Annotated in this window: 50 protein-coding genes and 2 pseudogenes (2 of these 52 cut by a window edge); 43 read left to right on the top strand and 9 right to left on the bottom strand. The window is 45.7% G+C overall.

Going from position 1 to position 57671, the window contains the following annotated elements; genetic code table 11:
- Positions 1 to 1090: the 3' portion of a hypothetical protein gene (locus tag MKY66_RS17280; RefSeq protein ID WP_076217082.1), read on the top strand. Its footprint begins 119 nt before the window's first position; 1090 of the gene's 1209 nt are visible here — the last part of the coding sequence; its start codon lies off the left edge, out of view; the stop codon is at positions 1088 to 1090.
- Between the two features lie 180 nt (positions 1091 to 1270).
- Here the strand turns inward: MKY66_RS17280 and MKY66_RS17275 are convergent, their stop codons facing one another.
- Positions 1271 to 2200 (bottom strand): L-lactate dehydrogenase, encoded by a 930-nt coding sequence (locus MKY66_RS17275; protein ID WP_076217081.1) that lies wholly within the window; start codon positions 2198 to 2200, stop codon positions 1271 to 1273.
- A 336-nt stretch (positions 2201 to 2536) separates the two neighbouring features.
- Here MKY66_RS17275 and MKY66_RS17270 point away from each other — a divergent pair, with 336 nt between their 5' ends.
- From MKY66_RS17270 to MKY66_RS17180, 19 genes are all read left to right on the top strand, one after another.
- Positions 2537 to 3817 carry a YCF48-related protein gene (locus MKY66_RS17270; protein ID WP_179088600.1) on the top strand — a complete coding sequence of 427 codons (1281 nt, stop codon included), beginning with the start codon at positions 2537 to 2539 and terminating at the stop codon, positions 3815 to 3817.
- A gap of 147 nt (positions 3818 to 3964) precedes the next feature.
- A complete protein-coding gene (locus tag MKY66_RS17265; RefSeq protein ID WP_076217080.1) occupies positions 3965 to 4174 on the top strand; it encodes a hypothetical protein in 210 nt (69 codons plus the stop codon).
- Positions 4175 to 4385: 211 nt separating this feature from the next.
- The gene (locus tag MKY66_RS17260; protein WP_076217079.1) at positions 4386 to 5165 is read left to right on the top strand and encodes a phosphotransferase; all 780 of its coding nucleotides are present in this window, start codon (positions 4386 to 4388) and stop codon (positions 5163 to 5165) included.
- Between the two features lie 208 nt (positions 5166 to 5373).
- Positions 5374 to 6009: an SMI1/KNR4 family protein gene (locus MKY66_RS17255; RefSeq protein WP_076217078.1), complete on the top strand. Its 636-nt coding sequence runs from the start codon at positions 5374 to 5376 to the stop codon at positions 6007 to 6009.
- A gap of 63 nt (positions 6010 to 6072) precedes the next feature.
- The gene (locus MKY66_RS17250; RefSeq protein WP_076217077.1) at positions 6073 to 6498 is read left to right on the top strand and encodes an NUDIX domain-containing protein; all 426 of its coding nucleotides are present in this window, start codon (positions 6073 to 6075) and stop codon (positions 6496 to 6498) included.
- A 108-nt stretch (positions 6499 to 6606) separates the two neighbouring features.
- Positions 6607 to 7353, top strand: coding sequence for a class I SAM-dependent methyltransferase (locus MKY66_RS17245; RefSeq protein WP_143760411.1), 747 nt, complete (start codon positions 6607 to 6609; stop codon positions 7351 to 7353).
- A gap of 143 nt (positions 7354 to 7496) precedes the next feature.
- The gene (locus MKY66_RS17240; RefSeq protein ID WP_076217075.1) at positions 7497 to 7991 is read left to right on the top strand and encodes an AAA family ATPase; all 495 of its coding nucleotides are present in this window, start codon (positions 7497 to 7499) and stop codon (positions 7989 to 7991) included.
- A 41-nt stretch (positions 7992 to 8032) separates the two neighbouring features.
- Positions 8033 to 8626: a C39 family peptidase gene (locus MKY66_RS17235; protein WP_076217074.1), complete on the top strand. Its 594-nt coding sequence runs from the start codon at positions 8033 to 8035 to the stop codon at positions 8624 to 8626.
- A 315-nt stretch (positions 8627 to 8941) separates the two neighbouring features.
- Positions 8942 to 10090, top strand: coding sequence for a collagen-like protein (locus MKY66_RS17230; protein ID WP_076217073.1), 1149 nt, complete (start codon positions 8942 to 8944; stop codon positions 10088 to 10090).
- A 251-nt stretch (positions 10091 to 10341) separates the two neighbouring features.
- Complete coding sequence (locus MKY66_RS17225; RefSeq protein ID WP_076217072.1) at positions 10342 to 10911, top strand: hypothetical protein; 570 nt, start codon at positions 10342 to 10344, stop codon at positions 10909 to 10911.
- A 209-nt stretch (positions 10912 to 11120) separates the two neighbouring features.
- Entirely contained in the window at positions 11121 to 11513 is a 393-nt protein-coding gene (locus MKY66_RS17220; RefSeq protein ID WP_017688132.1) for a DUF2500 domain-containing protein, read from the top strand.
- A gap of 147 nt (positions 11514 to 11660) precedes the next feature.
- Positions 11661 to 12410, top strand: coding sequence for a glucose 1-dehydrogenase (locus MKY66_RS17215; protein ID WP_076217071.1), 750 nt, complete (start codon positions 11661 to 11663; stop codon positions 12408 to 12410).
- Positions 12411 to 12614: 204 nt separating this feature from the next.
- Positions 12615 to 14300, top strand: coding sequence for a hypothetical protein (locus MKY66_RS17210; RefSeq protein WP_143760410.1), 1686 nt, complete (start codon positions 12615 to 12617; stop codon positions 14298 to 14300).
- Positions 14301 to 14460: 160 nt separating this feature from the next.
- Positions 14461 to 14883 carry a cell wall hydrolase gene (locus MKY66_RS17205; RefSeq protein ID WP_076217086.1) on the top strand — a complete coding sequence of 141 codons (423 nt, stop codon included), beginning with the start codon at positions 14461 to 14463 and terminating at the stop codon, positions 14881 to 14883.
- 135 nt (positions 14884 to 15018) lie between these two features.
- Positions 15019 to 15417, top strand: coding sequence for a spore coat protein GerQ (gerQ, locus tag MKY66_RS17200; RefSeq protein ID WP_237175743.1), 399 nt, complete (start codon positions 15019 to 15021; stop codon positions 15415 to 15417).
- Between the two features lie 226 nt (positions 15418 to 15643).
- Positions 15644 to 17227: a sigma-70 family RNA polymerase sigma factor gene (locus MKY66_RS17195; RefSeq protein WP_083657426.1), complete on the top strand. Its 1584-nt coding sequence runs from the start codon at positions 15644 to 15646 to the stop codon at positions 17225 to 17227.
- 229 nt (positions 17228 to 17456) lie between these two features.
- Positions 17457 to 17870 (top strand): MerR family transcriptional regulator, encoded by a 414-nt coding sequence (locus MKY66_RS17190; protein ID WP_076217069.1) that lies wholly within the window; start codon positions 17457 to 17459, stop codon positions 17868 to 17870.
- Complete coding sequence (locus tag MKY66_RS17185) at positions 17870 to 18394, top strand: hypothetical protein (protein ID WP_076217068.1); 525 nt, start codon at positions 17870 to 17872, stop codon at positions 18392 to 18394. Before MKY66_RS17190 ends, MKY66_RS17185 begins: the two co-directional genes overlap by 1 nt.
- 628 nt (positions 18395 to 19022) lie before the next feature.
- Positions 19023 to 20339, top strand: coding sequence for a hemolysin family protein (locus tag MKY66_RS17180; protein WP_076217067.1), 1317 nt, complete (start codon positions 19023 to 19025; stop codon positions 20337 to 20339).
- 69 nt (positions 20340 to 20408) lie between these two features.
- On the opposite strand, the gene MKY66_RS17175 is transcribed toward MKY66_RS17180, so the two are convergent.
- Entirely contained in the window at positions 20409 to 21059 is a 651-nt protein-coding gene (locus MKY66_RS17175; protein ID WP_076217066.1) for a hypothetical protein, read from the bottom strand.
- 231 nt (positions 21060 to 21290) lie between these two features.
- On the opposite strand from MKY66_RS17175, the gene MKY66_RS17170 reads away from it, so the two are divergent.
- A complete protein-coding gene (locus MKY66_RS17170) occupies positions 21291 to 21803 on the top strand; it encodes a hypothetical protein (protein WP_076217065.1) in 513 nt (170 codons plus the stop codon).
- A 2-nt stretch (positions 21804 to 21805) separates the two neighbouring features.
- Here MKY66_RS17170 and MKY66_RS17165 read toward each other — a convergent pair whose 3' ends face one another.
- The 4 genes from MKY66_RS17165 to MKY66_RS17150 form a co-directional block, all read right to left on the bottom strand.
- Positions 21806 to 22759, bottom strand: a complete 954-nt coding sequence (locus MKY66_RS17165; RefSeq protein WP_076217064.1) for a hypothetical protein — start codon at positions 22757 to 22759, stop codon at positions 21806 to 21808.
- On the bottom strand, positions 22737 to 23327 hold the full coding sequence (locus tag MKY66_RS17160) for a sigma-70 family RNA polymerase sigma factor (RefSeq protein ID WP_076217063.1): 591 nt from the start codon (positions 23325 to 23327) through the stop codon (positions 22737 to 22739). The genes MKY66_RS17165 and MKY66_RS17160 overlap by 23 nt, the downstream gene beginning before the upstream one ends.
- 246 nt (positions 23328 to 23573) lie before the next feature.
- Positions 23574 to 24806, bottom strand: coding sequence for an aminopeptidase (locus MKY66_RS17155; RefSeq protein WP_076217062.1), 1233 nt, complete (start codon positions 24804 to 24806; stop codon positions 23574 to 23576).
- Positions 24807 to 24896: 90 nt separating this feature from the next.
- Positions 24897 to 26129 (bottom strand): aminopeptidase, encoded by a 1233-nt coding sequence (locus MKY66_RS17150; RefSeq protein WP_076217061.1) that lies wholly within the window; start codon positions 26127 to 26129, stop codon positions 24897 to 24899.
- A gap of 216 nt (positions 26130 to 26345) precedes the next feature.
- Between MKY66_RS17150 and MKY66_RS17145 the strand changes: the two genes are divergently transcribed.
- From MKY66_RS17145 to MKY66_RS17075, 15 genes are all read left to right on the top strand, one after another.
- On the top strand, positions 26346 to 26612 hold the full coding sequence (locus MKY66_RS17145; protein WP_074095413.1) for a hypothetical protein: 267 nt from the start codon (positions 26346 to 26348) through the stop codon (positions 26610 to 26612).
- Between the two features lie 180 nt (positions 26613 to 26792).
- The gene (locus tag MKY66_RS17140; protein ID WP_076217060.1) at positions 26793 to 27602 is read left to right on the top strand and encodes an MBL fold metallo-hydrolase; all 810 of its coding nucleotides are present in this window, start codon (positions 26793 to 26795) and stop codon (positions 27600 to 27602) included.
- 179 nt (positions 27603 to 27781) lie between these two features.
- On the top strand, positions 27782 to 28792 hold the full coding sequence (locus tag MKY66_RS17135; RefSeq protein ID WP_076217059.1) for an aldose 1-epimerase: 1011 nt from the start codon (positions 27782 to 27784) through the stop codon (positions 28790 to 28792).
- A gap of 132 nt (positions 28793 to 28924) precedes the next feature.
- Positions 28925 to 30313, top strand: coding sequence for a class II fumarate hydratase (fumC, locus tag MKY66_RS17130; protein WP_017688147.1), 1389 nt, complete (start codon positions 28925 to 28927; stop codon positions 30311 to 30313).
- Between the two features lie 176 nt (positions 30314 to 30489).
- On the top strand, positions 30490 to 33234 hold the full coding sequence (locus tag MKY66_RS17125) for a CHASE3 domain-containing protein (protein WP_076217058.1): 2745 nt from the start codon (positions 30490 to 30492) through the stop codon (positions 33232 to 33234).
- A gap of 426 nt (positions 33235 to 33660) precedes the next feature.
- Complete coding sequence (locus tag MKY66_RS17120; RefSeq protein WP_076217057.1) at positions 33661 to 35283, top strand: PucR family transcriptional regulator; 1623 nt, start codon at positions 33661 to 33663, stop codon at positions 35281 to 35283.
- A 239-nt stretch (positions 35284 to 35522) separates the two neighbouring features.
- Complete coding sequence (pucL, locus tag MKY66_RS17115; protein ID WP_076217056.1) at positions 35523 to 37028, top strand: factor-independent urate hydroxylase; 1506 nt, start codon at positions 35523 to 35525, stop codon at positions 37026 to 37028.
- Positions 37028 to 37405, top strand: a complete 378-nt coding sequence (uraH, locus tag MKY66_RS17110; RefSeq protein ID WP_076217055.1) for a hydroxyisourate hydrolase — start codon at positions 37028 to 37030, stop codon at positions 37403 to 37405. Before pucL ends, uraH begins: the two co-directional genes overlap by 1 nt.
- A gap of 43 nt (positions 37406 to 37448) precedes the next feature.
- Positions 37449 to 38852, top strand: a complete 1404-nt coding sequence (gene allB / locus MKY66_RS17105; RefSeq protein ID WP_076217054.1) for an allantoinase AllB — start codon at positions 37449 to 37451, stop codon at positions 38850 to 38852.
- Entirely contained in the window at positions 38849 to 40156 is a 1308-nt protein-coding gene (locus MKY66_RS17100; protein WP_076217053.1) for a M20 family metallo-hydrolase, read from the top strand. The genes allB and MKY66_RS17100 overlap by 4 nt, the downstream gene beginning before the upstream one ends.
- A 6-nt stretch (positions 40157 to 40162) precedes the next feature.
- Entirely contained in the window at positions 40163 to 41404 is a 1242-nt protein-coding gene (locus MKY66_RS17095) for an alanine--glyoxylate aminotransferase family protein (RefSeq protein WP_076217052.1), read from the top strand.
- Positions 41398 to 42993 (top strand): gamma-glutamyltransferase, encoded by a 1596-nt coding sequence (ggt, locus tag MKY66_RS17090; RefSeq protein ID WP_076217051.1) that lies wholly within the window; start codon positions 41398 to 41400, stop codon positions 42991 to 42993. Before MKY66_RS17095 ends, ggt begins: the two co-directional genes overlap by 7 nt.
- 139 nt (positions 42994 to 43132) lie before the next feature.
- The gene (locus MKY66_RS17085; protein WP_076217050.1) at positions 43133 to 44455 is read left to right on the top strand and encodes a 5'-deoxyadenosine deaminase; all 1323 of its coding nucleotides are present in this window, start codon (positions 43133 to 43135) and stop codon (positions 44453 to 44455) included.
- Between the two features lie 30 nt (positions 44456 to 44485).
- Positions 44486 to 45775, top strand: a complete 1290-nt coding sequence (locus MKY66_RS17080) for an XdhC/CoxI family protein (RefSeq protein WP_083657424.1) — start codon at positions 44486 to 44488, stop codon at positions 45773 to 45775.
- Complete coding sequence (locus MKY66_RS17075) at positions 45741 to 46388, top strand: nucleotidyltransferase family protein (RefSeq protein ID WP_076217048.1); 648 nt, start codon at positions 45741 to 45743, stop codon at positions 46386 to 46388. Before MKY66_RS17080 ends, MKY66_RS17075 begins: the two co-directional genes overlap by 35 nt.
- A gap of 154 nt (positions 46389 to 46542) precedes the next feature.
- Here the strand turns inward: MKY66_RS17075 and MKY66_RS17070 are convergent.
- Together MKY66_RS17070 and MKY66_RS17065 are read right to left on the bottom strand one after the other, a co-directional pair.
- Positions 46543 to 47403: pseudogene (locus MKY66_RS17070) on the bottom strand (IS3 family transposase); the annotation flags it as partial.
- 14 nt (positions 47404 to 47417) lie between these two features.
- Positions 47418 to 48107, bottom strand: a complete 690-nt coding sequence (locus MKY66_RS17065; RefSeq protein WP_076209648.1) for a helix-turn-helix domain-containing protein — start codon at positions 48105 to 48107, stop codon at positions 47418 to 47420.
- Positions 48108 to 48249: 142 nt separating this feature from the next.
- On the opposite strand from MKY66_RS17065, the gene MKY66_RS17060 reads away from it, so the two are divergent.
- From MKY66_RS17060 to MKY66_RS17040, 5 genes are all read left to right on the top strand, one after another.
- Positions 48250 to 48417 carry a hypothetical protein gene (locus MKY66_RS17060; protein WP_339805394.1) on the top strand — a complete coding sequence of 56 codons (168 nt, stop codon included), beginning with the start codon at positions 48250 to 48252 and terminating at the stop codon, positions 48415 to 48417.
- Positions 48411 to 49325 carry an FAD binding domain-containing protein gene (locus MKY66_RS17055; RefSeq protein WP_076217234.1) on the top strand — a complete coding sequence of 305 codons (915 nt, stop codon included), beginning with the start codon at positions 48411 to 48413 and terminating at the stop codon, positions 49323 to 49325. The genes MKY66_RS17060 and MKY66_RS17055 overlap by 7 nt, the downstream gene beginning before the upstream one ends.
- Before the next feature lie 33 nt (positions 49326 to 49358).
- Positions 49359 to 51791, top strand: coding sequence for a molybdopterin cofactor-binding domain-containing protein (locus MKY66_RS17050; protein ID WP_076217233.1), 2433 nt, complete (start codon positions 49359 to 49361; stop codon positions 51789 to 51791).
- Positions 51788 to 52306, top strand: a complete 519-nt coding sequence (locus MKY66_RS17045; RefSeq protein WP_076217232.1) for a (2Fe-2S)-binding protein — start codon at positions 51788 to 51790, stop codon at positions 52304 to 52306. The genes MKY66_RS17050 and MKY66_RS17045 overlap by 4 nt, the downstream gene beginning before the upstream one ends.
- A 362-nt stretch (positions 52307 to 52668) precedes the next feature.
- Positions 52669 to 55248, top strand: a complete 2580-nt coding sequence (locus MKY66_RS17040; protein ID WP_076217231.1) for a glycosyl hydrolase — start codon at positions 52669 to 52671, stop codon at positions 55246 to 55248.
- A gap of 82 nt (positions 55249 to 55330) precedes the next feature.
- Here the strand turns inward: MKY66_RS17040 and MKY66_RS17035 are convergent.
- Positions 55331 to 55974, bottom strand: a pseudogene (locus MKY66_RS17035) (YitT family protein).
- A 122-nt stretch (positions 55975 to 56096) separates the two neighbouring features.
- Here MKY66_RS17035 and MKY66_RS17030 point away from each other — a divergent pair.
- Positions 56097 to 56615 (top strand): GNAT family N-acetyltransferase, encoded by a 519-nt coding sequence (locus tag MKY66_RS17030; RefSeq protein WP_076217230.1) that lies wholly within the window; start codon positions 56097 to 56099, stop codon positions 56613 to 56615.
- Positions 56616 to 57305: 690 nt separating this feature from the next.
- Positions 57306 to 57671, top strand: partial view of a class II fructose-bisphosphatase gene (gene glpX, locus MKY66_RS17025; protein WP_076217229.1) — the beginning only. 717 nt of this gene lie beyond the right edge of the window; 366 of the gene's 1083 nt are visible here — the first part of the coding sequence; it begins with the start codon at positions 57306 to 57308; its stop codon lies off the right edge, out of view.

Here is a 57671-nt window from a genome sequence, read left to right as displayed (position 1 = left end):
AAGAGATGTAGTTATGACTACTGGGGCTGGCACGGTTACCAATGATGCGACTGAGTATAATGTGAGCAACACTGCCAGTGGGGTGGACTCGGCCGTTTTAGAAAGTGTATTGCGAGGACGATATGAACCGGGTTATGCAGGAGAGGCGGGGATAGGGGTTCGAATTCCTTCTCTGCCAATAGGTAACCAAGTGGCGCAATGGGGATTATATGATACTCAAAACGGAGCCTTTTTTGGAGTGAACAGTACTACGGTGTTTGTAACCGTACGTAGAGCAGGAGTTGATACGACAGTTCCACAAAGCTTATGGAATGTAGATCCATTAAACGGGACAGGGCCGAGTGGAGCTACATTAAACTTGTCCAAAGGGAACATATACCAAATTTTGTTTACATGGTATGGTTACGGAGTGATCGAATTTAGAGTGGTTATCCCTGACCCCGTAACGTTAGCCCAAGAGGTAGTTACCGTTCATCGATTCTCCCCAACAGGGCAAACAAGCTTTGTTGATCCAAATCTTCCGTTAAGAGCACAAGTCGCTAATAATGGAACTGGTGCTGCTTATAATATATTTGTGGGTGGAAGACAATATAGTATTATCGGAAAATATGAACCAACCTATAGAGTCACTTCCGAAAGAAGAAGAATAACAAATGTTACATCAACATTAACACCCGTCATTTCATTTACAAGAAAAGCTGTGTTTCCAGCGGGTTCGGCTAGAACGAATTCGGTACAGGTGAATTTGGAAGAAATTAATGTTATTTCATCCGTAGATCTAAGTTACCAAGTGCTTGTGGGAGGGACGTTAAATGGAACTTTTGTTAATTATCCTACAGCTACAACGATTATTCCTGATAGCGAGACCGCATTGCTAGTCAACAATACCTCTACAACAATTACAGGTGGAGAAGTGGTGTTTCAAGGCATTACAGGAGGGGGAGCAGGGAATACCAAAATACTGGCCATTTCAGAACTTTTGGATTTCACTCTTCCGGAAAATCAGGTTGTAACTTTAGCCGTATTGAATATTGGTGGTCCAGGCTCGAACACAGTTGATGTGGTATTTAGAGTAACGGAGAGTTGGTAATTAGTAATACACTGTAACAATTGACATCGAATGATTCAAAATCCAGAAATCAAAAAAATGTTCAAAGATAAAAGAAATAACGGAATAAATTTTATGTAAACCAAATGAAATTTGGATAGCTAATAACCACCTTAATACTCCTTATTACAGGAATACAGGTGGTTATTTTTTATACGTGGATTATTCCAATCCAGCGATCTGTTCTTTTAATTTGTTAGCAGAAGCCTGGAAAGCCACTTTCTCGGATTCATTCAGCGGAAGAGGCAGAATTTCGCGCACACCGTTGCGATCGACAACACATGGAACTCCGAGATAAACATCCGATACACCATTGTAGTCTTCAAGGTAAGTGGATACGTTCAGAACGGAGCCTTCGTTGCCGAGAATTGCAGCTACAATGCGGTCCAGAGCAAGGGCGATTGCATAGGAAGTCGCTCCTTTGGCATTAATAATCTCATACGCTGCATTTTTGGTACGGTCGAAGATATCCTGTTGTGTTTCTTCATCCAATTCCAGATCTGTTCCTGCAACGTTAGCCAGGCTCCATACCGGTACTTCGGAATCTCCATGCTCACCAATAATGTGTGCGTGAATACTACGCGGGTCGATCCCTTTATTCTTACCAATCAGGTAACGGAAACGTGCGCTATCGAGCAATGTACCTGAACCGATGACACGGGAAGCAGGCCATCCGCTTTGTTTCCATGAAGTATAGGACAAAATATCTACAGGATTGGTTGCAATCAGCAAAATACCATGAGAATTCACTTCAGTAATGCGCTCAATAATATCTTTGAAAATGCTTGCATTTTTCTTCAGCAGATCAATCCGGGTCTCGCCCGGCTTCTGGGAAGCACCGGCTGTAATAATAATGATATCTGCATCTTTGCAGTCGGAATAATCGCCAGCCCATACTTTCACGCCTCCCGTAAATGGAAGACCGTGGTTCATATCCAGCATTTCGCCGGTTGCCTTATCATGATTCACATCCACAAATACCAACTCGGACGAACGCTGTCTCAACATTAGCGTGTATCCCGTTGTTGTTCCCACCGCACCCATGCCTACAATCACGACACGACTTGGTTTCAGAGCTGCGCTATTTGTCATGTTCATATCATCTCCTTTTTGGGTTATACTCCCATCCATATTAAGGGATTAGAGAATATAAAGCGAGTGTTGTCTATAAAATAGTTCACATTTCATGTCTTTTTACCAATTATTCCGTCGAAAAACAGTTTAGGATGAAATTAATGGGAATAATTGTGCGACCTATAGCCCAGAGTATGAGCTGGAAAAAGGGAGTGGGCCAACCATGAGTGGGCAATGAGCCTTTTACATAAGGTTTGTGGTAGAATAGGAGCAGTGGATTCTGATGAATCGTAAATAAAACGCCATAGGACAGGCATGCGCGCCTGTATATTGGATGAGAGAGGTGGAACCCACTTGCGTTTGCAATGGATTAAAATCGCGCAGACAGCATTGCTGTCTATAGGTATAGCAGCTGTATTGGCTGCATGCACCGACTCAGATCAACCTCCGGAAGTAGAACCTCCGCAACAGCAGCAGGAGGACGCCGGGAATACAGGGCAGACATTAACTGTCGTTCCCCCTGTGAACAGTACAGAATCTGCAGATATGGCCAAGTACCAAATACAGACCCGTTTGACCGATTTTCAGTTGCTCAATGACAACGGAGGATTGGCGTGGGGTGTGACGCGGAATGCGCTGCGCCTGTACTACACGCAGGATCAGGGAAAGACCTGGACCAATATTTCACCTTCGGAAAATGTACAGTTTCCGGCTAACCCTAAATATGGACAAAGCATTTATTTTGTAGATCGTGCACATGGTTGGATTGTTCGTGAAGGCATGGGTGGAACAGATACCATGGTGCTTCGCACCAACAATGGGGGCGTAACTTGGAGCCTGTCTTCTCTGTCCAAGACGGATAAAGTGACTGCGATCTCATTTGTATCTCCTGAAAAAGGCTGGATTCTCACCACGGTCGATACCGCTATTGGTAAACAGGACAAGAAACTTTACTTTACCGAGGACGGTGGAATTACCTGGAATCGGATGTCTTCCAGTGATGAAGATGGCAAACAGGAAGCAGAAGAGATTTCCAAACGTGGATACACCACGGGGATGACTTTCTCGGATCCAAAACATGGTTTCTTAACAGCGCTGGAGTTCGGCACACCGAAGTTATATGTAACATCAGACGGCGGAGAAAACTGGAATACTGGACCATCCTTCTTTGATCGAAACAAATTCAACGGGTGTGGTAATTTCAGTGTTAGTTCACCACAATTTTTTGGACGTGAAGCGCAATCAGCCTGGATATCAATGTCCTGTTCTCAAGGGGAGAGCACGACATTTAATGGATTCTTTACCACCGATGGCGGTAAGAGCTGGAAGCTGTCCAATTTCACTTTAAACAAACAAACGGGTCCGAATCGTAACCTTTCACCGGTATTTCTGAACGCATCGGAAGGTTGGGCGATGCAAAAGGGCATAACCTACCACACCAAGGATGCGGGCAAAACGTGGAGTGCTCTTCCTGCAAGCAGTGTACTGGAGAAAATTCTCGAAGACTATCCGGAAATTGTGAAGATTCAGATGGTTAACCCCAAGCTTGGCTGGATATTGGTTGAAAATACAGATGCCAAAAGATCGTTGTTATTGCAAACGGTAGATGGTAGTGTACATTGGAAAGTACTATAAACATAGAGTGTTATCGATGTGAATAGATAGGAGAAAAGAGAGGAGCCTAAAGGTTCCTTTTCTTTTTTACTTAGTTTGTGAAATAAATCACAAATAAATCCATTAGAAGGTGATATATTTAACTCAACAAGAGAAGGAGTGATGAAGATGAGAACCAACGGTCAAACTCAATTCACGCAGGCGGATGAATTAACCAGATATATGCTTCAATTATGCTACACATGTGACGATGCGAATCGTTGCACAACAGAGGAAGCAGTGAAGGCTTGCATGGCAGAACACGCACAGGCAGACCAGCCCGAACCAGCCGAAGGCGGAGAAGTAACTCGCGGGTATATGGATATGATGTACGCTTAGGCTAATGATACACGGATCAATCAAAAAGAACGCTCCTGCGGGAGGGTTCTTTTTGATTTGGAGAGAAATGTATACGCTTTAAATTCGCTTCGCAAATATTGCAGCATGGGTTATTATAGAAATAATTAAGGTAAATTACTCAAAATGTGGAATTGTTTCATTGACTTTATCTGAAAGAGAAAGGGCATGAAATTGTAGAAAGGATATAACTATGAAAATTCAAGATCTCCCAATTGAAATAAAAGAACATATAGGGGAAGTCCAGAAAATCACTTTTCCTAAGCAAGGTCATACTTCTACTGTGGCTATACTGGATACGTTTGATCAAAAGTACATCATCAAGAAGACAGAAAACGATCTTTATAATGAATGGTTATCCGATGAATATAAGGTGCTTCAATACCTTTACCATACCGGACTCCCTGTTCCAAAGGTATATTCATTTCATACCGAGGACACATCGAGATGGCTTCTGATGGATTACATTGAAGGAATAAGTTTAAGAGAATTTCTCTCTAAGATGCCTGACCTCCAAAGTAAAGAAAAAGCGATTTTTAACTTTGGGCTTTGTTTAAAGAAAATACATGAATGCTCTTGTCCTGTTGAATTATTGAACAATAACACTCCTTGGTTAGATACCATGCTTAATAAAGCAGAATATAATCTAACTCACTTTGCTGTAGACGGCTCAGCAGAACTACTTCAACAGTTGAAAGAAGGAAGACCAAAACCAGTAGAGAACACTTTCATTCATGGAGATTTTACTATAGATAATGTGCTAGTTAATGATTGCAAGATTGTTGGAGTTATTGACTGGGCAGGAGCAGCTTATGGCGATCCAAGATATGATGTAGCATTAGCCATTAGACCGAAACATAATGCGTTTGATAATGAAAGAGATAGAGAAATATTTTATAACGGGTATGGAAAGTTAAGAATAACGGATGAAGAATATAATTATTTTGAAGATGGGATATATAACTTCTTTTAGTCTGGCTAAAAATCATGTTCTTTCAGATTTAAAAATGTTCCGTTTTAGTCATTTGACTCTTGATCTGTTGAATGCATTAGAGAAGTAAGTTCACACGAACACAACCGAACGGACTATCCGCATCGCAACTAGCGATTGGGCTTAATTCGGAGGAAGTCGTGAACTCAAGACCGGCATACGATAACTTTAAGCAAAGGGATGAAATCTTATGGAATCTTCGGAAATCTTCAATATAGTTGAGTTAACTCTAGAGGGTTTGAAGAAAAGATTAGATAGTAATAATACATTATTAATACAAGGTTCAACTGGTTATAGTGAGCCTGCAAGCTTTACGTTTTATCCGGGTTCATCAAATCAGGAGATCGATTCTTTATTTGAAGAGTTAAATTTAGTTATACCTTGGGACTATAAAGCTTTTTTACTAAATCATAATGGAGCAGATCTATTCGTGCATCCCTTTTATGGAGGGGGGATCCAATTGTATAGCTTAAACATGATTCGACAGGTGTACATTGATTATGATTATGTTAGCATGATACCGCAGGGTTGGATTCCAATAGGTTCGGATAATGGAGATATGCTTTTTATAAATACGAATGAATGCATTGACAGATTTTCTAGCTATTTGTATTGGACTGAAATGTTGTTCGTTGATAGCGCAATTAAGGTAAATATGAATTTTGAGAGATGGTTTGAAAGACTGATTATATGTAATGGCGCGCATTTCTGGAATTGGAATAGTGAAAATTCTGAACGTTATTATAGGCATTTACAAGGACACATTGAAAATGTGAATAACTATGATGGCAAGAACTATACGCTCGTTTTGTCAAAGAAGGATTAATGACTCCGTATTAGAATAAAGAACTTCAATTCATATCCAATCTCTCTAGAAGGAGTCGAATAAATGAGCCCTCCAAAACATATTTTATCTGCCGCTGCTATCGTGATAAACGACAAAAATGAATTATTACTTATTAGAGGACCACGAAGAGGATGGGAAATGCCAGGTGGTCAAGTAGAAGAAGGAGAATCCCTAAGTCAAGCTGCGGTCAGAGAAACGAAAGAGGAGTCCGGAATCCACATTGAAATCATCAAATTCTGTGGAATATTTCAAAATATCGAAAATTCAATATGTAACACATTATTTCTAGCCAAACCAATAGGAGGAGAATTAACGACATCATCGGAGAGTTTAGAGTCTGGTTTTTTTCCAATCGAAGAAGCCATTTTAAAAGTCGAATGGAAAAACTTCAGAGAAAGAATAGAGTATTGTTTAAAACCTGAGATGCAACCTTTTTGCATAGAGTTCAGCGATAAGAATAATATTTAAAAGTTTCAGGAAAGGAAGTTCAATCATGAAACGAGTCGATGTAGATTACATATTTCAACGAAGGTAACAAGTAATGTTCTGGATGTAGTGTATAAAGGAGGCTATCAGATGAACAAGTACAGTGTTTATGAAACAAACAGTTTTTATTGGGATACAAAAGGGAATGACTTTTTGAGAGCAATCGTGCTTCCGCATTATGGAGCATTTATCTCAGAAGAAAAACACCAACTTTTTGGGGATGTCTCAGGATTAAAGATGTTAGAGGTGGGCTGTGGAAATGGTCAATCCTTGCAGTATCATGGGGATCGCAAAGCAGGTGAACTGTGGGGTATGGATATATCCCAGAAACAGATAGAAAAGACACAACAACACTTGAGGACATACGGAATTCCTGCAACATTGATATGTTCACCCATGGAAGAGGAATGTGGTATTCCTACTAATTATTTTGACGCTGTGTATTCGATTTATGCCATAGGTTGGACAACCGATCTTCAAGGTACTTTCAACCGAATCGCTTCTTATTTAAAGAAAAATGGTATTTTTATTTTCAGTTGGTCTCATCCAATTCATAGATGTGTCGTTGAAGAAAATGATAGATTTGTCCTCAATAAGCCATATTCTGATGAATCGTGGTATGCGATATCTCCTGATTTTTGTCAGGGTGAATTAACCTTGGCTGATCGTCAACTATCAACCTATGTCAATGCGTTAGCGAAAGCGGGATTTGTCATTGAACAAATGATAGAAGAATCCGATGAGGATATCATGCAATTACATAATAATAGCGATAGTCTCCTTAAAAGAGCAAAGATGTTACCTGTATCCTTTGTCATTAAAGCAAGAAAACGGTGATTAAATGAAATGAATCGGAGAGAGGTCTATGTTTAAATATCAAATGGATACTGCTACCTATATATCGCTATTATTCATGGGTTGAAAGCAGATCAATGGAGAACGTAATAAATCGAATTTTATTTTAACTAAAGGAGCTAGTTATGAGAAGATTACCGCTGTTTGTAGTGACAGGCGCAAGTGGAACAGGAAAAACAACGATTTCTTCGCTTGTTCGCAAGCAACTTCCCGAATTTGACGTATTTGATATGGATATCATCGATAACGTGGATTGGCAGATAGCCAAAGAGAATTGGTTAAGGATTGCGTATAACATATCGCTAAGTGGACGAGGGACCGTTTTGTGCGGAACGATGGTGCCGGAAAACATTGCATCGTCCGATTACATAGATCGATTTGATCGAATTATATATATGAATTTGCATTGTGACGATGTTACTCGTGAGACGCGTTTAAGAGCCCGTGGGTGGGACGAGAACCTGGTTGAAGATCACAAAAACTTTGCCAACTGGTTACTCCAGAATTCGGAAACTGCGTTTGACCCGCCAATGCAAACAATTGATACAACAGAGCTTACAGCAGTGGGAGTATCTGAACAAATTAAAGAATGGGTTTTAAAGAACTGGTGCGAGGAATGAACATCTAAAAGACATCTTGATGAGACGAAGGAGGCCACGAATTGTTTCTCAATGTATTACTTTGGTTGATTATTCTCTGGGTGATCTCCCTTTATTTCAGTTTTCCTAAGAAAGATCGCATGTACATAGTCAATGTGCCAAGCACATATTACATTCAATCTTCAAATCGGTTGGATATTCAGAAAAACTACGAATGCGCTGCATTTTCCAGTGCGTTTGTCTTGAGACATTTCGGTTTGGAGTCCAACGGAACAAAGCTATATGAAACCTATCCTCGCAAATTACTGGATGGGACGGTATATCCCAAAGCGGTTGTTGTTTTTTTCAGGAAGCTAGGATTTCAGGCAATGTACTTACGAGGAAATGTGAATACGTTGAAGAAACAGATCAGCCAGGGTGTGCCTGTTATTTTATTTATTAGAGTACATCCCAAACAACGTTATTTGCATTTTGTTCCCGTCGTTGGCTATGATGAAACACATTTTTACTTGGCAGAATCGTTAGACCACAAGATTAATTGTGATGAAAAATATTACAATCGAAAAATCAGTATAAGTGAACTCAATATGTTATGGAGGTCCTGGTTACCTTTTTCTCAAAACTCCTATATCGTCGTACACCCAATGCAGATTTAAGACGGCTCTCTTTCAAAGGGCATGATATATTAGCTTTAAACGAACTAATCTGCTTTATTCGGAACGTCTGCGTGGTTAAACCAAGCAACTCATGCCCAAATGACATGAGTTTTTTTGAACAAATGTCCTTACGTAAACCAGCTTGACTCAATTAATGGTTATGAACAATTTAGATCAATCGTATGGGCGGTGTGATATTAATTTTATTTTTTTTCTGGAAATTAGCTGAGTTTTTTACTAAAATGGTTGATCGTCCACGCACCTTTTCATCTACATACGTACGTTAAACTATGTCTGTAGGGAGGTGTCCACACGGTGAGTTATTCAGAAGTGAAGAAACGTATGAAGAGAAAAAAGGCAACATTCCATCCGTGTAAAGTTAAAAGGAAAGAACGCCGATTGAAAGTGGTCAAAAAGTTCGTTCGAGTAAAATGCCCGCCTCCAGAAGTGAATATATCTACCCCTACTGTTGTTGGCCCAACAGGACCACAAGGTATTCAAGGCGTACAGGGCATCCAAGGTAGACAAGGGGTTGAAGGGCCACCTGGAGCTCAAGGACCAGCAGGGGGGCCACCTGGACCACAAGGGCCTCAGGGACAGCCTGGTCCTGCTGGAGCGGTAGGCTCTCAAGGTCCGGTTGGGCCCGCTGGACCCATGGGAGCTCAGGGGATTCCAGGAGAAGCAGGTGCCGTAGGGCCACAGGGTCCGCAAGGTAATCCAGGTCCTGCAGGTGCCATCGGACCTCAAGGTTTTCCTGGCCCCGCTGGAGCAGTAGGCCCAACAGGTGCAACAGGAGCAATAGGCCCTGCTGGAGCAGTAGGCCCGGCCGGCCCAACAGGTGCAACAGGAGCAATAGGCCCTGCTGGAGCAGTAGGCCCGGCCGGACCAGTCGGTGCAACGGGAGCGGTAGGTCCCGCTGGAGCAGTAGGCTCGGCCGGACCAGTCGGCGCAACAGGAGCGGTAGGTCCTGCTGGAGCAGTGGGCCCGACAGGTGCGACTGGAGTAGCTGGTCCCGCTGGAGCCACAGGAGCAGCCGGAAGCGTACTTGGATTCGCGGATTTTTTCGCGTTGATGCCACCCGATAATGCTGCAACAGTTGCTCCCGGTACGGATGTAAGCTTTCCTCAAGATGGGCCGACAAGTGGAACGACTATCGCACGTACGGGGCCGAGTTCATTCAATCTGGCAGCTATTGGTACGTATCAGATTTTGTTCCATGTGAGCATCGATGAAGCCGGTCAATTAATCTTAACCCTCAATGGGGCAGATTTGGCTCCTACTGTAGTTGGGCGAGCAACGGGAACGTCTCAGATTGTGGGTATTTCTTTGGTGCAGACAACCGTAATTAATTCTATTCTGACCGTGCGGAACCCGGCTGGTAATGCTACTGCATTAACCATCACGCCACTTGCAGGCGGAACAAGACCTGTATCGGCACATCTTGTGATCACACAATTAGTATGAATCCGGTACCAGGTATGCTAATTGTTCTCAGCTTTATTAAATTGTATCTACAATGGTAATATGGGTTTGCTTGAACTGAGATAGCAGTGCTTTCCCGAGGCTGTTATCTCAGTTGGAGCGGATAATGGTATAGGAGTAACTACATATCGGATACCCTTTTTGTTTTGTGAGGAATGGTGAAAACGTCACTACTAATTATTTTTTCAGTAGTTAATATGATAAAATATTGGAAAAACATCAGAGGTGAGTACATGAAGAATGACCACTGGAGAAAAATAACATGGATTGTTGCAGCATTATTATTAATCATGATTACGGCTTGTGGCAATAGCAAATTCAATCCAAACGAATTTTCAGAACAGGATCTGGCTGTGACGAAGACCGACAGTGAGGATAAGATTACGTATGGAATGAGTCAGGAAGAGGCGGAGAAAATCCTCGGTGAGGGAACACCCACTGGTGTGGGTCAATCCTATCAATACAATAACGGAATCACGATTGGCTATAGGGATGCCAAAGTCGTTAGTATCATCTTGAATAAGGACTCGAAAGGGTACTTTAAGGCGGCTCGCGGGGCAGAGGCGGGGATGACACATCAAGAGATTCTCGATCTGTATGGCAAGGAACATGTTTTGGTCGAATCTGAACGTAATATCGATTATGCCTATCATATTCAGAAGGAAACATTCCTGGATGAGAAGTCGCTACAAGCGGAAAAAGATGATCTGGCTATCTATCGTGCATCGTTTATGCTGACAAAAGAGGGACAGGTTAATCAGGTTATATTGTCGGATCAACGATTTGCAACAACCTTTAAGTAAAATAGGGCTGCTAGTTAAGCAAGGTATTAAAAAATGGAATAGTACTTATTCTCATATGAAGCAACCCTTCGGTATTCTGCCGGAGGGTTTTTCCCTTCACACTGTTCGATTTCAATCTGGATAACAAGTTCCTTGTTTACGTGCATATACATTACTGGAGACGGGTCAAGACTCCGGCTGTCCTAAGTTGTATGAACGGAGGGAGAGACATGGGCATTGAATCATCCTGGATGTTTGATTTGTTTGGAACCGTCTTTCCGGTTGTATTTGTTCTGATTATAGGTATAGTCCTTCTGTCGATGGGAAAGGAGGTATGGAGGTGGGGACGCAACAACTCGGAGCCGCTATTGACCGTGCCTTCACGAATCACCAGCAGACGGATGAAGATGAGTCAGTCGCAATCTGAACCGGGTAGTACAGCACGAACGTTATACTACGTCACCTTTGAAGTAGAAAGTGGAGATCGGCTTGAATTCAAAGTCAATGGTGAAGAGTATGGTTTGTGCGCTGAGGGGGATGAAGGACGGCTCTCGTTCAAAGGAACGCGTTATGTAGGCTTCGAGCGATATAATCGCGTATATTCTGAACGTCTACGTGGTTAAACTGAGCAGCTTGCGCCAGAATGGCGTGAGCTTTTTTTGATTATTTGCTGGACAAGCGTTTCTTAATAGGCCTATCGTGTTTTTATATAAGAAGAGGCTTAATGAGATTATGATCAAAGGATCATTACCATAGAGGAGGGAATCAATATGTCATATACAGATCAGGTCGTTGTTGTAACCGGTGCCGCTCAGGGAATAGGACGGAGTGTGGCTGAGGCTTATGCAGTCGCCGGGGCCAAAGTCGTACTTGCCGACTACCAGGAAGCAGAAGGGGCTGCAGCCGCAGCTTCCATTCGTAATGAAGGCGGAGAAGCCATCTTTGTGCAATGTGATGTTCGGAGCGAGCAGGATATTACGAATCTTTTTCGGACAACCGTGGAAGAATTCAAACAAATTGATGTTCTGGTGAATAATGCAGGACTCGCCAAGTGGAAGTCACCCTATGAGCTGACGCTGGAAGAATGGGACGATGTACTCAATACCAATGTGAGAAGTTGCTTTTTGGCGAGTCGGGAAGCAGCCAAACATATGAAAAGCAATGAACACGGGGGTGCCATTATCAACATGGCTTCTACCCGTGCGCTGATGTCTGAGCCGGACACCGAAGCTTATGCCGCATCCAAAGGAGCGATTGTAGCTCTGACGCATGCGCTGGCGGTCTCACTGGGCAAGGACCAAATTCGGGTCAATTGTATCAGTCCGGGATGGATTGAGACAGGTGATGTGGAGAAATTGAAAAAGGAGGATCATGAACAGCATCCCTCCGGTCGTGTGGGTGTTCCTTCGGATATCTCCCGTGCTTGTTTATATTTGTCTGACCCAAGCAATACCTTTGTCACAGGGACCAACCTCGTTATTGATGGAGGCATGACCCGAAAAATGATATATGAGGACTAGAACCGGGATTGAACCGGGCGAGCCCTAAGCTGTCCCAACTTCAGAGCAATAAGCCCAAGTTAAGCACTTGGGCTTATTTGTTTTTAATAACTCGATTGCTATAATAAATGTGATTTTACAACAGTAGAGGAATGGAGGGAGTATATGTTCGGGAAACAATCCCGGAAGGTATTTTGGCTGTTACTGCTGATCGGAGGGATGATAATGATAGGGAATGAGTCACCTGCTGAAGCTGACGGCGCAGATATACGGGCGGCCTGGGTATGGCAGGCACAGTCTGTTAGCAACGGAGATGAGCTGTTGGCCAATGCAGCTAAACATAAGATAAACAGGCTGTACGTGAATGTAGACATGACGCTGCCCAAGGAGGTATACCAGACGTTTATAGCCAAAGCAAGCCATGCAGGTATTGCGGTTGAAGCGCTGGGAGGCGATCCATCCTGGGCAATAAGTGGCCGTGAGGGTCCCATGCTCAGATTAGCCTCGTGGGTAAGTGATTACAATCAAGCTGCTGAGCCCAACGAGCAATTTGATGCCATACATCTGGATATCAAACCCTATGTGTTACCAGCCTGGAAAGAAGATGCCAAGCCACTGGTACAATCATGGGTAGCCAATATGAATCTGTTATTTGAGCAAGTGAGACAGGATGGCGCAGTTGCAGTGAATATTGACCTGCCATTTTGGCTGGATTCCTATACCATCACAGGAAATAGAGTTTCTGAGGATGCAGATAACGAACCATTGTCACGTTGGTTCATTGAACGAGTGGAGCATGTCACTTTACTCGCTTACCGTGATAACGCGCAAGGGAACAATGGTATTATACGTTTAATTGAACAGGAAATGAACTGGGCCGATACCAGCAATGTGAGCGTAACGGTTGGGTTGAACACCAAGCCCATGCCTGGCGAGGAGTTCACGACATTTGCCGGGAAAGGTGCAGCGCAACTGGAAAGCGTTATCGAAGAAGTTGCCTCCGCATTCAACGAGCATAGTTCCTACGCAGGTTCTGCCGTACATGACATCGTATACTGGGGACAACTGGAGCCGTCGGAACTGCCATCACCGGAGATTCCATCCAATCAGCCAGAGATTCGGGGGACGTATATCTGGGAGGCCTCTCAGGTGACGAATGACGGGGGAGAGCACATACTAGCGTTTGCTAGAGAGCAGAATATTAACTGGTTGTATGTCCGTTTGGACCTGGATCAACCTTATTCCAGTTACCGCAGTTTTGTGAAACGGGCAAAAGCGCAAGGCATTGAGATCCATGCGATGGGTGGACATCCGATCTGGGGCAAGAAGGAAAATCGTCCACGCATTAAGCGCTTGATTGATTATGTGAAAAACTATAATGCTGAATCCGAGCCGGATGAACGATTTGAAGGCATCCATCTGGATATTGAGCCTTACACATTGCCAGAGTGGGAGAATAGTCGGGACACCCTGTTGACCGAATGGGCTGCCAACATTACATTTTTCCAGGAAGAAACAAAGAAGGACAGTGATCTCGAAACAAGCGCAGACCTTGCTGTATGGCTGGATAGCTTCGCGTTGCCAGGAAAGGATACATCTGTGGCTGAATTTATGATCCGTACACTCGATCATGTGTCGCTGATGGCTTTCCGTAACAACGCCGAAGGTTCCAATGGGATTGCTGCTATTGTGAGTCAGGAGATGGAGATTGCGGATCGTTTGGGTAAAAGGTTGATGATTTCGGTAGAAATGAAGCAGAACCATGAAGGTCCTCATATTTCTTTTTATGAAAAAGGGGCAGCGGAGATGGAACTTCAGCTTGCCAAGCTTCCGGATCTGTTGGCCGAACATCAGGCTTACCAAGGCAACATTGTCCATGCCTATGATTATTGGATTGAAGCCAAGCCTTAAACAGGCGAGTATTATAAGAAACGAATTGCTTCGGGACTTCACCTTGGGTGAGGTTCCGGGCTTTTTTTTATGGAAAAAAGATGGAATCGTGTCACCGAATGGGCTCCTGCACAATACGATGTACGGTGATGAACAGCTGAAACAAGGGAGGAAACAGACTATGGCTGTTATTAAAGCCAACTCAGAGGACGTCAAGCTGCTGGCTAGGCTCATGAGGGCAGAGGCTGAAGGTGACGGCGAACAGGGTATGTTGCTTGTGGGCAATGTAAGTGTGAACCGGGTGCTGGTGGATTGTCTGGATTTTAAGGATATTCGCGATATCAATCGTATGGTATTCCAGAATCCAGGAGGATACGAGTCAACACAGAAGGGGTACTTTTACCAACGGGCAAGACAGTCCGAGATTCGTCTCGCACAACGGGTGATCAATGGAGAGCGCTTCTGGCCTGCCAGCAATTCATTGTGGTTCTTCCGACCTGTGGCCGAGTGTCCGGCAACGTGGTATGACCAGCAAAATACAGGACGTTTCAAAGCGCATTGTTTCTTCAGTCCTTCAGGCGAAGACTGTCCGGAAGTATATTAAATTTTGGGAGGAATCACTATGATTAATCAACCTTATCAACCAACAACTCAAACATTGGGTCAGCAAGCGAATTCCGTGTTGGGTCAACAAGCCAATTCTCAGGTTCAAGGTACGTCTTACAAAATTGGTAACGGAATGCCTGCCATGTCACCAATGCCAGGGATGGTATCACCAAGCTCAACAAGTGTACCCCCACTCGTATCCAGTGGAAGCCCAATGACACCAACGGGTGCAGTGATTACAACAACGGCTCCACAGTTTGAGCAGTCATACATTGAGAATATTTTACGTTTGAATCTTGGTAAATTCGGTACATTCTACATGACATATGAAGGCAACAAAGAATGGAACGCTCGTATATTCCAAGGTATTATTGAAGCAGCGGGCCGTGACCATATTATCATCAGTGACCCGAAGACAGGAAGACGGATCATGCTGTTGATGGTCAACTTCGACTATGCTACATTTGATGAGCCGTTGTTGTATCAATATCCGGGTGTGGTAGGCAATTACCCGCAAGCTCCAAGCAGATAATCATTTTCACCTCATCATGTTGATTGATAACTGACATGTCTAACACATACTGATTTACTTCGCTGTCCTGAATGTGGAGGTAATCCGCAGACAGGACAGCTTTTTACATAAACATATATACGAAGGTTACTATAGGTTTAGAGTTATACGTAACCTTTTGGCGATAACATGGCACTTATACATGAATAGAACAAGCAGCATGCTTATATGAAGGGAGTCCATAGCATTGAATTCATGGATTGAAGGAGCGATGAAGGGCGAAACGGAAGCTTATGCACAACTGATGTCTCAATATCGCGGGATGGCTCTTTCTGTTGCCTACCACCGGTTGGGGGATACATTTTGGGCTGAAGATGTCGTACAGGAGGCATTTACTGAAGCCTTTGGCAATCTGTCCAAGCTGGAAGCTCCTGAGGCTTTTCCCGGGTGGTTCAAGGTGATTGTGGAGAGGCAGTGTTATCGCTGGCTAAGACGCAAGCAGCATACCATGATTCCAGTTCAGGAGCTGGAGCATGTATTCCATGAAGAGGATCAGGCGCATGATCCGGAAAAACAAGCGGTGCAAAATGAAATGCATCGTACGCTTCGTGATTCCATTGCAATACTGCCATCATCGATGCGGATTGCTGTTGAACTGTTTTATTTGGAAGGATACTCGCTCAAGGAAATATCGGATTTCCTCGGGGTGAAGGTACCTGCATTAAAGAAAAGACTGTTCGATGCCCGATCCAAACTCAAGCGCTCTATGCCTGTGAGGGATCTGGTCTCTGTATTCAGTGACTTGTATGAAGGAGGAAAAGGATTGTTACACATTATGAATGGGGATCACGCTGCCAATCGTTTAAGAGAGAGTGGAATTCAGGGAGACATCTTGGTATGGAGAGAGTTGTATACGTTCGGCCCGGTAGCCAAAGAGATGGGAGATACGAAAGAGCGGCAGAATCGAGCTTCCGTGTTAGAGCAGCAGTTGGGCATTCCACAGGCGGAATACTTGAAGATTGAGGAGCTTGAACGCAAGTTGCATTCGTTTCAACAATACAAGGAAATTGTTTTATGGTTCGAATACGATCTCTATGATCAGACGATGTTATCGTATCTATTGCATTATTTCAAAGGACAAGCACTCCAGAATACAAAACTGAATCTGCTCTGTATTGACTCGTATCCAGAGATTGAGCACTTTAGAGGACTGGGACAGCTTACCTCCACACAGATTGAACGTCTGTCCGGCAGTTGGCATGTGATTGAGAAAAACGAATTACAAGCTGGTGCACAGTTCTGGGAAGCCTATACGTCGACTGATTTCCGGGATCATCTGGATTACTTGCAGGCAGACACTTCTGCGCTACCCTTTGCGAAAGCTGCCTTTAAGGCACATTTGTCCCGTCTGCCATCTGTATCGAACGGTCTGGGACTCATTGAGCAGGCAACACTGGAGACTATTAGAGAAGGTGTAGAGCATCCGTATCCATTATTTCGCGAGGTAGGAGACAAGCTGCATATTCTCGGGATGGGTGATCTTGAATACTGGGCACATCTGAAGCGGATGACAGAAGGACCTCATGCTCTTCTTCAGATGAGCGGTGCAACCACTTTCCCTAATTTCAAGCAGCATGATGAAAAATTCCGTGACGGAATCTTGTCGCTAACGGAACTCGGAATTCAGGTGTTGAATGAAGAAGTCGATTGGGCGCTGCTGAAGCAGGATGAATTCTGGATCGGTGGATTACATAACGAAAGCGGGGGACGAGCGAAGTGGCGCTGGAATCCCGCTTCGGAAACCGTAGTGGAGATTGAGTCGACATCGTAATCAGCGGATAGAATTTAAGAAAATAACAGTATTACAAAAAGAGAGTATCCAGCCATGCGAAAGCATCAGCGAGGATACTCTCTTTGGTTTGTTTAAGAATTAGTTGTGTTTCTCAAAATGATATTCTCCTTTTTTAATAGTTTTTTGACTAGATGTATACCAATACAGTAAACTGTACATATTACAGTTTACTGTATTGGTATACACTAAAGTGTAAAGGAGTGAGGTTATGAATCAGTACACTGCAAAGCGTATCTCAGAAATTCTTCAAGAAGATGATACTAAGATGAATCTGAGGACGGTTCGGTACTATACACAAATAGGTATGGTTCCTCCGTTAGAGTTGGTAGGAAATAAAAGAGTATACACCGATAAACACATTCATTATTTTCGAGCCATTATAACTTTATCAAGAACTGGTGAGAACTTAGCATCCATCCAAGAAAAATTGAAGCTTCTTTCTGTAGAGGAAGTGGAAAAAATCGGCCAATTGATGAGTTTATATAGTCCAGATCGTGTCTTGGAAAACGAAACTCTGACAATAACAGATGATGTTTCAATTACATTAAGTCCTCGAGTTTCTGCCGAATTAAAACAGAAGGTAATTGATTCTGTCTCACAGGTTTTAAGGGGGGGAATTTAATGATGCTTAATTTACGGCTGGCTAAAAAAAAGATGGAAAAAGAAGAAGGAATGAATCATTTATGGATTGAGCTCACCCATACCAATAATTTAACTGAAAATGCAATATTACGTATTCACCTCCCAAAAGGTCTTTATCGAGGATTAAATTTGAATGGGAATTTTGAAACAGAAACAGGTGAAATAAAATTAGTGTCACGAGACAAAGACGTATTTATTGAGTTTTACACACAGTCGAGAATAGATTGTGATGAGGCATTGATTAATGTGGAATTATGTTATCAAAGTAGTCATCTAAATTGGAAAGGGATAAAAGAGGACATAACAGTTCGCTTTGTAGACGAGGAAGATGTAGATGATGAGCATATCGATCATCAAGTCATTGAACGAGTGATGAAACTCGAAATTAATTCGTCTAGCAAGGCTGGCTCAGATAGTGAATTATTAGTTATCAGACCAAGGACGTATCAAACAAGGGACAGTGAATATGCTTATCTTGAAAAGGACTATCGAATAAACTACTAGTGGAAGGGAGCGCTCAACGTATTTTACGAATGCATAAACTTATTGATAATGTGATATGTAAAGCACAATAACAATGGGCAGGTGATAAAAATGGACCAAGAGGCAATCGAATATACCGTAGAATTCCAAGATTCTTATGGGATCATATACACTCGAGAATTGAGAGCTGAAAGTATAGCTGAAGCCAAAATTATCATTCAAAATAACTATCCTGATGTTGTAATTCGAGCAGTCACACGTATTACGGAAAATGATAAGTGATTAACTATCTAATGATCTGAAAGTTAATCAATACAACTACCACATGTTGCAGAGGATTCAACTAGTGGGAAAATAGGAAGCATAACGGCGTATTGAGTAAAAATTATTTCCGGGAAAACAGCGTAATCGAGACTTTTGTTAAAGAAAAAAGGCGTTTGTGCCATTTCGTTGTCATAGGACACGGATTGACTGTGTAGTGTAGAATTATATAATAAAAGAAGCATATCTTTGTTATTCGACAGAACAAGGTGGAGGTGGAAGCATTGGGAAGTTGAAATTGCATATGAGCGGCAGAATGGCAAATATCCTACATTTTCGAAGGAGGTGGACCTATTTGCCGAAGAATGACGGCGAATAGGATGAAAATTTGAGTGACCCCTTACCGAGTATTTTAAATTTAGTAATCATTGGTTTACTTGTATTAATGAATGGTTTCTTTGTGTCGGCGGAATTTGCGATGGTGAAAGTTCGTGGAAGCCGGATTGAGGCTTTGGTGGAAACAGGCAACAAAAATGCCATCTATGCTTCCAATATCATACGTAATCTGGATGCATATCTGTCAGCTTGCCAACTAGGTATAACTTTGGCTTCACTGGGACTCGGGTGGCTGGGAGAACCGGCAATTGCACATCTGTTAGAGCCCATGTTTACCGCATTTGGACTGGGACCAGTCTACGTTCATGGAATCTCTATTGCCATTGCATTTGTGATTATTACGATCTTGCACATTGTACTGGGAGAACTTGCTCCCAAAACGATGGCGATTCGAAAGTCTGAGACGATCACGTTGTGGTCTGCGGCTTTGCTGACGTTCTTCTACAAGTTAATGTATCCATTCATATGGGCACTGAACGGTATGGCTAACGGCTTGTTGAGACTGTTCCGAATGGCACCAGCTTCGGAGATGGACTCCGCACATAGCGAAGATGAAATACGCATTCTGATGAAAGAAAGCAATAAGAGCGGTTTAATTGATAACACTGAATTAGCACTTGTTGATAATATATTTGATTTTACGGATACAACTGCCCGTGAAATTATGATTCCGCGGACGGAAATGATCTGTCTGAACGCCAATGAGTCCATGCTGGAGAATCTGGAGATTGCCAGTGAGAGTATGCGAACAAGGTATCCGGTATATAACGGAGACAAGGATCATATTATCGGCTTTATTCACATTAAGGATCTGATGCGATCCCAACTTACGGATACCATCTCCGTAATCCGGCCCATCCTGGCTGTGCCAGATACTACGCTGATCAGTGATCTGCTCAAGCGTATGCAGCGTAGCAAGACACAGATTGCGATTCTGATTGATGAATACGGAGGAACCTCCGGGCTTGTCACACTTGAAGATATCATGGAAGAGATCGTAGGCGAGATTCAGGATGAATTCGACCATGAGCGTCCTGTCATTGAGCAAGTGGATGAGATGGAATACTCCATTGATGGATTGATGCTGATTGAAGAAGTCAGCGAACGATTCGGACTGGAGATGGATCGTGCCGATTACGATACCATCGGGGGCTGGCTGTACTCCAGAGTAGATGCCATTCCACCTGAGGTCGGTCAATCGGTTGAGTATGGGGGTTATGTATTTGTCATTCAAGAGACAGAGCATAAGCGGATTTCCCGAGTAAATGTGATTAAGCTGGAACTATTGGTTGAAGAAGAAGGCGCGTAGCCAGATCGAAATTGTAACAGATGAAGCTGTATGGTGACGTAATGGTCATCGTACAGCTTCTTTTCATGCTCATGATTCTTTGGGTGCATGAATGACAATATCGGCGTAACGATTCTCCGTGACTAAGCTATTTTCTATAGAAATTCGCTTATAAGTGACGTAAACATTCTCTCCCGGAGCCAGATCATGCTGGATATTCAGCTTTTTTCGAGTGGATTGGGTTGTTGTCGGTGTCTTAATGGTGATGATGGCGTACATAGGCGTATCGACAAAAGTAACCTCGTGAGAATTGTAGTCCCCCACCTTAGTGGTGGATAACACGGGATTTTGCTTAAACTGGGTCAGGTGATCATTCACCATGCCAAGTGTTACGGGTAACACATAAAACAGAAGTACCAGAGGCAGAAGGCAGAAAGAAATCCCGAAAACACGTGAAAATTTGACATGGGAAAGGGTTCGGCTGCTCTGCTTGAGGAAAAGAAAAGCAAGGATGGGGGACAGTACAAGTCCCCAGATCATAAAGGGCAATACATAGCGGTCAATCCCCATGCTTATCCAGCTTTCCCGGGCTGTAGCCAAGAAATATATTAAGGTCACTGCGGTAATCGCACTCACCAAGATAACAAGCCAACGTTTGAACGAGCCGGAAACTTCGATATGTAGTTCATTCGGATTGGAGCTGTGACGATGCCTTCTGGATTTGGATTGAAATTTACTCAAGTTATACACCTCATTTGCAAATCTTGTTGGTTAATATGGTTTCGTGTATCCATTACCCAATACATACGGGCTGGAATAATTTAGGTTTCAACCATGCTGGAGTTGCATGCAAAGACAAAAGACGCTGCCGACAGAAACATCGGAGCGTCTAATTTTTTTGAAACCTGTCACCCGATCCGTCCGTTTATACCCTTACACAAAATCAAGTAAGGAAGCGGAGGATGGATCAATATGCGGAAAACGAAAACGAAGAGTGCAGCATCTATGCTAAAAATAACCCTTGTTGCCTTGTTAATGGTGCCAACAATCCTGGCTATACCTACGTCCGAACCAGCCGTTGCAAGCCCGATGATCAACGTGTCCTCTGGTGCCCTTACACCCCCACCTCCGCCGGAACCATCCATCCATTCGCTTGTTAACACTCGAGAACTTGGACATATCTATCAAGCGGTCGGTGCAGTCATTCCTGGGGGTGGATTATCGGCTATCGTCAATACCAAGACCATGACATATACAGCAATGAAGACACTTTCCGTAGATTATCGACTTGAGCGCTGGACAGGAACAGCATGGGTAACTTTCAAATCGAGTTCCAACAATGCAACGAATACAAACTTACTGAATGCCGCATCGGATTGGACCGTTATGCCAGGATATTATTATCGCGTTACCAGTATTCATACAGCGTATGATGGAAGTACCACGGAAACAAGCAAACATGTCTCTGGCACCGTGTTATTCTGATCTTATCGACGGGTGCTGCCTGGAAACTTCTGCTCTTGAAAATCGTTGGCAATAGCAGTCATTTCTTCTTCCGAAAGGGTGCCAAACAGACTCATATTGTTGGAACCCATCATCCACTGAAAGGAGTTATAGGGTGGGCCGATATACATCAGTGCTTCTGAGCCATCCGCCAGCTTTACGGTGCTCATATCACGAAGCATGGCCCCTTCAATTTTCTCCCCAGGCATGACATAGACATAATCAAACTGGATAATCTCATCCTCTATGCTCTTGCCTTCACTGGTATATTGAACTCTCATTTGTGTGGACTCATAATAATCGTCTGGATTCACAGGGTTTTCAGTATCAAGCACGAGTTCGAATTTGACCTTGTTGAATCTCTCGGGAATGGCCTTGGATAACAGAAAGTCACCCATGAACCCTTCGCGTGCGATCTCTTCCGTAACAAGTACTGGACGAAACAGATGGCTCGATAACTCATACGAAGGTGTATTAAGAGCTTCTTCTTCTTGTAATTTAAGAATGTCGTCTAAGCTGGTTTCCGGTGGTGGAGGTGTTTTGGCTGTTGACGGATCAGCCCCCAGATGGGTCGTGCGATCCTCGATGATAATGGATTTCATGCCATTGCCCCAATCCTTGATGGATTGCACAAAAGGAGATACCGCTTGCGTACCGGACGGCAGGCTGAAAATAACGGCTCCGATGGTCACGGACGCAGCTACGACAACTGAAAGTCGTAAGGTACGAATTCTTTTTTTACGTAAACCGATTCTGTTAATTTCCCTGTGTACCTTCTGCCAGGATTGTTGCATGGATTCGGTATGAGAGGCGGAAGGGGCAGAGACGGCCTGATGGAAAGCTTCATCAAAAGCCAGGTCAAACGCAGCGTCGAAATATTCGTCTTCCAGCTCTGAATCGAATGGCTCTACGTGCTTATCGGACTTGCCTTTGCTCAATGCTTCCACCCCATTCCTTATGTAATTGCTTCTTGATACTGCCACGGGCTCTGAACAAACGTTGCTTCACAATGTCTTCGGAGGTATCCAGCAGTTCGGCCATCTCTCGGTAAGAGAGACCTTTTTTCCACCGTAACTCCACCAGTACACGATATTCCGGTTTGAGCTGTCCGAGATAAAATTCAATGGACTCTTCCATCATCTGCGTTTCTACCATACTTTCCACGGAAGCTGCCGTCTGATTCATCGTCTCCATATCTATAAAAACACTATCCGTATCCAATTGGTTACGGTTATTTTTATTTTTTCTCAGATAATTAATAGCTGTGTTCCGTGTGACAACCTTGAGCCAGGCTTTCAGTTTGACCTCGTCTTCAAAGATGGGTTTGTTTTTAATGATTTTGATAAAAGCTTCCTGAATAATATCCTCTGCTGCAGCACGCTCCTTGATGATATAAACGATAAGACCATGTACCATATTATAATATTCATAATACACTTCTTCTTGAAGTGCAGAGCCTAAATTATGGAAATCTGAGGCTAGTAATAACTGAAGCCGATTGGCCATGATGTTCTCCTTTCTGGTGAACAATCCACAAACATTGGTATCATTACATTTTACAACATAATATGGAAACGATACAATGGGAGGTTGGTCCGGGAAAAACCAGATGAGAGAAGTGTGTATAACATGCGGGAAAGTTTGCTGAAAATTAATAAAAGGCCGTCTCGCCAACCATGAAAACATGGTTGCAAGACAGCCTTTTCGACTATTCAGAAAAATACATTAAGAGAGATAACTCTCCGTAATCTGTTAGAATGCCCAGTCTCCCTTAAGGAAGATGGCTTCACGTTCGCCGTTTGCTGTGATACCGTAGATGTCCGTCTCGGGTGAGCCCATCATGAAGTCCACATGAGTAATACTGGTGTTCATGCCACGGGCTGCAAGTTCTTCCGGAGACATCGATTTGCCACCTTCGATATTAAATGCATAGGAACTGCCAATCGCAAGATGGCAAGACGCATTCTCATCATACAATGTAGTGTAATACAGGATACCACTCTCAGAGATCGGTGAATGGAAGGGAACCAAAGCGACTTCGCCGAGGTAATGAGATCCTTCATCCATGGAAATGAGTCTTTCCAGCATATCCTGACCTTCTTCAGCATGAAAATCAATGATACGTCCGTTCTCAAATGTGAGTGAAAAACGATCAATGATACTGCCGCCATAACTGAGTGGTTTGGTGCTGGACACCTTGCCGTTAACACCGTGCTTGGCTGGAGCAGTGAATACTTCCTCTGTCGGGATATTGGCGACAAAAGGGGTGCCTTGCTCATTCACGCTACCAGCCTGCGCCCAGATATGACCTTCTGGAAGCTCGACAGTAAGATCCGTCCCTGGGGAGAGGAAGTGCAATGCTTGATACTTTTTGTTGTTCAGGCCAACGGCTTTGGTCTCTAGTCGTTCAATATGTTGTTCCCAAGCCGCTACAGGGTCCTCCAGATCGGCTCTCACCGCAGCAAAAATGGCTTCCCACAGCTGACTAACCTGCTCAGCTGCCGGGAGATCGGGGAATACTTTGGCTGCCCAATCGGGGGAAGGACAAGCCACACCCGTCCAGCTCATTTTATCCGCCTGTTGATACTGACGATACTTGGCCATCGCCTGACCAAATGTACGCTGATGGGTGGAAATCCGCTCCGGGTCAATCCCTTTCATCAGGTCTGGGCTGGATGACAATACGGTCAGAAAGGCTGCATTATTGGCCGCCAGTTCTTCAAGCTCCGCTGCATGCCATTTCGGCGGCTCTTGGAAGGATTCCTCAGGGGCCATCTCAAACCGCAATCGATTGACGGTTTCATCTCCGTATTTTACAATCACCTGCTTGGCTCCAGCTTCATATCCCTTACGTACCAGCAAACGTACAAATTCTGCAGTATCAATCATCGCAGAGATGACAAATACTTGTCCTGGTTGCACGTTAGCACCTACTCTTACAGCAAGTTCAGCGTAACGATCCAGTTTTTGTTCAAAACTTAACATGTGAGTTCCCTCCAATTGTTGAATTTTAGACCTGTTAACGCAGGAAAAGAGAGGAGTAATCTCCTCTCTCCTAAATCACATCAAACGGGATTAAAATGCCCAGTTTCCTTGCAGGAAGATCGGCTCTTCCGCACCTTCGGAGGTCACGCCGTGGATGTTCATTTCTCCGGATCCAATCATGAAGTCTACATGAGTGAGACTGGAGTTCATGCCACGTTCAATCAGCTCTTCTTTGGACATCGTTTTACCACCTTCCAGACAGAAGGCATAGGCATTACCAATCGCCAAATGGTTGGAGGCATTTTCATCAAACAAAGTATTGTAGAACAAAATATTGGTATCGGAAATTGGGGACTGATGTGGAACGAGGGCTACTTCACCCAGATAGTGTGCGCCTTCATCCATCTCGATCAGGTTTTTGAGTGCATCGAGACCTTGATCGGCGGTATAGTCAACAATTCGGCCGTTCTCGAATGTTAGTGAGAAACCGTCAATCAGGTTGCCGCCGTAGCTCAGTGGTTTCGTGCTGCGCACTGTACCGTTAACACCCGTTTTCAGCGGAGCCGTGAATACTTCTTCCGTAGGCATATTGGCAATAAAGACATGTCCTTGCTCATTCACACTTCCACCGGATACCCAGATGTGGCCTTCTGGAAGTTCAATGGTCAAGTCTGTGCCTGGAGCTGTATAGTGAAGCTTCTTGTATTTTTTGTTGTTCAACAGATCAGCGCGGGAATCCAGGTTTTGCAAATGGGTTTTCCATTCGGCAACAGCATCCTGCTCACCGATCCGTACCGTTTTGAAAATGACATCCCACAGGCGATCCACTTGTTGTGCTTCTGGCAGATCCGGGAACACTTTAGCTGCCCATTCCGGAGAAGGAACGGCCACGATAGACCAGCTGAATTTGTCAGCCATCTGATAAGAACGATATTTTTCGAGCGCTTTGCCACGCACTTTTTGGCTGGTAATAATGCGTTCCTGCGCTACACCGTTTAGCAGATCCGGATTTTCAGCGATGACGTGCAGAATAGCGGCACCTTCTTCAACCAGTTCAGTCATTTCAGCTGCAAACCATTTCGGTTCAATGGAGAAGGCTTCATCAGGTGCAAGATCGTAATGAAGACGTGTAACGGTTTCATCGCTCCAGTTTACTTTGACCAATTTCGCACCTTTACCGTAGGCTGCTTTGACAATCAGTCGTACAAAATGTGCTGCTGAGATTGGAGCATTAACCACGAGTGTCTGTCCAGGATGGACATTGACACCGACTTGTACAGCCAGTTCAGCATATTGCTGCAGATTCGTTTCAAAAGTGTTCATGCTATTTTTTCCTCCAATGTGATAATAATATCGTAGCTTGTTGGCTATTATAGTCCTCATTACAACTATGTAAGGACTCAGAATGGTTCCTTCATTGAATAAGGTATACGTTGCTACGTTATATATTGTACAATTAACCAATAATAATTACCAAACTAGGTTTACCAGAAATGTTGGAGACCGACTGTAGATGAAAGATTAAAGGAGAGAATGATTGTGAATATTGAAATTATAAGTGCTGAAATGCGCCGTGAAGGTGAAAAAGGATACGTGGGAAATACCGTTTACCGCACAGAAGGCGAAAAGTCAGTATATGAGATTACCTTCATGAGCAAGAACGGAAAAGATTGGGACTATAGCTTGCATTTCACGGAGCAATCCGGTGATGAAGAAGAGTTACTGCGTATGGACGAGTTGCTTGAGAATGATGACGATCTGTACAATCAATTGCTCGATGCTGCTCTGGAGGCATTTCCGGCTTAACTGGCCGAGATGTTCTTGTTCTATTGTGTTGTGTCGATGACTATACTAGACGGTGTATGCCCGAAACAGGGTGTATACCGTCTATTTTATTGGAAATGTTGAATAGATGATCCAGAAAAGGGAAGTCTACGAGATGAATGGAACCAGAGAGACAATCCGCCTAATGGGAGGTAACCGTGAATGGCATCTGACAATCTGATTACTGAAGGGTTGACGGGACTTGAAGAAGTCGCGCCCGATATTCTCAGTCTACGTACACTATTCGTTAATGTCGTGTTCATCGGAGAGCCAGGAAGCAGGAACTGGGTCCTCGTGGACACCGGAATGGCGAGGTTCACAGATCATATTGTTCAGGTTGCAACAGAACGATTTCAAGGTCCGCCGTCTGCGATCATATTGACGCATGGTCACTTCGACCATGTAGGAACCGTTATTGAGCTGGAACAATTCTGGGGTGTGCCAGTGTATGCTCATCCGCTTGAAATTCCGTATTTAACGGGATTAAAAGATTACCCGCCAGCGGACCCTTCTGTAGGTGGAGGTTTAATGTCCAGGTTGTCATTCGCATATCCTAATGAGGCGATCAATCTGGATGATCGGATATTCAGTCTACCCAAAGATCATTCCGTTCCAGGTCTATCAGGATGGGAGTGGGTGCACACGCCAGGTCATACGCCTGGACATGTGTCGCTCTTTCGAGAAGCAGACCGTTTGTTAATTGCGGGAGACGCAATCATCACAGTGAAGCAGGAGTCGCTGTGGAGTGTATTGCTTCAGGACAAACAGTTGCATGGTCCACCATCTTATTTCACAACTGATTGGCAGGCTGCTCATCAATCTGTCCAGCATATAAGGCATCTGGAGCCGAAACTTGCAATTACCGGGCATGGGCATGCCTTGAGCGGAGATATGCTGAGTGAATCCTTGAAGCAGCTTGATCTGGACTTTGAAGAGAGCACTGTGCCGGATCATGGCAAATATGTGGATTAATTGAACCATCCTATGAAAGACAGCAGAGACAGCCGTAACGTATTGCAGCTGTCTTTTTCCTGTCTTTTTTGTCTTTCTATTATGAATTTGTTCTCTATCATAGATTGGTATTTTGCGCTCGGGCATGATATAGTCGAGCCGTATAATATAACCTTAGTATGCAGGAGGTACATATAACGATGACACAGCAAAATGCAGCATTTGAAGAACAATTTGGAGGGATACCAGCCATTTGGCTTCGTTTTAGTCAGTTTGAAGCGGCAGTTATTCCAAGCGTGGGTGCCAACCTCGTTGCTTTTCGTGATACAGAAAAGGGTTTTCGTTACTTGAGAGAACCGAATCAGGATCAGATGGATGAGTTTATGGCTGCACCTGCGGTCTATGGAATTCCGATTCTTTCTCCACCGAACCGTTATGAGGATGGACGTTTCCCTTGGAATGGTAAAGTTTATCAGTTGCCTGTGAACGAACCGGCTACAGGTAACCATTTGCATGGATTTTTGCATGATGCCGAGTGGAAGGTTGAAGGATACGGTTCCGATCAGCTGGAGAGTTATGTGTTGCTTAGCCAGGACGTGAAAGAAGGACATACATTCCATAAGTACTTGCCGTTTACGTTCACGGTGACGCTTCGTTACTCTTTGAGCAGCCAAGGACTTCAGCAACAATTGATCGTCCGCAACAACGGGACAGAATATATGCCGAATTTGTTTGCATTCCATACGGCGATTGCTGTACCTTTTGCACCGGACAGTCAAGCCTCGGATTACACGGCCAAAGTTACGATTGGACAACGTCGTGAATTGAACGAGCGTTCTCTGCCAACAGGACAATTTCAACCGCTTACACCTGAGGAAGAACAATTGAAGAAAGACGGGGTTAGTCCGTTCTTTGCGGCGATGGATAATCATTACACTGCGGAACCGCAGAATGGACGTAACTATATGGAACTTACGGATCACCGTACTGGAGACAAACTGGTATACGATGTGGGTACCTCTTACAAGCACTGGATGATCTGGAACAATAACATGGGTGGCGAATTCTTCTGTCCTGAACCACAGATGAACCTGGTTAACGCTCCTAATGTTGAAGGCATACCTGCAGAAGAAATCGGATTGATCGGTTTGGAACCAGGTGAACTATTCGAACAGAGCAGCCGACTGTATCCAATTGCGTCACAAAAATAATTCTCGCTCGTTTTGCGCTACGCTTACAATTTTGTCGAAAAGGTGAAAACCTGCTCGCAAATCATGTATAATATGACGAGATACACAAGCTTTGTAGAGACCCAAACCATCTTTTTGGAGGAGGACAAGCAAGTGGAATACCGCATTGAGAGAGATACGTTAGGCGAAATGAAAGTACCAGCCGACAGGCTGTGGGGAGCTCAGACGCAGCGCAGCAAGGAGAACTTCCCGATTGGCAATGAACATATGCCGATGGAAGTTATCCGTGCCCTTGCCATTTTGAAAAAAAGTGCTGCGGCCAGTAACCATAAATTAGGTAAATTATCTGCGGCTAAGTCCGATGCTATTGCTTATGCAGCAGACGAGATTATTGCAGGCCGAATTGATGACCATTTCCCACTGGTAGTATGGCAGACGGGAAGCGGAACACAATCCAATATGAACGTGAACGAAGTGATTGCCAATCTGGGGAACCAACTGCTGGAGCAAAAGGGCAAGGAAGAGCGTCTGCATCCAAATGATGACGTGAACATGTCCCAGAGCTCCAACGATACATTCCCAACGGCTCTGCATGTCGCAGGTGTTCTGGCTGTTGAGGATCAACTCTTGCCGGCCATTGCGGTATTAAAAGCCACTTTTGCAGACAAGTCGGAGGCATTCAAGGATATTATCAAGATTGGACGTACTCACCTCCAGGATGCAACACCAATTACGCTTGGCCAGGAGATCAGTGGTTGGGAAGCCATGCTGGGCAAGAGTGAGCGTATGATCCGTGAAAGTGTACAGTATCTGAAGGAGCTTGCAATTGGCGGTACAGCTGTCGGAACGGGTATTAATGCGCATCCGGACTTTGGGGACTTCACTGCCAAGGAGATTGGCAAACATACGGGGAAAGATTTTGTATCTGCACCTAACAAATTCCACGCACTTACAAGTCATGATGAAGTTGTGTATGCGCACGGTGCCGTTAAAGCGCTTGCAGCTGATTTGATGAAAATTGCCAATGATGTCCGCTGGTTGGCCAGTGGTCCTCGTAGTGGATTGGGCGAGATCCGTATTCCGGAGAATGAGCCAGGCAGCTCCATTATGCCGGGTAAAGTCAACCCAACTCAGAGCGAGGCGATTACTATGGTGGTTACGCAGGTCATGGGTAATGATGCAGCGATTGGTTTTGCGGCAAGTCAGGGTAATTTTGAACTGAATGTATTCAAACCGGTTATCATCTATAACTTCTTGCAATCCGTGCAACTCCTGGCGGACTCCATTATTGCGTTTAATGACAAGTGTGCCGTAGGCATCGAGCCTAACTTGGATCAGATTGAACATAATCTAAATAATTCACTCATGCTGGTTACCGCTCTCAATCCGCACATTGGTTATGAGAATGCAGCCAAAATTGCGAAGCTTGCGCATAAAGAAGGCTTGTCTTTGAAACAGGCAACGCTACAAACGGGCCTGCTTACCGAAGAGCAATTTGATCAATATGTCGATCCGGCCAAAATGATCGCTCCAAAGGCCTAAAATCAGCCATAATGAGCAATATAGATCACTGAAGAGGACGACCTGCACAAGCAGGTCGTTTTTCTAATGCAAATCGATGAACTTAAAGCTTGTCAGACTATACGTATACATATAAACTACATATGCACCAGTTTTAATTTAATTATGGGATTCGTATATATTTGGAGGTTTCAGCGTTGTCAAAAACGAGAAGATTTACGATACGCTCCAAAATTTTATTGGGCTATCTTGTAGTTGTGCTTTTGTTTGGAGCTGTTCTGCTAGTGCTTACGGCCCAAATTAATGTGTTACAGAAGGAAAATGATTTTATCTCCCATCATGATCTGGAAGTACATAATCTGACCAACGCGATTGAAAAAAATGTCTTGAACATGGAAACAGGACAGCGTGGATTCATGATTACCGGAAATGAAAGTTACCTGGAGCCTTATTCCCAAGGCTTATCTCAGTGGAGTTCCAACTATGATCAGTTGAATGCTCTCATTAGCGATAATCCTTCACAGCAGCAGAGTCTGCAAAGCATCAAAGCTCATATTACACGCTGGATTGAGATTGCTGGGGAGCCGTCGGTGGACTTGAAAAAGCAAGGGGATCAAGCGAAAGTTGTTGCATTCTTCGAATCTGATCCGGGTAAAACTGAAATTGATCTACTGCGCTCGCAACTTACAACCTTCCGTAATACAGAGATCGCTCTGACCGAGGCGAGGGTGACTGAACTTGCCAGACGTAGCTCCACACTGCTGACGATTATGTACACGTTGTGGGGGATAATTGCAGCATTATCAATCACCGCTGCGTTCGTAATTTCAGGCAATATTGTCAAAACGTTACGTGATGTTATGCAAACGATCAGCGATATTTCCAAAGGTGGAAACCTGAAGCAGCGAATTCAGGTGCGAACCCATGATGAAGTAGGTGATCTGGGGCATGAAACCAACAAGTTGCTGGATGAAGTGCAGGAACAGAATCGCATCAAGGATCAAATTACGGGGATCGCTACACTCTTGCAGAACCCGACCAATCTGGAGGGATTGTCACGTTTGTTCCTGAACGAACTTGCCATCCAGTTTGAAGTACCTTATAGCGTTCTTTATTACTGGAAAGACAATCGACTGCTTCGGGTAGCTGCATATGCTGCGGATGGAGAGAAAGAACGTTCGCTTGGTAAAGTGTCGCTTGCCCCGGGTGAGGGACTTGTTGGACAAAGTGCTGTCGAGAAGCGAGTCTTGCGCATGAATGATCTGCCTCAAAACTATATCCGAATCTCATCGGGTCTTGGACATGCATCTGCCACATCTCTTACTGTTGTGCCTGTCCTGTTCGAAGGCAGAACGATTGCGGTAATTGAACTTGCATCAATGAATCCGCTGCAAGAGAACGACATGAAGTTGTTGCAAGAACTGACGGAGATTTTTGGTGTTTCACTACACTCGACCGTCACTCGCATGGAATTACAGCAATTATATGATGAGTCACAAGTTCTGAATGAAGAATTACAGGCACAATCGGAGAAACTTCAGGCTCAGACCGAAGAGATGCTGTCTCAGACGGAGGAACTGCAAATGCAGACCGAAGAGCTTCATATGCTTAATGATCGCCTGGAAATACAGAAGAGTGCTGCTGAGACATCAGCCAATGAACTTGCAGTTGTGGCTGATCAGTTACGAACAAGCTCGGGGTACAAATCCGAATTTTTGGCGAACATGTCCCATGAACTGCGGACACCGCTCAACAGCATGTTGATTTTATCCGAAATATTGTCTGAGAATAAAAACCAACACTTGAATAGTGAAGAACAGAACTATGCTTCGGTCATTCACAAGTCGGGAAAAGACCTGCTGAATCTGATCAATGATATTCTGGATCTATCCAAGGTGGAAGCTGGACAGATGGAAGTGGATTTCGATGATGTTTATCTAGGTAGTCTGCCTGAGGTCATGAATCAGTATTTCCTGAAAACAGCAGAGCAGAAAAAAATAGATTTCCGAATTCAACTCCAAAGTCCTTTGCCGGAAACCATCGTGACAGATGAGATGAGATTGCACCAAATTCTTCGAAATCTGCTCTCCAACGCATTCAAGTTCACCAGTGAGGGTGAAGTTGCCTTAACCATCTCCAAAATGAGTCTGGCTCATCCTGAATTGAAAGACCAAGAGACCGACGTGATTGCTTTCTCCGTCAGTGATACAGGGATTGGCATTGCGGATAACAAACTTCTTCAGATCTTTGATGCATTCAAACAGGCGGATGGGGCTACGGCACGTAAATATGGTGGAACGGGACTTGGGCTGTCGATCTCTCAATCGCTTGCGACTTTGCTGGGTGGTTCAATCTCCGCAACAAGTCGCGAAGGACATGGCAGTGTGTTCACGCTGTTCCTGCCACTGCGAAGAGATGAACCTGAGACTATGAATGCATCGCGGTTGTTCCTGAATGAGGTGGCTAGCACTACACCTGAGGTCAATAAGCTTCCTTCAATAACTTCCGAACAATCTGATGTTTTATTGACACCTCTGGAAGAATCTCTGCTCAGTGGTCGTCAAGTGCTTGTCGTTGATGATGATATACGAAATGTATATGCGCTGGCTAACGCTCTTGAGCGATACGGCATGAATGTCATTTCAGCTCAGAATGGGTACGAATGTCTAGAATTGTTGGAGCGTGGAGGAGTCAAGCCTGATATCATCATGATGGATATTATGATGCCGGAACTGGATGGTTATGAGACGACTCGCCAGATCCGTGAACGGCTTGGCATGACTCAGCTTCCGATTATTGCACTGACAGCCAAGGCCATGAAAGAGGATCGGGAGAAATGTATTGCTGCAGGTGCTTCGGACTATCTCAGCAAACCGCTAAATATCAAAGATGTCTTATCCCGTATGAAATTATGGATGAATCACGAAACATTGGAGATCTGATCGTAGTTGAACTAAAAGTTATTTACACTGACACTACGATGACAGAACAACCCTCCAATCGCTGTTATCCCCAGATTTTTTCGATTCCCTTTTTTAAAGGGGAAAATCCGGGGATAAAGGCGAACGCTTCGCTTTTTCAGGTTTTTTCTGCCCTCTCCGTTATCGTGTAAATGGATTACTTCAACGTTATGTGGATCATAGTAACTTATAAAACCTATGCCGATTACAGGAAAGTGCGCTGTAATTAGGTCATAGGTTTTATTTTTTTTCCGTGTAAGCTTTATTTAGGAAATTGATGTTATAATACTTAACAACAAATAAAAGACAAACGCATAAATATGGATTTAATTAGAAAAATAATTCGAAGTTCAGTTTCATTAACCAGAATGACATAATATTGTGTTATATATATGGGAGGTAGTGTCCATGCAACTTACGGTTAAAGAGGCTTTACAGGTGTACCCGTTGTCAGAGGCCAAACTGGTTGCGGGTGGGGAAGGGACTTCACGGATGATGAAATCCGTTAACGTCATGGACGCTCCTGATATCGCGGATTGGATCAAATCCGGAGAAATGTTGTTCACCACCGCTTTTATTATGAAAGACAGTGAGACGGACGCATTACGTTTGATGCGACGCTTGAATGAACGCGGCTGTGCAGGACTCGGCATCAAGCTGGGACGTTTCTGGCAGTCCATTCCCCAAGGTATTGTCGAGGAAGCTGATCGGCTTCGTTTGCCACTGCTTGAGCTCCCCTTTCAATTCACCTTCTCCGACCAGATGAATGCCTTGTTCAAGGCTGAACATGAACGTAGCAACCGATTGCTGCATGAGGTTGTGCAGAAGCAGAAAAAATTAATGCAGTTTGCACTGCAACAGCAGCCACATCGGAATGTGTTTGCCGAACTTGCCACGGTGCTGAACTATCCGCTTGCCGTCATTGGTTCACGTGGGCATGTGCTATATGGGAGTGAAGGCATTGCAGGGGATGCTGTAACCCAAGGCTGGCCTTGGAAATCCGTCATGCACCGAGTGAAATGGAATCAGGGAAGTTGTCATCGCGTACCCATCAAGCAAAATGATGAAGAGTACGGGGCGTTGCTTGTGTTTACGGATTCAGCCCTATCGCTTCGAGCGGAGGAAGAGCTGTTCCAACAGGCTGCGGATGTGCTGGCATTTTATATGGATATGACTTATCGTGAGCATATTAATCCGACCGTGCAAGATGAGATGCGTACGCTGCTTACACAGTATCTGGATAACAAAATGACCGTTCAGGAATTAACCACCATGAGTGAAAACAAAGGTGTACATCTATTCCAGGGAACTTATCAGTGCGTATTGATTACACTTGAGCCGACTCTGTTTGCCGAGGGAAAGCTACTTAAACAGATTCATCGCGAGTTGCAATACAATCCGCTGATGCAATTCACGGCCTCACAGCATTTTCAGATCGAAGATGGCATTCTGTCCATCTACACCTGCCCAACAGGGCGAGATTATGGAGAGGAGCTGTCAAGTTTTCTCTTGAGTCGTTTCGGTGATGTTCTGGCAGCGCAAGAAGCAAAAGGAGCACCGGCTCCACGTTTCTGGATCAGCAAAATGAAACATGAGCCCAAGTCGCTCCGTGAAGCATACCAGGAGTGCCTGGATACACGACAACTGGCTCGTCGGTTCGGCATGAAAGACCGTGCGTTGCAATTTGAAATGCTCGAATTTGCCTATGTGTTCCAACACGTACCGGATAACATCATGGAGAACTACTGCAATAAAGTACTCGAACCACTACTTGCCAGGGATGGTGATCCCAATCAAGTGCTGATGAATACATTGGAGTCCTTTATCGAGAATGACGGACTGATCAATGAAGCTGCCAAGCAACTGTTTGTGCATCGCAACACGGTCACTTATCGTATGGAGAAAGTTGGCAGCTTGCTGCAAATGGACTTTAAGAAAACGAATGATCTGCTTAAATTAAAGCTGGTATTTACCTTCCGCAAGTTCGTGCGGGACAAAGCAGTTGCAAGACCGCACAATGTCCAACTCTAGACCGCACATTGTGCAACATGACAATGCCACCGGGTTAGACCCCCAAGAACCGCATTCCGTTGATGGAGTGCGGTTTTTTCATGTTTAAGGACAACAAAAGCTGATCTTCCCGTGCACAGCAAACAAATCACAACTCTGATGTTATGTTATATTACAAAATTGCGTAAATATTGTTGTCGCGAAATTGAACGGCACTTAGAATGAAGAACAATAATCCACAACAGACCGGAGGTTCTAACATGAGCGACTTAATTAAACTTGTTAACAACTGGTCTATTACACAGTTTGTGCATACGTTTGGCGGCTTATTTGAGGAATCACCATGGGTGGCTGAGCATGCCGGGCTTTCACGACCTTTTGATTCATTTGAAAAGATGATGAAAGTGATGAAAAACGTGGTTCAGGCATCGGATGACCAGGTGAAGTTGCAGTTGCTTCGAAATCACCCGGATCTTGGAGCGCGAATCAGCATGAGCAGCAACTCCGTTCAGGAGCAGGCTGGTGCAGGGCTGGATTCACTTTCACAGGAACAATTCAACGAAATTCAACAATTAAACAAAGTATATACAAGCCAATTTGGCTTTCCATTCATATTGGCCGTTAAAGGCCATACCGCAAGTTCCGTCCTCGAATCCATGCGGCAACGTCATCGCCGAGGCAGGGAAGAAGAATTCGAGACTGCAATGAAGGAAGTATTCAAAATTGCGGGCATTCGTTTGGAGCAGTGGCTTGCACAGATCGGTCATGAACATGAGTTCGTGAGCAAGCCAGCCACAGTGCAGCAGCGGACGATGTATTACGGCAAAGGGGATGTGTGGATGTACCGTTCCTACGCCAAACCGTTGACGGGTATCCAGTCCATTCCGGAATCTCCTTTTATGGGACGCAGCAATATTCTGTTTGGATTGAACATCAAGGTGGCTGTGCAGGGTGATGATTTCTTGCCTTCTTTTGCAGAAGGGGATAATTCGCTGGTGGTCGCAACCGATTCGATGAAAAATTTTATTCTCAAACATGCAGCGGATTACACAGGAGCGACGGTGGAAGGATTTCTTGCGCTGGTAAGTCGGCGTTTCCTGGAGACGTATCCGCAGATGAGCAAGGTTCAGATGACAGCGGACCAGATTCCGTTTGAAGATATACCCATTGGATTAGAAGGAAGTTATCGACCGAGTGCGCTCGTATTTCGTTATTCGCAGAATGATCGGGCGACAGCTGCCGTGGAAGCAGAACGATCAGGAGACTCGATTGAACTCAGCAACCATTTCAGTGGTGTAGCCGATCTGAGACTGATCAAGGTCAAAGGCAGTGAATTTGCCGGATTCATGCAGGATGAATACACCACTCTTCCAGAGACATGGGATCGACCGTTATTTATTTTTCTGAACATCAATTGGCGTTATGAAGATCCGAGAGATGGCATGGACGATCAGCGTGGACGGTATGTAGCGGCGGAACAGGTCAGAGATTTGGCTGCTGCGGTATTTCATGAGTGTCGATCCGCTTCCATTCAACATCTGATCTTCCAGATTGGACGAAGGTTGCTAATTCGATTTGAACAGCTGAGTGAGGTTTCATTTGAATCCAACAATCGGACTTGGGAGACAGTGCTGGAGGAAGTGAAAGAGGGAGAAGGCAAAGTATTTACCGAGCCGAGACCACCATATGGATTCCAGGGTTTCTCGATGACAAGGGATGATCTGGGAACAGACGGCCATGACTCCGGGAAAGAAGGTGACGTCTAATGTCGATATCTGGTGGACGAATTACAACACATGTGCTGGATACATCCAAAGGCGTGCCTGCTGCGGGTGTTCGGATCGAGCTGTATACCCTGAAGAGGGATGGGGAGCAGGAAAGCAAGACAAAAGTGGCTGAGTCGGTGACCAATGCGGATGGACGTTTGGAGGCACCGCTGCTGGATGGAGGCAAGCTGGAGCTAGCGATATATGAGCTTCAATTCCATGTCGAGAGTTATTACGCACAGCGTTCGTTGGAGGAGCTAGGCCAGGCATTATGGACGATTGTTCCGATTCGTTTTGCCGTATCTGATACCTCAAGCCATTACCATATTCCATTATTGATTGCTCCAGGAGGTTACAGTACATACCGGGGAAGCTGAACATGCACACATCCGGTTCTGATTCAGGGGGAGGGTCATCCACATGACAACATTTGATACCATCATCCGGGGGGCCCGGGTGGTGCTGAGAGATCGGGTAGAACAACTGGATATTGGCATAACTGGTGAAAAAATAACGGAACTATCCACGCTGCTGACCGCTGGTGAAGCAACTTGCATCATAGAAGCTGAGGGGCTTACAGTGATGCCGGGTGTCGTGGACATTCATGTACACTTCAATGAACCTGGACTCGCCAGTTGGGAGGGATTTCGATCGGGTTCGGCAGCTCTTGCCGCAGGGGGAATCACTACCTATGTCGATATGCCGCTTAACGGTGTACCACCAACCACAAGGCCGGAAGCATGGGAGATGAAAAAGAAAGCAGCTGCCGACCAATCCTATGTTGATTATGCCTTCTGGGGAGGTTTGGTTCCCGGCAATCGTGAGGAACTTGCTCCATTGTCACGGCTGGGTGTTGCCGGATTCAAGGCATTTATGTCTGAGCCGGGAGGCGAAGGGGAAGACATCTTTGCCAGAGCCGATGACCACACGCTATTGGACGGAATGCATGAAATTGCAACATTAAAACGTGTGCTGGCACTTCATGCAGAGGACGAAGGCATGGTTGCCGAACTCGGTGCAAAAAGCATTGCTGAGGGAAAGACTGAACCGATGGATTATATCCGGTCCCGTCCTGTGGAAGCCGAAGTCGTCGCGGTTGCGCGGGCATTGAGATACGGTGAACAGACCGGGTGTGCGCTGCATTTTGTGCACATTAGCACCCGGGAAGCCCTGGATCTAATTGCAGAGGCTAAACGGCGTGGGCAAGACGTCACTTCGGAGACATGCCCTCATTATCTGACGCTGGTCGATCAGGATGTGGTCCGTTTGGGTGCTGTAGCGAAATGTGCTCCACCACTTCGTAGCTCTTCCGAGCAGGAGCAGTTATGGGATGCACTGACTTCGGGATTGATTGATGTTATTGCCTCAGACCATTCGCCATGTCCGCCATCCATGAAACAATCCGATAGCTTTTTTGAAATCTGGGGAGGTATATCCGGAGCGCAAAGCACACTGCTGATCATGCTGGAGGACGGACATCTTCAGCGTAATATAAACCTCCCGTTGCTCGGAAGAGTACTCTCCCTTCAGCCTGCCAGAAGGCTTGGTCTGGAGAGTAAAGGGGAGATTGCAATTGGCAAAGATGCAGATCTGGTCCTGATTGACTGGGAGAGAAACACAACCCTGAACACGGAGGATCTGCTCTATACGCATAAACAGAGCCCTTATGTGGGACGTACATTTAACTGTCAGATTGCAGACGTATTTTGCCGTGGGCAACGGGTATATAACTCGGAATCCGGATTATCTCCTGTGCCTCTCGGGCAATACATTGTGGCTTACTCTTCTAGTCCCATCGAAGCGGGAATGGAGGAGACGCCATGACAGAATCTAGAGTATACCGGTCATCCGGTACCAATAATGCACCTCTTCCTTTGCCGGATGTGGAACAGGTGGAGCTGCAAGCCATGCTTGACTGGCTGTCGACATATGGCGCGGATGCACAGGGCGGCGTTACAAGACTGTTGTATGACTCGGCTTGGTGTGAAGCACAAGGTGCCCTTGCAGCCAAAATGCAGGAGAAAGGATTGTCTCCCGAATTTGACCAGTCCGGTAATCTGTATGGCACACTCAAGAGTGAGGGTAAGGAATCAGCGACTGGTGCTGAAGAATTGCCGATTGTGACCGGATCACATATTGATACGGTGGTGTATGGCGGCAAATATGATGGTGCTTACGGTGTGGTGGCGGGAGTCCTGGCATTGGAGTATTTGCAGAAGCATTTCGGAGCACCGAAGCGCACACTCCAAGTGGTATCGTTATGCGAAGAAGAAGGAAGTCGATTCCCTTTTGCGTATTGGGGTTCACGCAGTATAACAGGCATAACGGCTCTGGAAGACGTAGAACATTTGAAGGATCAAGACGGCGTTACCTTTACACAAGCGATCCGGGATGCGGGTTTTGGACCCGATAGTGCATATAGACCTGCCGCGAAAAATTACGGTGCCTTTATTGAGCTTCACATTGAGCAAGGTCAGGTTCTGGAACGTCTTGGACATTCGATTGGAGTTGTATCCGATATCGTAGGTCAGAAGCGGTTCAGTATTACCGTAAGCGGGGAAGCGAATCACGCAGGAACGACGCCGATGTCCTGGCGCAAAGACGCACTTGCCGGAGCAGCCGAGATGATTGCTGCGGTACGGAGTATTGCATTAGATGTAGGAGAACCACTCGTAGCCACGGTTGGGCGAATCACGGCCGATCCGGGTGTTGGGAATGTGGTTGCAGCACGGGCGGTGTTTTCACTCGATATCCGCCATATCCGGCAGGAAAGTATTGATCGCTGCTGGCAGGATATGCTCCAGGCATTTAGTCGTATCGCAGCCGAGCAGCAGCTTGGACTTGACTGGGAAGAACATCTGTCGGTGACGCCCATTCCTATGAATGCAGAGATGATCTCGGACATTCAAGATATCTGTGAGCAGGAGCAATTGTCCTATTGGCCAATGCCAAGCGGGGCAGGACATGATTCGCAGATTTTTCAGCCAGCTTGTCCGACGGCCATGATCTTTGTGCCGAGCCAGGACGGTATTAGTCATAATCCACTTGAATATACAGCTGAAGCAGACCTGATGCACGGTTTTCAGGTTCTGGTCCGGCTACTCTATAAATACGGTTACGGGAGTTGAATGCAGATGTCCAACTATAAAGAGTTATCTCCGTCCTTGCGGACCATTATGACCCCGGGACCCGTTGAGGTTGATCCGCGTGTGCTAAGAGCATTATCCTTTCCGATCCTGGGGCAGTTTGACCCGGAGTTCACATCCTTGATGAACGAGACAATGGCGATGCTGCGAGAGTTATATATGACAGATAACGAGTGGTGTTATCCAGTCGATGGTACATCCCGTTCAGGGATTGAAGCTGTGTTGGTCAGTCTAATTCAGCCTGGTGACAAAGTTCTCGTCCCGATCTACGGGCGATTTGGACATCTGCTGGTTGAAATCTCGGAACGTTGCGGTGCAGAGGTTGTCTTTTTTGAAACGGAATGGGGAACGGTATTTGATCCGGAAGAGGTGATCAAGGCGATCCATACCCATAAACCAAGTCTGGTTGCGATGGTTCACGGTGAGACTTCCACCGGACAGATGCAGCCCCTTGCCGAGATTGGCAAAGCCTGTCGTGATCTTGATATTTTACTCGTTGTGGATGCTGTGGCTACCATTGGTGGGACTCCGGTGGAGACGGATGCGTGGCATCTGGATGCGGTAATGGGTGGTACGCAGAAATGCCTGTCTGTTCCTTCAGGGATGGCACCTCTCACATACAACAGTCGAGTGGAGCAGAAACTGATGAGCCGCAAAACAGTTGAACGCGGACTGCGAGATGCAACCAGTGCGAGGGCAGAAGGCCGCACGATTGCCAGCAATTATTTTGACCTAAGCCAATTGCAGGATTACTGGAGTTCAGCACGGTTGAACCATCATACGGAGGCCACCTCCATGCTCTACGGTCTTCACGAAGGTTTACGCATTCTGCTGCAAGAAGGATTGGAGGCAAGGTTCCAGAGACATCTGGTAAATGAACGTGCGTTGGTTGCTGGAATTCAGGGAATGGGACTGCAACTGTACGGGGATATGTCAAGCAAACTTCCGGTAGTCACCTGTATCACCATTCCGGAGGGGATCGATGGTGAGTCGGTGCGCAGCATGTTGCTGAACGATTTTGGTATTGAGATTGCCAGTTCATTTGGACCGTTGAAAGGACAGATCTGGCGGATTGGTACAATGGGATTCAGTTGCCAACGCAAAAACGTACTTCATGTGCTGGGAGCGCTGGAAGCTGTTCTTCTCCGTCATCGTCACGTATTACCTGCCGGTGAAGCGGTGCAGGCCGCATTGGATGTGTATGCAGGGAAGGAGGGCGCCTTATGTTAAATCAGATGCCAATCTCCAGGGAGGTCATGGTCACTTCTCCTCATTATCTAGCGAGTGTAGTTGGAAGTTCTATCCTCCAGCAGGGCGGGAATGCTTATGATGCCGCTGTTGCGGTCAGTGCAGCTCTGGGTGTGGTATATCCGCATATGACCGGACTTGGCGGGGATGCCTTCTTCCTGATTCATGACGGAGCCAGTGGTGAGATTACCGCCTATAACGGAAGTGGCCGCTCAGCCGCAGGCATTCATGCCGATACGTTCAAAGCGATGGGCATGAATGCCATCCCTCAGCGCGGAGTGCTTAGTGCAATTACGGTTCCGGGAATGGTGGATGCCTGGTGGGAAGTATGGTCTCGGTACGGAAAGTTAACGTGGGAGCAGTTGCTTGAACCTGCCGCGCAGTATGCGGAAAAAGGATGCCCTGTATCCCGGAATCTCCGCCTGTGGATGGAAAGGGATGAAGATTTCATTATGGGGCATACACCGCTGCGAGCAGTATTTGCGCCTTTGGGTACACTTTTGCAGGAAGGTGAGCTGCTGATCCAGCCTGATCTTGCTGCCTCCATTCGTCTGATTCAGACGGAAGGGCGAGATACTTTTTATACAGGAGAACTCGCGGATCGTCTGACTTCGGCTATTCGTGAGGATGGGGGCATGCTTGCCCCAGCAGACTTTGCAGGGCATCGAGGCGAGTGGGTGAAACCGGTTAGCACGGAGTATCGTGGCTATGAAGTTCATCAGATGCCGCCCAACTCGCAGGGATTCTCGATGCTGATGATGTTAAATATGCTGGAGCATACGGATCTGTCCTCTGTAGCACGTACCTCACCGGAATTCTATCATCTGATGGCGGAAGTGGTGAAAAAGGCGTTTCGTGATCGTGATCGTTATCTGACGGACCCTGATTTCAGGGACATTCCGCTTGATCTTCTGTTGTCCAAGAGTTACGGAGACCAATTGTGGAATGAGATTCAGTCTGCTCCACCTGTGGCACAGCCGTTTTTGTCCAAAACGATAGGCCAGGACACGGCGTATGCAGCGATTGTCGATAGCGAAGGCAATGCCGTTTCATTCATCCAAAGCCTGTATTTTGACTTCGGCGCAGCGTATGTTCCGGGGGATACGGGGGTTATCATGCAGAACCGGGGGTCGTTTTTCTCCTTAGATCCGAGAGATGCCAACGTACTGGAACCCAACAAACGCTCATTCCACACCCTCATGCCGGGCCTTGTTACACGAGATGGCAAACCTTATATGCTCGTGGGTACACAGGGGGGAGAAGGGCAGCCGCAGACACAATTATCTGTGCTTACCGGAGTGCTTGATTATGGGCTGAACATTCAGGAAGCAATCAGCCTGCCGCGTTGGGTGTATGGACGTACCTGGGGCGAAGAAGGCGATACGATGCGTGTGGAGAACCGATATCACGATGACGTATGTGCAACCCTTGCCCGGTGGGGACATAACGTTGAAGCGAGAGCACCGTGGGACGGTATTATGGGACAGTCGCAAGGCATTGTCATACGTGAGGACGGCATGATTAGTGGCGCGGCAGACCCTAGGGGCGACGGTATGGCTATTGGGTGGTAAACCAGCTAAATGAGCATTTATAAGTTCAACTAGATATTTACACGATAACAGCGGTCAGAAGGTTAGTCTGTCATCGGAGTGCAAGTGTAAATGTGTATGAGTTGTAATATATAGACAGACACAGATAGGGGAGATTGGCATGGGAACGATCCTGCTGAAAGGCGCACAGCTTGTGACGATGAATGCAGAAGAGGAAGTGTTCATTGGAGATCTGTTGATCGAGGATAACAAAATTAAGGAGATTGCAGCTCGCATTGACGTTCAGGCAGACCAGGTCTTGGATGCTCGTGGTAAAGTGCTGCTGCCAGGCTTCATCCAGACGCATATTCATCTGTGTCAGACCTTGTTCCGTGGACGTGCGGATGATTTGGAACTGATGGATTGGCTCCGTCAACGTATCTGGCCGCTGGAAGCAGCGCATGATGAGGAGTCCGTGTATTATTCGGCAATGCTCGGATTGGGCGAATTGATCTCTAGCGGAACCACGACCATTCTTGATATGGAGACGGTACATCACACAGACTCGGCGTTTCAGGCGATGGCACAGAGTGGCATCCGGGTCATCTCCGGCAAGGTAATGATGGATCATGGAGACGAGGTTCCGGAACCCCTGCGTGAGGATACAGCAACTTCGCTGCAACAGAGTGTGGATCTGCTGGAGAAATGGAACGGGTTTGGCGGAGGTCGCATTCAATATGCTTTCTGTCCACGCTTCGTTGTATCGTGTACCGAAGAATTGCTGGTAGAGGTGCGCGACCTGTCGAATAAATATCATGTCAAAGTCCACACCCATGCCTCCGAGAATCGCGGAGAGATCGAACTGGTAGAACACGAACGCGGAATGCGTAACATCGTATACCTCGATCATATCGGTCTGGCGACCCCAAGATTGGTGCTGGCCCACTGTGTATGGCTGAGTGAAGAAGAGAAGGAGATCATCCGCAAGCGCGGTGTCAAAGTCACTCACTGTCCTGGATCAAATATGAAACTTTCCTCCGGGGTAGCAGATATTCCGGATCTGCTGAATCGACAGATCGCGGTTGGGATTGGGGCCGATGGTGCTGCATGCAACAACAATCTGGATATGTTTCAGGAGATGCGCCTCACGGCCCTGATGCAGAAGATTCCTCATGGTCCAACAGTGATGGATGCCCGGACTGTATTACGCATGGCTACCATGGGCGGTGCAGAGGTGCTTGGCTTGTCGAAGGAAATTGGCAGTCTCGAAGTGGGCAAAAAGGCAGATATGCTGCTGCTGGATCTGGATGATTTCCACACGTACCCTTCCTATGAGACGGATGTCTATTCCCGTGTGGTCTATTCTGCAACACGTAGTTGTGTGGACACCGTTATTATCGATGGAAGCATTGTACTCAAGAATCGCAAGATTCAGACGATTGATCGTGGCATTGTGCTGCGTGAGTCGGATAAGAGTATTGCAAGATTGATGAAACGTATCTGATCGAAGGAAGTTTATGCAATTCCAGAAAGGATGGAGACCGCTATGGAAATGCATGATCTGTGTGCAATTGCAGCCCGTGAAACGCGCTGTGTGCTCGCAACAGCGATTAAGGTAGAGGGTCATGCTTACCGTAAGCAGGGAGTCTCTATGCTGTTGACCGAGGATGGCAAAATGGTTGGTAGTATCAGTCCGGGATGCCTGGAGAGTGATCTTCAGGCCCGGGTGAGCCGTGTGCTGGATACGAAGCAGATGGAATTCGCGGAATACGACATGCGTCCCGAGGATGATCTGTCCTGGGGTGAGGCGATTGGCTGCGGCGGACTCGTTGTTGTGTTGCTTGAACCTGTATGTGGTGAACTCCGATCTACTTTGCAGGAGATGCATGAGTGTTTTCAATCCGGGGCTGCAACAGCGTTAACCCGAACGTTCCAAGATGATTATACGAGGGTGGAATATAACTGGAAACGGATTGAACCAACGGGTACTCGTCGTCAGCCAATCTTGCGTCCTTCGCTCGTCCCTCCTCATGATCGCGTGGCGAATTATAATCCAGCTTTATTGCAGGTTGATGTACACAGCAGTGGGAATATCAAGCATGAACATTCGGGATCAAAACAACATTCTCCCGACATACCTCGCCTTACGCTTGTGCCTGAAATGGTAACTGCTACGTCAAACGAATCTCACTCTTCCCATCTATCCGGTGATTCACAACATTTCTCTGATACTGATGCTGAAATACCTACAAATGACGGGATTTCAACGAATCCTTGGGAGCTTCCGCAGCAACTTACTTCGCTGTACACGCCTAAATCTCGCCTGATTATCATCGGAGCCGGGAATGATGTTATTCCTGTTGTCAGACTCGCCGGGTCTGCAGGATTCCGTGTAGTAATAGCCGATTGGCGAGAGTCCTTGTGCACCTCGGAAAGGTTCCCAGAAACTGAACTTGTACTTGGTTTCCCATGTGAGATCATGCCTCAGTTAAACGTAAACAACGGAGATTATTTGATTTTAATGAGTCACAATTTCCCCCGCGAACGTGAACTGTTGGAGATGTTAGTGGACTCTGAGTATGCGTATCTTGGCATCATGGGTTCGAAAACACGAACGGCCCGCCTCCTCGATGGTTTACCATCCTTGAAACATATTCATTCTCCCGTCGGCTTGAGTATCGGGGCAGACGGTCCAGAAGAGATCGCCATCAGCATTGCAGCGGAATTGATCGCATGTAAACATAAGGTTTCTTCCTTGAGTTCTGAGGTGCAGAGGGGGAGCGTTGCACATGCGAATGACGGGCATAGTTCTGGCAGCAGGTAAGAGTTGTCGCCTTGGTCGGGATAAACTCTCGGTTGTCATGCCTGACGGGAGGTCCTTGGCTGCATGGTCACTGGAAGCTGCGCTGAATTCGGAGTTGGATCAGGTGGTCTGTGTGGTCAAACCGGAAGATTCGCTGGCATGGCTGCCTGTAAAATGGTTTGATTCTGCCGCGTATGCCTATCATCCCACAGCGAGACTTCGAATTGTGGTCTGTGCTGACTATGCCTGCGGCATGGCCAATTCTCTTCATTCTGGCGTATTGTCGGCAATGGAATACAAACCGGAGGGCATTCTCATGTTACTGGGCGATCAGCCTTTATTACAAGCACAGGATATTAATCAGGTGACCACAGCATTGGCTACCCACAAGTTGTGTGACTATGTCGCAGCTACCGACGGTGAGGGAGGTAAGCCGCCCGTTGCTTTTCGCTCCCATATGTTCGGTCCTCTGTTGTCCTTGCATGGAGATGAGGGGGCACGCAAGATTATGCGCAGCGCTAACTATTCAGGTGTACATGTACCACTGTCTGAGACTAGTTTCTGGGATGCGGATACAGAACCGGAATTGGAACGCATTCTGAGTCATGTATACGAGTCGCAGCAGAGAGACTAAATAACAGGAGAAGATAATTAATTATGTATAATTTAATTACATGATCAGGTCAGCCAGGCAGTGAAGTGCTCCCTGTCAAGTAGACAGACTAAAAAAACAAAATCATTAGTATTCAATATCCCCTCGGTTATATTGAGGGGACTATTTTTCTTAATTAAACTGCTCGTCGATATTCGTTTGGGGATAAGCCGTTTAGTCGTTCCGTGTATCGAAAATTATTGTAATAATGGATATACGTTCTTACGCTACGAAGGAGACTGTCATACGTATCGTACTTCTCCAGATAAAAGCTTTCTGCTTTAAAGGTACCCCAGAATCGTTCAATGGGTTGGTTGTCCAAACACCGGCTTACACGAGACATACTTTTTGTAAACTTGTATCTCTTTTGAAGTTGTTTGTATTCCAGCGAAGTATATTGAAAGCCGCGATCACTGTGCAAGAGCGGCGTAGCATTCGGGTTTCTTTTATAAGCTTTCTTTACCGTGTTCATGACAAGCTCATTGTTATTGGAGTGGCTGAGCACCCATGAAACAATAGAGTTGTCATAACCGTCAATAATGGCACTCAGATAGGCCTTACGGCCATTTCCGTATTTTAACTCTGTTACATCGGTGCACCACTTTTGGTTGGCGACCTCCGCTTGGAATTTTCGGTTCATGACATTCTCAGCGATATGAAGGGTTGGAGCTTTCACGTAATTTGGCCGCTTTTTGCGAATCACTGCCTTTAATTCAAGGGCTCGCATGATGCGGTAATACCGTTTACGGTTGTACCTTTTTTTAAGCTTACGATTCAACTGAGTACGCATTTGGCGATAACCGAGTATCCCGTTTCGTTTGTCATAGCGAAGTTTGACTTCCTTGGCTAGTGCAAGGTTTTCAAGTTCCCTGTCGGATGGCATCCATTTCAGCCACTTATAATAGGCAGATCGGGCGATTCCTGCTAGCTCACAGAGCTTGGTGACCGCATACCCTTTCTCGGCATGCAGCTCTGTAATCGCTTGATAGATGTCTGCATGTCGAACAAAGGTTAACGTGTATTTCTTCGCCGGATCTCTGCCAACTTTTTTGCGAGTGCATTCTCCATTTCTAAATGCTCATTTCGTGCCTCGAGTTCCTTGATCCGAAGCTTTAGCCGTTCCTGTTCGTCTAGCTCTTCTAGCGGCTTTTTACGACCTCGGAGGTCTTTTAAAGCTTCATGACCACTCGCTTGATATTTACGAACCCATGCGTACACTTGCTGGTAAGAGACACCGTACTTGTCGATGGCTTTCTGGTAATCTAAATCATGGGCGATGGCGAATTGTACAATTTCAATACGTTCCTCGTAAGTCGTTTTCCGTCCTTTATTCATATGAGGGGATCCAATCCTTTTCCGAGTTGGTTTCATTTTCACCCCTTCAGTATACTTAGAAATCCAGCTCTCTAACACAGATTTACTCGAAATATGGTACTTTTTCACCACCGCTCGTACAGAGTATTCGCCAGAGCGTACATCTTGAATGGCAGATAGCTTTAGCTCCTTGGAGTAAGATTTCCATCCCCTCGATTCTCTTAATCCTTCTTCTCCATCTACCTTGTATTTTCTTATCCAATCGGTAACCGTGTTTTTATGGACCCCCAGTTGCTTTGCCTCATGGTTGGGGTTGGATTCATGTTGCAGGCAACGCCTTACAACCTGAATCTTGATTTCATATGAAACCGGGCTTCTTTTGGACATTACAAAAACTCCCATCATGGTAGAAGTAGAGTTTTGTTTTTTCTACTGTCTCCTGTGATGGGAGCATATCACAGTCTGGTTGGCCTGTTTGTCTTCTTTTCACGTATGGTGAAAAAGAATTCATGTTAGCTTTTGATAGATCATGATGCATCAAGCACAAATAGAACGCAGGTTTTATACATTTATCCAAAACGATGTAAAGGTAATTGACGTTGCTGCTGAACTCTCATATGATTTGAAGAATTATTTGGATCAGACGGTTGAATTTCCTGCCCAAGGAAGAGAGAGAAAGGGGATGCAGCCATGGTAATACCGGCATACGGTTCTGGAGCCATGCCATCGGTATGGCAACCTGAGAACCTGCAAGAACTGCAAACGTTAAGAAGAAGACTCAAAGGAATATGTTGTTTAACGGCAGGTGGAACATTGCTACGAACCCAGTGGGAGGGCGGCTTGGTTCCAGCACCTGAACACATGATTAGTCTGGGTTGTATTCCTGAAATGAGCGGTATATCTATTCGTGGAGATGAGATGGTCATTGGCGCAATGACCCGATTAAAGGAATGTGCTGCACAAGCGTTGCTACATCAACTGCCGATTCTGCAAGAAGCTGTGAATGCAATTGCGGCCCCTTCCATTCGTAATGTGGCAACCATTGGCGGGAATATTGTGTCCGGAGTAGGGGATACGCTGCCTGCTTTGCTTGTATATGATGCGAAGCTGCAGTGGTTGACGGATAGCGGAATCGAGACCCGCAGTGTGTCTTCCTGGCTTCAGGGTGGACGGGATGGCATCCGTAATCCAGGGGATGTATTAATCTCGATTCATATCCCGATGAGACCGACCTCTCTGCTTGATGCGGACAGTGAGCAGAGACATGCAGAACGAGAAGTTTCCTTTTACCGCAAGCTGGGTCGACGGGAGACGTTCAGTGCTTCGCTGGTGACGGTTGCGTTATACGGTGAGATTGATTTGGATAACCGCTGGACCAAGATTGCGATTGCGGCTGGTGGAGGCTCAGGCATGGCGATGCGACTTCTGAAGTCGGAACAACAGCTTCTTGGTAGCGAAGCTACTGTCATGCAAGCAGCAACTCTTGCAGCTGCCGTGGCTAGCGAATTTACGACTTATGGCGATGCATTTGCAACGGAACATTATCGCAAACAGACCGCAGGCAACATGCTTGGTGCCAGGTTATGGGAAGCACTTCACGAATAGAAGACTTCGATCAAGCAAAGGGGGAGAGGGATCATGCTGCTGAACCGGAAACAGAGCGGGAAACGTTGGCATCTGCGGCCAGATGGGGCACCCAAAGTAACAGGCCAGCTTCAATATCTGACGGATATGACGTTACCTGACATGATTCATGGCAGAGTATTACGAAGCGAATATCCTTATGCTCGTCTATTGTCTATAGATACTTCGGAAGCTGAGGCGTTGGAAGGTGTCTATGCGGTTTTGACCTCTAAAGATGTGCCTGGTCTGAATCGTTTTGGTATTGCGACCCCGGATCAGCCTGTGTTCTGCGAGGATATTGTTCGTTATGTTGGGGACGCCATTGCAGCGGTTGCTGCGGATTCCCCGGAACGTGCGGCGCTTGCACTGGATGCGATCCGTGTAGTGTATGAGGAACTCAAACCTCTGAATAGTACAGACGCTGCCTTGACTCCAGGCGCACCAGAGCTGCATGAGCATGGACCAGGTAATGTGCTGCATCGCACGGAGATCAAACGTGGAGATACCGAGCAAGCTTTTGCCACTTGTGATCATATCGTGACAGAGACGTATTATACGCCTCGTCAGATGCATGCGTACATGGAGACAGAAGGTGGCCTGTTTGTCCCGGATGAAGAGGGGAGGCTGAATGTATACGCGGCAACGCAACATGGTTATAAAGACCGGATGCAGCTTGCGCGCATTATTGGCTGTCCTGAAGAAGATATCCGGGTGGTGTCTTCACCGATTGGTGGTTCATTTGGCGGAAAAGATGAACTAAACGTACAGCCCTACGGTGCATTGCTGGCCTTGAGATGCGGTCGTCCTGTGAAAATGCATAATTCACGCAAAGAATCCGTCCGTGCGGGGCTGAAGCGGCATCCGATGAAAATTGAAATGCAGACTGGCATGAGTCGAGAAGGCATCATACAGGCGCATCGTGTCCGCATTACAGCAGATACGGGAGCCTACGCCACGCTTGGCGCACCGGTGCTGAACTTCTGTACCGAGCATTGCCTTGGACCCTACGCCATTCCAAATGTGGATGTGGAAGGTGTGTCTGTGTATACGAATAACGGGCTGTCAGGTGAGTTTCGTGGATTTGGCGGGAACCAGGCGATTTTTGCCATGGAAGGCCAGATGGATCGGCTTGCAGAAATCATGAAAATGGACCCTTGGGAGTTCCGCAGACGTAATATGAGGGAAAAGAATGATCCTGGACCGCTGAATCAACGGATTCTGGTTACGGATGGACTGTCCCAAGTATGGGAGGCATTGGATCGCTCCGAACTGTGGCAAAAACATCAGAGTCCCCCGGCAGATCCTACTCTACCGCCGTGGATCAAACGAGGTGTCGGAGCGGCCATCGCCATGCATGGTGCAGGGCTGGGTTATGGCATTCCAGACCCTGCGGGAGGCCGCCTGTCCCTGAATAACGAAGGCAAGATTGAGGTGGCGTTCAGCTACGAGGAATTTGGTCAGGGGCTCATTGCAACGCTGGAAATTATGTTATGTGATCTATTCCAATGCAGTACATCGGATCTCAGTATCATCATTGGAGATACGGATCGCGTGCCACACAGCGGATCAAGCACAGCTTCACGTTCAACAACGATGGCATGGATGGCTCTTCAACGCTTGCAGACTCCATTTCGTTCCCGTGTTCTCGCTGTCGCGTCTGAAATGTCAGGCGTTCCGGCAGATGAACTGGTGACAGGACCTGGCGGTGTATGGCGTAAAGGCCAGTTACCTGGTGAAACTCCAGAAGTGGAAAGAGCTAGGCAAGGGGCAGGAACGAGCGAGAAGGAGGAGATGCAGGCGCTGAAGGGAGTAGATCAAGATTCTGAAGCTGGGTTCAATTCTGTAGCAAAAGAAGGAGTTCGCTTATGTGCTATGGTTTCGTATGCGGAGCTTGTCATGCAGGGCGAAGCCGATGAATGGATTTTCGATACAAAGTTTGATTACCCAACTACGCCTGACAACGTGGTAGGCGGTCATTATTTGTATACGTACGCGGCGGTTGCGGCAGAGGTGGAAGTAAATACTTTGACCGGAGAAACCAAGCTTCTTGATACGCGCCATGTTGTAGCGGCAGGCCCGGTTATCAACCCGATGGGTTATATCGGACAGATTGAAGGCGGCAGTGTCATGGCCCTTGGATTCACGTTAACCGAGGATGCGGTCATGCAGGACAGCCGTTATGTAACCACCAACCTCGACACGTATCTGATCCCAACCATTCAGGATATTCATACCAATCTGGAGGTTGAGGCAATTGAAGACTTACCCGAAGGGGATGCGTTTGGCCCTAGGGGGATCGGTGAAATTGGCTCCGTTGCGCTTGCGCCGGCCATTACAGCCGCAATTCATCAGGCGACAGGCGTATGGGTTAACCGTCTTCCTGTACCGAGGGAACAACTGGTTAGACCTTTAAATGTACCTTTGCAGGAAGGAGTGAGTCCATCATGAGTAAGCCAATTGAGAATCACTGGACAGCCGTCGTGAATGGGGAGCAGAAACATCTGGAGATCGCGCAAACGACTCGACTTGTCGATGTGCTTCGGACTCATTTGCAACTAACGGGTACCAAAGTATCCTGCGAAGTTGGTCGCTGCGGCGCATGTATGGTTCTGATGGATGGAGAGCCCGTGAACTCCTGTCTTGTCATGGCTTATCAATGTGAAGGCAGTGACATTATGACGATTGAAGGTCTGCACGGCGAGGAGAAAGGCACTCTGCATCCAATTCAACAGGCTTTTGTAGAGGAAGGTGGTTTTCAGTGCGGCTACTGTACTCCGGGCATGGTGATCTCAACCAAGGCATTACTGGATGCACATCCTGAGCCTTCTCAAGAACAGATTGAAACGGGATTATGTGGAAATCTGTGTCGTTGTACCGGCTACGGTGGCATTATTCGGGCGGTACGCAAGGCAGGGGAACGCTGTGTGGTAAAAGAAACGTCTAACGAGGAAACCGTAAGTTGAGGCGGGATCTAGGCCGAAGATATAAGCAAGGGCAATTGAAGAAACATACGTGAAAAAGCATCCGATCCAGGAATGCTTTTTTTGTTTTGTAGGTTTTCTGCCAAGTACATTCATCAAACGGGAGATGAAGTTTAGGCCCGAAACTGGTTAGATAATGAACCGTTTTCGAATTGTCTTCAATATGGATGTAACGATGGGCAAATGGCGTTCAAAGTACTGGTACAAAAGAATTTCAAGCATTCTCATTCACCATATATTTACAAATATTGGTGTGCGTGCTATGGTTAAAATGAAAGCGCCATCATGAATGGGTTCATTGACATTTCATTATCATATTTCACTTGGGAAGGAAGATGGAATTGATGAAAAATTTGCTCAAAAAGGCAACCGCAATGATGCTGGCATTGGTCCTACTGCTTGGATTAATGACAGCGCCCGTTCATGCAGACACACCATTATTCACCATCGAAAGCGAAGATGCGCAGCTCACCCCGGATCTTCAAGTGGTTACTTCAATCTATGGACAACCCAAGCCCGGATTCTCAGGGGCCGGATTTGTCTGGATGCAGAACTCTGGCACATTAACCTTCACAGTGACTGTCCCGGAAACCGGCATGTACGCAATCTCCACACGATATATGCAGGAGCTCAGTGCAGATGGCAGGTCACAAAATTTAATCGTGAATGGTGTTACGAAAGGGGCGTACATGCTGCCTTATACGACAACATGGTCAGACTTCGATTTTGGCTTTCACAAGCTGAATCAGGGTGCCAACACGATTGAGCTGAAGGCTGGATGGGGCTTCGCTTATTTTGACACTTTCACAGTGGATCATGCTGATCTGGATCCCCTGAATGTGCAGCCAGTTCTCACTGATCCTGAAGCTACACCGGAAACTCAAATTTTGATGAATTATTTAACGGAGGTATACGGAAACAACATTATTTCTGGTCAGCAAGAGATCTATGGAGGAGGGAATGACGGAGATTCGGAGCTTGAGTTCGAATGGATTCATGATCTGACCGGAAAGTATCCGGCTATCCGTGGCTTTGATCTGATGAACTATAATCCGTTGTATGGTTGGGAGGACGGTACAACCGATCGCATGATTGATTGGGTGAATAACCGTGAAGGCATTGCAACGGCTTCCTGGCATATCAATGTACCTCGTAATTTCAATACGTATGAGCTTGGGGACTTTGTGGATTGGAAAGAGGCTACCTACAAACCAACAGAAACGAATTTTAATACAGCAAATGCGGTAATTCCCGGTACCAAAGAGTATCAATACGTAATGATGACCATCGAGGATCTGGCAGAACAATTGCTGATTTTGCAAGATAACGATGTGCCGGTGCTTTTCCGTCCGTATCATGAAGCAGAAGGCAACGGCGGACTGAACGGGGAAGGTGCATGGTTCTGGTGGGCTTCGGCAGGCGCAGAAGTGTACAAAGAGCTATGGGATCTGCTTTATACCGAACTGACCGAGACGTATGGCTTGCACAATCTGATCTGGACCTACAACAGCTACGTATACAGTACTTCTCCTGCCTGGTATCCGGGCGATGATCAGGTAGATCTTGTCGGATATGATAAATACAATACGATCTACAACCGTTATGACGGTTTGTCCGGCGTGCCCAATGAGGATGCGATTACCTCGATATTCTATAAGCTTGTTGAGTTGACGAATGGTACGAAAATGGTAGCCATGACGGAGAACGATACGATCCCAAGCGTCAAAAATCTGACAGAGGAGAAATCAGGATGGCTGTACTTCTGTCCTTGGTATGGCGAGCATCTGATGAGTACTGCTTTTAATTATCCGGCAACATTGAAAACGCTTTATCAAAGTGATTATGTCATTACGCTGGATGAGCTGCCAAATCTAAAGGTTAACAATCCCAACCCCAGTGCATCCATCACACCTGGAATCGTCGAATTTGACAAATACACACCCAATCAAAGCGATAAAACCGTAACCGTGAATGCAAACGCCAATACGCTAACTGCTCTCTGGGCAGGCAACAATGCGTTGACCGCAACGACAGACTATACCTTGAACGGAAGCACATTGCTGTTGAAAAAAGCTTATCTGGCAACCCTGCCAGTTGGTGAGCATTCGATTGTTCTGGATTTTAATCAAGGTCAGGACCCTGTGTTAAAAGTCAAAATTGTGGATTCAACACCGGGTACAAATGCTGTAATTTCTCCTGTGAATGCAACATTTGATAAAGCGACAAATCACGCGCAGGATATTTCCGTATCTCTCACCTTAAATGGCCGTCAGCTTACAAGCATCACAAAGGGGGATGCTACGCTTGTATCAGGTCAGAATTATACAGCATCCAGCTCTGCTGTTGTTCTGAACAAATCCTATCTTGCCACGCTTCCGCTAGGCGAGAACATATTGACCTTTCACTTTAATGGAGGCAATAACGCTGAACTTACAGTGAATGTCGTAGATAGCACGGTTACTGTGCCTGCAGGGGATTTGACGATTCAAGCTTTTAACGGCAATACAAGTGCATCCACCAACGGCGTCTCACCCAAGTTCAAATTGATCAACTCAGGCAATTCGGCTATTCCGTTGAGTGATGTAAAACTCCGGTATTACTATACCATTGACGGGGAGGAAGCTCAGAGTTTCTGGTCCGACTGGGCCAGTATGGGCAGTGCGAATGTAACGAGCAATTTCGTTAAACTGGCGACTCCAGTTGCCGGAGCGGATCATTATCTGGAAGTGGGCTTTACAGGTGCGGCGGGATCACTGAATGCGGGCCAGAGCGCAGAGATTCAAACACGTTTTTCCAAAAACAATTGGACAAATTACACACAGACTGATGATTACTCGTTCAAGGCAACCGGTAGTCAGTTCGCAAACCATGATAAGGTTACCGGGTATGTGAACGGTCAGCTGGTATGGGGAATTGAGCCGTAAAGGTAGATAGCACGTTTAATGGGCTGGATCAGGGGTTGAACCTCTGATCCAGCCTTTTTATGGTGTAGAAGGTGTACACCGATTAGACGGAATGTTCTTTTTCACTTTTAGTATGTGACGATGTATCCATGTCTGTTAATATGCGATCTATTATCCTTTTCGTAGGGCCCATGATGAACTGAAGAAGTACACCTGCACAACATACGGTTATCAACGTTCCAAGCCCGATTGGCCCACTGAGCAGAAACGCCAGAATTAAAAATACAAGGTAAATGAATGTTCTCGATACAAATAAGGGAGTTCGAGTGAGTTCATGCAGGATTAATGTTAAGCGGTCAATCGGAATGGGTGCGAAGTTAGTCTGCAAATAGATTGCTGTACCGATACTGATGATCACTAAACCAATGACAAAAGTCATCAATTTGGTGTACCAAACTTCGGGTGTAATCAAGAAATCAGATACATAAAGCCATATATCAATCCCCACACCAGTAATGAATGCAGTGACGAGTCCCTGAAACTCGGGTTTTTGCTGCTTCAACAGCGAATTACATCCGATTAACAGGAAAGCAAGGATGACTTCCCAGCTCCCTACACTTAGGCCTACATGTTGTGACAACCCTACCAGCAGTGCGTCAAAGGTGAAGTACCCAGTTCAGATTGAATGGTAAGGGAAATACCAAGCGTTAAGATTAGAATACCTGTGACAAAAAGAACATATTTCAATTCATTCAACCTCTTCTTTTATATTATGTTGCAAATACAACAAAATTGAGTTAAATTCAATGTAATACTTTTTTATTGCATTTGCAACAAATGATTAACTTGATAAAGGAATGTGATTATAGATGACGATTCGTATAGAGATATGTACCATTGAACATGTATGTGAACTGCAGGAGATTAGTTATGAGACGTTTAATGAAACGTTTAAAGCGCAAAATTCACCCGAAAATATGAAAGCTTATCTGGAAAAGGCGTTTAATCGGGAACAATTAGAAAGCGAACTTTCCATGGCGGATTCACAATTTCTTTTTATTTATGTCGATAATCAAGTTGCTGGCTATATGAAGGTGAATATCAATGATGCTCAATCTGAGAAGATGGGGGAGGAATCCCTTGAGATCGAGCGGGTATACATCAAAAAAGAGTTCCAAAAACATGGCTTGGGTAAGGTACTGCTCCATAAAGCCATTGAGATGGCAGCTGAACATCACAAAACGAATATTTGGTTAGGGGTGTGGGAGAAAAATGAAAATGCCATCGCATTTTATGAAAAGATGGGATTTGTACAGACAGGAGCCCATGCTTTTTACATGGGAGATGAGAAACAGATTGATTTTATAATGACCAAAAAGATATTGTAACTGGATCATCGAGGGAAAAGCTTGAGAGAAAAATGCTATTGAGCAGAATTCTTTCAGGCTTTTTTATGTTTTGCCAGAACTGTTGAATCATAAAATGAAGAAATCGATGAATTTTAATACATAATAAATATTATGTAAACTTATTATTTTCGATGACCTCCATAAGCTGCATCTATGGCTTTAACAAAAGTTAAAGGCCTGATTAATACATCATTGTCGTATAAATTAGCTCAATAATCGTGAAGGTAATAAGCTGATCCCAAGGATCATCATTACAATTTATTAGTTTATTTCTACGTTTGGACGGTCAGCCTAAAATCGTTTTCGTTCGGAATTTGTTAGATAGCAGCATGTTCTTAATAATCACGATATAAGTTGTATATACCTCATGTTATAAGAACTTTTTGCGCATGAAACGGACGTGTTAATCCACCATGTTGAATTATTTAGTTTTAGAGCGGAAAATGGAAAATAAAATTAATATTATAAGTAAGAAATCAGGAGGATTGGACTCTTAAAACCAGCCGAAAAAGGGAGCGAGATCGATCCATATATTAATTGGATAAATAAGGTATACATCGTTAAAAAGGCGCTACTACGCCGATTATAGATCAATTTCATATGGATTTGCGATGGATTTAGTACCGCTTTCACGTTATGCTTTTGGAAATTGGAAAGGAAGTGGGAAAAATGGAACGCGAACTGGCGTTGGAAATTGTCAGAGTAACAGAATTGGCTGCGTTAGCTTCAGCACCCTGGATGGGACGAGGCGACAAGAACAGTGCAGATGAAGCGGCTACTTTGGCCATGCGCGCCATGTTCGATTCCGTGTCCATTCGCGGCACGGTGGTAATCGGTGAAGGAGAAATGGATGAAGCACCCATGTTGTACATCGGCGAGGAAGTGGGCAACGCTGAGGGCCCTGAGGTTGACGTGGCTGTAGACCCGCTCGAAGGTACAGAAATCGTAGCCAAAGGACTAAACAACGCTCTATCGGTTATTGCAGTGGCGGGAAAAGGTAACCTGCTCCACGCACCGGACATGTATATGGAGAAA

It is taken from the genome of Paenibacillus sp. FSL R5-0766, assembly GCF_037971845.1.
Classification (GTDB): domain Bacteria; phylum Bacillota; class Bacilli; order Paenibacillales; family Paenibacillaceae; genus Paenibacillus.
The sequence above is the reverse complement of the archived record's forward strand: the minus strand, read 5'-3'. Positions and strand labels throughout refer to the sequence as shown.

Excerpts from the sequence above, each read along its gene's own strand:
- MKY66_RS17085 (WP_076217050.1), top strand. The coding sequence starts at position 43,133 with ATGGGAACGATCCTGCTGAAAGGCGCACAGCTTGTGACGATGAATGCA.
- MKY66_RS17150 (WP_076217061.1), bottom strand. The coding sequence starts at position 26,129 with ATGAACACTTTTGAAACGAATCTGCAGCAATATGCTGAACTGGCTGTA.
- MKY66_RS17040 (WP_076217231.1), top strand. The coding sequence starts at position 52,669 with ATGAAAAATTTGCTCAAAAAGGCAACCGCAATGATGCTGGCATTGGTC.
- MKY66_RS17120 (WP_076217057.1), top strand. The coding sequence starts at position 33,661 with ATGCAACTTACGGTTAAAGAGGCTTTACAGGTGTACCCGTTGTCAGAG.
- MKY66_RS17265 (WP_076217080.1), top strand. The coding sequence starts at position 3,965 with ATGAGAACCAACGGTCAAACTCAATTCACGCAGGCGGATGAATTAACC.
- MKY66_RS17220 (WP_017688132.1), top strand. The coding sequence starts at position 11,121 with ATGGGCATTGAATCATCCTGGATGTTTGATTTGTTTGGAACCGTCTTT.
- MKY66_RS17190 (WP_076217069.1), top strand. The coding sequence starts at position 17,457 with ATGAATCAGTACACTGCAAAGCGTATCTCAGAAATTCTTCAAGAAGAT.
- MKY66_RS17045 (WP_076217232.1), top strand. The coding sequence starts at position 51,788 with ATGAGTAAGCCAATTGAGAATCACTGGACAGCCGTCGTGAATGGGGAG.
- allB (WP_076217054.1), top strand. The coding sequence starts at position 37,449 with ATGACAACATTTGATACCATCATCCGGGGGGCCCGGGTGGTGCTGAGA.
- MKY66_RS17255 (WP_076217078.1), top strand. The coding sequence starts at position 5,374 with ATGGAATCTTCGGAAATCTTCAATATAGTTGAGTTAACTCTAGAGGGT.
- MKY66_RS17275 (WP_076217081.1), bottom strand. The coding sequence starts at position 2,200 with ATGACAAATAGCGCAGCTCTGAAACCAAGTCGTGTCGTGATTGTAGGC.
- ggt (WP_076217051.1), top strand. The coding sequence starts at position 41,398 with ATGTTAAATCAGATGCCAATCTCCAGGGAGGTCATGGTCACTTCTCCT.
- MKY66_RS17075 (WP_076217048.1), top strand. The coding sequence starts at position 45,741 with ATGCGAATGACGGGCATAGTTCTGGCAGCAGGTAAGAGTTGTCGCCTT.
- MKY66_RS17030 (WP_076217230.1), top strand. The coding sequence starts at position 56,097 with ATGACGATTCGTATAGAGATATGTACCATTGAACATGTATGTGAACTG.
- MKY66_RS17250 (WP_076217077.1), top strand. The coding sequence starts at position 6,073 with ATGAGCCCTCCAAAACATATTTTATCTGCCGCTGCTATCGTGATAAAC.
- MKY66_RS17080 (WP_083657424.1), top strand. The coding sequence starts at position 44,486 with ATGGAGACCGCTATGGAAATGCATGATCTGTGTGCAATTGCAGCCCGT.
- MKY66_RS17205 (WP_076217086.1), top strand. The coding sequence starts at position 14,461 with ATGGCTGTTATTAAAGCCAACTCAGAGGACGTCAAGCTGCTGGCTAGG.
- MKY66_RS17055 (WP_076217234.1), top strand. The coding sequence starts at position 48,411 with ATGGTAATACCGGCATACGGTTCTGGAGCCATGCCATCGGTATGGCAA.
- MKY66_RS17185 (WP_076217068.1), top strand. The coding sequence starts at position 17,870 with ATGATGCTTAATTTACGGCTGGCTAAAAAAAAGATGGAAAAAGAAGAA.
- MKY66_RS17245 (WP_143760411.1), top strand. The coding sequence starts at position 6,607 with ATGAACAAGTACAGTGTTTATGAAACAAACAGTTTTTATTGGGATACA.
- MKY66_RS17260 (WP_076217079.1), top strand. The coding sequence starts at position 4,386 with ATGAAAATTCAAGATCTCCCAATTGAAATAAAAGAACATATAGGGGAA.
- MKY66_RS17050 (WP_076217233.1), top strand. The coding sequence starts at position 49,359 with ATGCTGCTGAACCGGAAACAGAGCGGGAAACGTTGGCATCTGCGGCCA.
- MKY66_RS17160 (WP_076217063.1), bottom strand. The coding sequence starts at position 23,327 with ATGGCCAATCGGCTTCAGTTATTACTAGCCTCAGATTTCCATAATTTA.
- MKY66_RS17155 (WP_076217062.1), bottom strand. The coding sequence starts at position 24,806 with ATGTTAAGTTTTGAACAAAAACTGGATCGTTACGCTGAACTTGCTGTA.
- uraH (WP_076217055.1), top strand. The coding sequence starts at position 37,028 with ATGTCGATATCTGGTGGACGAATTACAACACATGTGCTGGATACATCC.
- MKY66_RS17210 (WP_143760410.1), top strand. The coding sequence starts at position 12,615 with ATGATAGGGAATGAGTCACCTGCTGAAGCTGACGGCGCAGATATACGG.
- MKY66_RS17065 (WP_076209648.1), bottom strand. The coding sequence starts at position 48,107 with ATGTCCAAAAGAAGCCCGGTTTCATATGAAATCAAGATTCAGGTTGTA.
- MKY66_RS17095 (WP_076217052.1), top strand. The coding sequence starts at position 40,163 with ATGTCCAACTATAAAGAGTTATCTCCGTCCTTGCGGACCATTATGACC.
- pucL (WP_076217056.1), top strand. The coding sequence starts at position 35,523 with ATGAGCGACTTAATTAAACTTGTTAACAACTGGTCTATTACACAGTTT.
- MKY66_RS17060 (WP_339805394.1), top strand. The coding sequence starts at position 48,250 with ATGATGCATCAAGCACAAATAGAACGCAGGTTTTATACATTTATCCAA.
- MKY66_RS17240 (WP_076217075.1), top strand. The coding sequence starts at position 7,497 with ATGAGAAGATTACCGCTGTTTGTAGTGACAGGCGCAAGTGGAACAGGA.
- MKY66_RS17170 (WP_076217065.1), top strand. The coding sequence starts at position 21,291 with ATGCGGAAAACGAAAACGAAGAGTGCAGCATCTATGCTAAAAATAACC.
- MKY66_RS17215 (WP_076217071.1), top strand. The coding sequence starts at position 11,661 with ATGTCATATACAGATCAGGTCGTTGTTGTAACCGGTGCCGCTCAGGGA.
- gerQ (WP_237175743.1), top strand. The coding sequence starts at position 15,019 with ATGCCTGCCATGTCACCAATGCCAGGGATGGTATCACCAAGCTCAACA.
- MKY66_RS17225 (WP_076217072.1), top strand. The coding sequence starts at position 10,342 with ATGAAGAATGACCACTGGAGAAAAATAACATGGATTGTTGCAGCATTA.
- MKY66_RS17100 (WP_076217053.1), top strand. The coding sequence starts at position 38,849 with ATGACAGAATCTAGAGTATACCGGTCATCCGGTACCAATAATGCACCT.
- MKY66_RS17140 (WP_076217060.1), top strand. The coding sequence starts at position 26,793 with ATGGCATCTGACAATCTGATTACTGAAGGGTTGACGGGACTTGAAGAA.
- MKY66_RS17135 (WP_076217059.1), top strand. The coding sequence starts at position 27,782 with ATGACACAGCAAAATGCAGCATTTGAAGAACAATTTGGAGGGATACCA.